Origin of the sequence: Rhizobium sp. BK289 (assembly GCF_014193575.1) — a bacterium.
Classification (GTDB): Bacteria; Pseudomonadota; Alphaproteobacteria; order Rhizobiales; family Rhizobiaceae; genus Rhizobium; species Rhizobium tropici_C.
On the sequence record NZ_JACHZO010000002.1, the window covers coordinates 1 to 55,000 of the forward strand.

58 protein-coding genes and 1 tRNA gene (1 of these 59 cut by a window edge) are annotated in these 55,000 nt (G+C 59.8%); 29 read left to right on the top strand and 30 right to left on the bottom strand.

Features of this window, described 5'->3' with window-relative positions:
* Positions 1–101: 101 nt before the first annotated feature.
* Positions 102–1,190 (top strand): citrate synthase/methylcitrate synthase, encoded by a 1,089-nt coding sequence (locus FHT84_RS03745; RefSeq protein ID WP_112343090.1) that lies wholly within the window; start codon positions 102–104, stop codon positions 1,188–1,190.
* A 16-nt stretch (positions 1,191–1,206) separates the two neighbouring features.
* Here FHT84_RS03745 and FHT84_RS03750 read toward each other — a convergent pair whose 3' ends face one another.
* Positions 1,207–2,082 carry a LysR family transcriptional regulator gene (locus FHT84_RS03750; RefSeq protein ID WP_113249968.1) on the bottom strand — a complete coding sequence of 292 codons (876 nt, stop codon included), beginning with the start codon at positions 2,080–2,082 and terminating at the stop codon, positions 1,207–1,209.
* 115 nt (positions 2,083–2,197) lie between these two features.
* Between FHT84_RS03750 and FHT84_RS03755 the strand changes: the two genes are divergently transcribed.
* Positions 2,198–2,797, top strand: coding sequence for a LysE family translocator (locus FHT84_RS03755; protein WP_112343091.1), 600 nt, complete (start codon positions 2,198–2,200; stop codon positions 2,795–2,797).
* Between the two features lie 26 nt (positions 2,798–2,823).
* Here FHT84_RS03755 and FHT84_RS03760 read toward each other — a convergent pair whose 3' ends face one another.
* From FHT84_RS03760 to FHT84_RS03775, 4 genes are all read right to left on the bottom strand, one after another.
* Positions 2,824–4,683 (bottom strand): adenylate/guanylate cyclase domain-containing protein, encoded by a 1,860-nt coding sequence (locus FHT84_RS03760; protein ID WP_112343092.1) that lies wholly within the window; start codon positions 4,681–4,683, stop codon positions 2,824–2,826.
* A gap of 12 nt (positions 4,684–4,695) precedes the next feature.
* On the bottom strand, positions 4,696–5,229 hold the full coding sequence (locus FHT84_RS03765) for a FecR domain-containing protein (protein ID WP_112343093.1): 534 nt from the start codon (positions 5,227–5,229) through the stop codon (positions 4,696–4,698).
* A gap of 85 nt (positions 5,230–5,314) precedes the next feature.
* Positions 5,315–6,364 carry a HoxN/HupN/NixA family nickel/cobalt transporter gene (locus FHT84_RS03770; RefSeq protein WP_112343094.1) on the bottom strand — a complete coding sequence of 350 codons (1,050 nt, stop codon included), beginning with the start codon at positions 6,362–6,364 and terminating at the stop codon, positions 5,315–5,317.
* Between the two features lie 141 nt (positions 6,365–6,505).
* A complete protein-coding gene (locus FHT84_RS03775) occupies positions 6,506–6,898 on the bottom strand; it encodes a rhodanese-like domain-containing protein (protein WP_112343095.1) in 393 nt (130 codons plus the stop codon).
* A gap of 65 nt (positions 6,899–6,963) precedes the next feature.
* On the opposite strand from FHT84_RS03775, the gene ftrA reads away from it, so the two are divergent.
* Positions 6,964–8,001: a transcriptional regulator FtrA gene (gene ftrA / locus FHT84_RS03780; protein ID WP_112343096.1), complete on the top strand. Its 1,038-nt coding sequence runs from the start codon at positions 6,964–6,966 to the stop codon at positions 7,999–8,001.
* Here ftrA and FHT84_RS03785 read toward each other — a convergent pair.
* The 4 genes from FHT84_RS03785 to FHT84_RS03800 form a co-directional block, all read right to left on the bottom strand.
* Positions 7,964–9,592 carry a CTP synthase gene (locus tag FHT84_RS03785; protein WP_112343097.1) on the bottom strand — a complete coding sequence of 543 codons (1,629 nt, stop codon included), beginning with the start codon at positions 9,590–9,592 and terminating at the stop codon, positions 7,964–7,966. The genes ftrA and FHT84_RS03785 overlap by 38 nt on opposite strands.
* 143 nt (positions 9,593–9,735) lie before the next feature.
* A complete protein-coding gene (gene secG / locus FHT84_RS03790; protein ID WP_112343098.1) occupies positions 9,736–10,263 on the bottom strand; it encodes a preprotein translocase subunit SecG in 528 nt (175 codons plus the stop codon).
* Positions 10,264–10,376: 113 nt separating this feature from the next.
* A complete protein-coding gene (gene tpiA / locus FHT84_RS03795) occupies positions 10,377–11,147 on the bottom strand; it encodes a triose-phosphate isomerase (RefSeq protein ID WP_112343099.1) in 771 nt (256 codons plus the stop codon).
* Positions 11,148–11,283: 136 nt separating this feature from the next.
* Entirely contained in the window at positions 11,284–12,180 is an 897-nt protein-coding gene (locus tag FHT84_RS03800) for an alpha/beta hydrolase (protein WP_112343100.1), read from the bottom strand.
* A gap of 205 nt (positions 12,181–12,385) precedes the next feature.
* Here FHT84_RS03800 and parE point away from each other — a divergent pair, with 205 nt between their 5' ends.
* The 3 genes from parE to FHT84_RS03815 all read left to right on the top strand — a co-directional run bounded on the left by parE (position 12,386) and on the right by FHT84_RS03815 (position 17,061).
* Positions 12,386–14,449, top strand: a complete 2,064-nt coding sequence (parE, locus tag FHT84_RS03805) for a DNA topoisomerase IV subunit B (protein WP_112343101.1) — start codon at positions 12,386–12,388, stop codon at positions 14,447–14,449.
* Between the two features lie 153 nt (positions 14,450–14,602).
* Positions 14,603–15,733: an esterase-like activity of phytase family protein gene (locus FHT84_RS03810; protein WP_112343175.1), complete on the top strand. Its 1,131-nt coding sequence runs from the start codon at positions 14,603–14,605 to the stop codon at positions 15,731–15,733.
* Between the two features lie 149 nt (positions 15,734–15,882).
* Positions 15,883–17,061 carry an AI-2E family transporter gene (locus tag FHT84_RS03815; RefSeq protein WP_112343102.1) on the top strand — a complete coding sequence of 393 codons (1,179 nt, stop codon included), beginning with the start codon at positions 15,883–15,885 and terminating at the stop codon, positions 17,059–17,061.
* 8 nt (positions 17,062–17,069) lie between these two features.
* On the opposite strand, the gene FHT84_RS03820 is transcribed toward FHT84_RS03815, so the two are convergent.
* From FHT84_RS03820 to FHT84_RS03835, 4 genes are all read right to left on the bottom strand, one after another.
* Positions 17,070–17,534, bottom strand: a complete 465-nt coding sequence (locus tag FHT84_RS03820) for a GNAT family N-acetyltransferase (protein ID WP_181592385.1) — start codon at positions 17,532–17,534, stop codon at positions 17,070–17,072.
* 35 nt (positions 17,535–17,569) lie between these two features.
* Positions 17,570–18,709 (bottom strand): DUF2336 domain-containing protein, encoded by a 1,140-nt coding sequence (locus FHT84_RS03825; RefSeq protein WP_112343103.1) that lies wholly within the window; start codon positions 18,707–18,709, stop codon positions 17,570–17,572.
* Positions 18,710–18,836: 127 nt separating this feature from the next.
* On the bottom strand, positions 18,837–19,442 hold the full coding sequence (locus FHT84_RS03830; RefSeq protein WP_112343104.1) for a flavin reductase family protein: 606 nt from the start codon (positions 19,440–19,442) through the stop codon (positions 18,837–18,839).
* Entirely contained in the window at positions 19,442–20,029 is a 588-nt protein-coding gene (locus tag FHT84_RS03835) for a nitroreductase (protein ID WP_112343105.1), read from the bottom strand. Before FHT84_RS03835 ends, FHT84_RS03830 begins: the two co-directional genes overlap by 1 nt.
* A 110-nt stretch (positions 20,030–20,139) precedes the next feature.
* On the opposite strand from FHT84_RS03835, the gene FHT84_RS03840 reads away from it, so the two are divergent.
* The gene (locus tag FHT84_RS03840; RefSeq protein WP_169646091.1) at positions 20,140–21,252 is read left to right on the top strand and encodes a hypothetical protein; all 1,113 of its coding nucleotides are present in this window, start codon (positions 20,140–20,142) and stop codon (positions 21,250–21,252) included.
* A gap of 79 nt (positions 21,253–21,331) precedes the next feature.
* On the opposite strand, the gene FHT84_RS03845 is transcribed toward FHT84_RS03840, so the two are convergent.
* The 5 genes from FHT84_RS03845 to FHT84_RS03865 all read right to left on the bottom strand — a co-directional run bounded on the left by FHT84_RS03845 (position 21,332) and on the right by FHT84_RS03865 (position 25,862).
* A complete protein-coding gene (locus FHT84_RS03845) occupies positions 21,332–22,171 on the bottom strand; it encodes a lysophospholipid acyltransferase family protein (RefSeq protein ID WP_112343106.1) in 840 nt (279 codons plus the stop codon).
* Between the two features lie 144 nt (positions 22,172–22,315).
* Positions 22,316–24,304: a threonine--tRNA ligase gene (gene thrS / locus FHT84_RS03850; protein ID WP_112343107.1), complete on the bottom strand. Its 1,989-nt coding sequence runs from the start codon at positions 24,302–24,304 to the stop codon at positions 22,316–22,318.
* A gap of 128 nt (positions 24,305–24,432) precedes the next feature.
* Complete coding sequence (locus FHT84_RS03855) at positions 24,433–24,960, bottom strand: DUF1697 domain-containing protein (protein WP_112343108.1); 528 nt, start codon at positions 24,958–24,960, stop codon at positions 24,433–24,435.
* Positions 24,961–24,964: 4 nt separating this feature from the next.
* On the bottom strand, positions 24,965–25,387 hold the full coding sequence (gene yidD, locus FHT84_RS03860; protein WP_112343109.1) for a membrane protein insertion efficiency factor YidD: 423 nt from the start codon (positions 25,385–25,387) through the stop codon (positions 24,965–24,967).
* 13 nt (positions 25,388–25,400) lie between these two features.
* Complete coding sequence (locus tag FHT84_RS03865; RefSeq protein WP_162736973.1) at positions 25,401–25,862, bottom strand: iron-sulfur cluster assembly scaffold protein; 462 nt, start codon at positions 25,860–25,862, stop codon at positions 25,401–25,403.
* 395 nt (positions 25,863–26,257) lie between these two features.
* Between FHT84_RS03865 and folE the strand changes: the two genes are divergently transcribed.
* From folE to FHT84_RS03880, 3 genes are all read left to right on the top strand, one after another.
* Positions 26,258–26,869: a GTP cyclohydrolase I FolE gene (gene folE / locus FHT84_RS03870; protein ID WP_112343111.1), complete on the top strand. Its 612-nt coding sequence runs from the start codon at positions 26,258–26,260 to the stop codon at positions 26,867–26,869.
* A gap of 25 nt (positions 26,870–26,894) precedes the next feature.
* Positions 26,895–27,344, top strand: a complete 450-nt coding sequence (gene hisI, locus FHT84_RS03875) for a phosphoribosyl-AMP cyclohydrolase (protein ID WP_112343112.1) — start codon at positions 26,895–26,897, stop codon at positions 27,342–27,344.
* Between the two features lie 106 nt (positions 27,345–27,450).
* Positions 27,451–28,410, top strand: coding sequence for a patatin-like phospholipase family protein (locus FHT84_RS03880; protein WP_112343113.1), 960 nt, complete (start codon positions 27,451–27,453; stop codon positions 28,408–28,410).
* Between the two features lie 223 nt (positions 28,411–28,633).
* Here the strand turns inward: FHT84_RS03880 and FHT84_RS03885 are convergent, their stop codons facing one another.
* Entirely contained in the window at positions 28,634–29,068 is a 435-nt protein-coding gene (locus tag FHT84_RS03885) for a CBS domain-containing protein (protein WP_112343114.1), read from the bottom strand.
* A gap of 164 nt (positions 29,069–29,232) precedes the next feature.
* Positions 29,233–30,003, bottom strand: coding sequence for a rhomboid family intramembrane serine protease (locus FHT84_RS03890; protein WP_112343115.1), 771 nt, complete (start codon positions 30,001–30,003; stop codon positions 29,233–29,235).
* A 314-nt stretch (positions 30,004–30,317) separates the two neighbouring features.
* Between FHT84_RS03890 and FHT84_RS03895 the strand changes: the two genes are divergently transcribed.
* The 7 genes from FHT84_RS03895 to FHT84_RS03925 all read left to right on the top strand — a co-directional run bounded on the left by FHT84_RS03895 (position 30,318) and on the right by FHT84_RS03925 (position 36,828).
* Entirely contained in the window at positions 30,318–30,980 is a 663-nt protein-coding gene (locus tag FHT84_RS03895; RefSeq protein WP_245430396.1) for a PAS domain-containing protein, read from the top strand.
* Between the two features lie 83 nt (positions 30,981–31,063).
* The gene (locus FHT84_RS03900; protein ID WP_112343117.1) at positions 31,064–31,693 is read left to right on the top strand and encodes a PilZ domain-containing protein; all 630 of its coding nucleotides are present in this window, start codon (positions 31,064–31,066) and stop codon (positions 31,691–31,693) included.
* Positions 31,694–31,765: 72 nt separating this feature from the next.
* Positions 31,766–32,728 carry a prolyl aminopeptidase gene (gene pip / locus FHT84_RS03905; RefSeq protein ID WP_112343118.1) on the top strand — a complete coding sequence of 321 codons (963 nt, stop codon included), beginning with the start codon at positions 31,766–31,768 and terminating at the stop codon, positions 32,726–32,728.
* A 388-nt stretch (positions 32,729–33,116) separates the two neighbouring features.
* Positions 33,117–33,722, top strand: a complete 606-nt coding sequence (locus tag FHT84_RS03910) for a transglutaminase-like cysteine peptidase (RefSeq protein WP_112343119.1) — start codon at positions 33,117–33,119, stop codon at positions 33,720–33,722.
* 351 nt (positions 33,723–34,073) lie between these two features.
* A complete protein-coding gene (locus FHT84_RS03915; protein WP_246698471.1) occupies positions 34,074–34,817 on the top strand; it encodes a hypothetical protein in 744 nt (247 codons plus the stop codon).
* Between the two features lie 117 nt (positions 34,818–34,934).
* Positions 34,935–36,425 (top strand): D-alanyl-D-alanine carboxypeptidase, encoded by a 1,491-nt coding sequence (locus tag FHT84_RS03920; protein WP_112343120.1) that lies wholly within the window; start codon positions 34,935–34,937, stop codon positions 36,423–36,425.
* 127 nt (positions 36,426–36,552) lie between these two features.
* Positions 36,553–36,828: a hypothetical protein gene (locus FHT84_RS03925; RefSeq protein ID WP_075856917.1), complete on the top strand. Its 276-nt coding sequence runs from the start codon at positions 36,553–36,555 to the stop codon at positions 36,826–36,828.
* A 13-nt stretch (positions 36,829–36,841) separates the two neighbouring features.
* On the opposite strand, the gene FHT84_RS03930 is transcribed toward FHT84_RS03925, so the two are convergent.
* Positions 36,842–37,276 carry a DUF1489 family protein gene (locus FHT84_RS03930; protein ID WP_112343121.1) on the bottom strand — a complete coding sequence of 145 codons (435 nt, stop codon included), beginning with the start codon at positions 37,274–37,276 and terminating at the stop codon, positions 36,842–36,844.
* A gap of 59 nt (positions 37,277–37,335) precedes the next feature.
* Positions 37,336–38,745: an L-serine ammonia-lyase gene (locus tag FHT84_RS03935; protein ID WP_112343122.1), complete on the bottom strand. Its 1,410-nt coding sequence runs from the start codon at positions 38,743–38,745 to the stop codon at positions 37,336–37,338.
* 198 nt (positions 38,746–38,943) lie between these two features.
* On the opposite strand from FHT84_RS03935, the gene FHT84_RS03940 reads away from it, so the two are divergent.
* From FHT84_RS03940 to FHT84_RS03950, 3 genes are all read left to right on the top strand, one after another.
* Positions 38,944–39,636 carry a DUF599 family protein gene (locus FHT84_RS03940; RefSeq protein ID WP_112343123.1) on the top strand — a complete coding sequence of 231 codons (693 nt, stop codon included), beginning with the start codon at positions 38,944–38,946 and terminating at the stop codon, positions 39,634–39,636.
* 62 nt (positions 39,637–39,698) lie between these two features.
* Positions 39,699–40,688: a DUF1624 domain-containing protein gene (locus FHT84_RS03945; protein WP_112343124.1), complete on the top strand. Its 990-nt coding sequence runs from the start codon at positions 39,699–39,701 to the stop codon at positions 40,686–40,688.
* A gap of 12 nt (positions 40,689–40,700) precedes the next feature.
* Positions 40,701–41,174 carry an isoprenylcysteine carboxylmethyltransferase family protein gene (locus tag FHT84_RS03950; protein ID WP_112343125.1) on the top strand — a complete coding sequence of 158 codons (474 nt, stop codon included), beginning with the start codon at positions 40,701–40,703 and terminating at the stop codon, positions 41,172–41,174.
* 23 nt (positions 41,175–41,197) lie between these two features.
* On the opposite strand, the gene FHT84_RS03955 is transcribed toward FHT84_RS03950, so the two are convergent.
* Positions 41,198–41,587 (bottom strand): MerR family DNA-binding transcriptional regulator, encoded by a 390-nt coding sequence (locus tag FHT84_RS03955; protein ID WP_112343126.1) that lies wholly within the window; start codon positions 41,585–41,587, stop codon positions 41,198–41,200.
* A gap of 440 nt (positions 41,588–42,027) precedes the next feature.
* Between FHT84_RS03955 and FHT84_RS03960 the strand changes: the two genes are divergently transcribed.
* Positions 42,028–42,522 carry a peptide deformylase gene (locus tag FHT84_RS03960; protein ID WP_113249969.1) on the top strand — a complete coding sequence of 165 codons (495 nt, stop codon included), beginning with the start codon at positions 42,028–42,030 and terminating at the stop codon, positions 42,520–42,522.
* Positions 42,523–42,582: 60 nt separating this feature from the next.
* On the opposite strand, the gene FHT84_RS03965 is transcribed toward FHT84_RS03960, so the two are convergent.
* Positions 42,583–43,116: a hypothetical protein gene (locus FHT84_RS03965; RefSeq protein ID WP_112343127.1), complete on the bottom strand. Its 534-nt coding sequence runs from the start codon at positions 43,114–43,116 to the stop codon at positions 42,583–42,585.
* A 646-nt stretch (positions 43,117–43,762) separates the two neighbouring features.
* Here FHT84_RS03965 and FHT84_RS03970 point away from each other — a divergent pair.
* Positions 43,763–43,924 (top strand): hypothetical protein, encoded by a 162-nt coding sequence (locus tag FHT84_RS03970; protein ID WP_162736972.1) that lies wholly within the window; start codon positions 43,763–43,765, stop codon positions 43,922–43,924.
* A gap of 99 nt (positions 43,925–44,023) precedes the next feature.
* On the opposite strand, the gene lipB is transcribed toward FHT84_RS03970, so the two are convergent.
* The gene (lipB, locus tag FHT84_RS03975) at positions 44,024–44,740 is read right to left on the bottom strand and encodes a lipoyl(octanoyl) transferase LipB (protein WP_112343180.1); all 717 of its coding nucleotides are present in this window, start codon (positions 44,738–44,740) and stop codon (positions 44,024–44,026) included.
* Between the two features lie 238 nt (positions 44,741–44,978).
* On the opposite strand from lipB, the gene FHT84_RS03980 reads away from it, so the two are divergent.
* Positions 44,979–45,063: transfer RNA gene (locus tag FHT84_RS03980), tRNA-Leu, on the top strand.
* An 84-nt stretch (positions 45,064–45,147) separates the two neighbouring features.
* Here the strand turns inward: FHT84_RS03980 and FHT84_RS03985 are convergent.
* Positions 45,148–45,570, bottom strand: a complete 423-nt coding sequence (locus FHT84_RS03985) for a helix-turn-helix transcriptional regulator (RefSeq protein ID WP_112343128.1) — start codon at positions 45,568–45,570, stop codon at positions 45,148–45,150.
* 220 nt (positions 45,571–45,790) lie between these two features.
* Between FHT84_RS03985 and FHT84_RS03990 the strand changes: the two genes are divergently transcribed.
* The 6 genes from FHT84_RS03990 (at position 45,791) to sugE (ending at position 52,041) form a co-directional block, all read left to right on the top strand.
* Positions 45,791–46,726, top strand: coding sequence for a DMT family transporter (locus FHT84_RS03990; protein ID WP_112343129.1), 936 nt, complete (start codon positions 45,791–45,793; stop codon positions 46,724–46,726).
* 80 nt (positions 46,727–46,806) lie between these two features.
* On the top strand, positions 46,807–48,816 hold the full coding sequence (locus tag FHT84_RS03995) for an acetyl/propionyl/methylcrotonyl-CoA carboxylase subunit alpha (protein ID WP_112343130.1): 2,010 nt from the start codon (positions 46,807–46,809) through the stop codon (positions 48,814–48,816).
* A gap of 162 nt (positions 48,817–48,978) precedes the next feature.
* Positions 48,979–50,106, top strand: a complete 1,128-nt coding sequence (locus tag FHT84_RS04000) for an S-(hydroxymethyl)glutathione dehydrogenase/class III alcohol dehydrogenase (RefSeq protein WP_112343131.1) — start codon at positions 48,979–48,981, stop codon at positions 50,104–50,106.
* A 74-nt stretch (positions 50,107–50,180) separates the two neighbouring features.
* On the top strand, positions 50,181–50,621 hold the full coding sequence (locus FHT84_RS04005) for a YaiI/YqxD family protein (RefSeq protein WP_112343132.1): 441 nt from the start codon (positions 50,181–50,183) through the stop codon (positions 50,619–50,621).
* 122 nt (positions 50,622–50,743) lie between these two features.
* Positions 50,744–51,580 (top strand): S-formylglutathione hydrolase, encoded by an 837-nt coding sequence (fghA, locus tag FHT84_RS04010; RefSeq protein ID WP_112343133.1) that lies wholly within the window; start codon positions 50,744–50,746, stop codon positions 51,578–51,580.
* Between the two features lie 146 nt (positions 51,581–51,726).
* Positions 51,727–52,041 (top strand): quaternary ammonium compound efflux SMR transporter SugE, encoded by a 315-nt coding sequence (gene sugE, locus FHT84_RS04015; RefSeq protein ID WP_112343134.1) that lies wholly within the window; start codon positions 51,727–51,729, stop codon positions 52,039–52,041.
* Between the two features lie 7 nt (positions 52,042–52,048).
* Here sugE and FHT84_RS04020 read toward each other — a convergent pair whose 3' ends face one another.
* From FHT84_RS04020 to FHT84_RS04035, 4 genes are all read right to left on the bottom strand, one after another.
* Entirely contained in the window at positions 52,049–52,435 is a 387-nt protein-coding gene (locus tag FHT84_RS04020) for a DoxX family protein (protein WP_112343135.1), read from the bottom strand.
* Positions 52,436–52,570: 135 nt separating this feature from the next.
* Entirely contained in the window at positions 52,571–52,963 is a 393-nt protein-coding gene (locus tag FHT84_RS04025) for a DoxX family protein (protein WP_112343136.1), read from the bottom strand.
* 121 nt (positions 52,964–53,084) lie between these two features.
* The gene (locus FHT84_RS04030) at positions 53,085–54,617 is read right to left on the bottom strand and encodes an acyl-CoA carboxylase subunit beta (protein WP_112343137.1); all 1,533 of its coding nucleotides are present in this window, start codon (positions 54,615–54,617) and stop codon (positions 53,085–53,087) included.
* Between the two features lie 63 nt (positions 54,618–54,680).
* Positions 54,681–55,000, bottom strand: the 3' portion of a protein-coding gene (locus FHT84_RS04035; protein ID WP_112343138.1) for a hypothetical protein. Its footprint extends 151 nt past the window's final position; only the last 320 of its 471 coding nucleotides appear in the window; its start codon lies off the right edge, out of view — the gene reads right to left on this strand; its stop codon occupies positions 54,681–54,683.

Here is a 55,000-nt window from a genome sequence, read left to right on the forward strand (position 1 = left end):
AGCCGATCGGCGCAAACGCCGGTCAAAACATAACCGAACCCAAGGAAATTCCCGCAAATGCTGGTGTTTTGCCCCTTGAGTTCTTTCATTGGAGAACCGTAATGAAAAGTGGTCTTGAAGATGTCATTGCCGCAGAAACCAAGCTGTCCGACGTCGACGGCGCTGCCGGTCGCCTGATCATCCGTGGCGTGTCGCTCGATGATCTGGTGGCGACCAGCCGCTTCGAGGATGTTGCGGCGCTGTTGCTTGACGGCCTGTTCGACGAGCATATCGACGCAGTCTCCATCCGGACGCAGCTCGGCATGGCCCGCGCTGCTCTCTTCACGCATGTCGAGGCTGCCGATGCTGCCGTCCTTGCGCTGCCGCCAGTGGATGCCGTGCGTGCCTTGCTGGCACGCCTCGGCGACGGCGAGGATTTTGCAACGGCGATCCGCCTGATGGCGGCGCCCGCCGTCTTCCTGCCGGCAATCTTACGGCTGCAGAAGGGCGACGCGCCGATCCAGCCGGATGCATCGCTTTCCCAATCGGCCGATATCCTACGCATGTTGACGGGCCGCGTTCAGACGGCAGAGCAGACGGCGGGTCTCGATGCCTATCTGGTGACGATTTCCGATCATGGCCTCAATGCATCGACCTTCGCCGCGCGCGTCATCGCCTCGACCCATGCGGGTCTCACCTCCTCCGTGCTTGCGGCGATCAGCGCCCTCAAAGGTCCTCTGCATGGCGGCGCTCCCGGCCCGGTTCTCGATATGCTCGACGGTGTCGGCAAGCCTGAAAATGCCCGCGCATGGCTGTCACAGGCGCTCGATCATGGCGAGCGATTGATGGGTTTCGGCCATCGCATCTATCGCGTCCGCGATCCGCGTGCCGATGCGCTGAAGGCGGCGTTGAAGCCGATCTTTGCGAGCGGACAGGCCGATGCCGGACGTATCGCCCTGGCCGAAGCCATCGAGGCGGCAGCACTGGCACTGCTGAAGGAACGCAAGCCGGATCGGCCCTTGGACGTCAATGTCGAATATTATACCGCCCTGCTGCTTGACGCGCTCGGCTTCCCGCGCAGTTCCTTTACCGGCGTTTTCGCGATCGGCCGCACAGTCGGCTGGATCGCCCATGCGCGCGAACAGACGCTCGACGGGCGTCTGATCCGCCCGCAGTCACGCTATGTCGGCCCCTTGCCGAAAGCGGCGTAGCGGTTCCGATAAGCGCTCAGGCGGCCGCGGATTGGCGCGGCCGCATCATGCCTTCGCGGATGTGGCGAGCAAGCTCCAGCGTCTGCGGCGTTGCGTTCACCTTGGGCAAATGCAGGTTGATCGCAAAGATCGGCAGTTCTGGCAGCCCTTGGTCGACCGTGAGGATATCGAGATCGGCCGGAACGGTGGAGGCGAGCCAGGCAGTGACCGCGAGATCCGTGCGCACCGTCGCCGTGGTCGCCTCGATATTTCCATTCTCGAAAACGGTCCGCCAGCGCAGGCCATCCTTGCTGAGTGCTGCAAAGACTGATGACCGGAAGGCACAGGTATCGGCCACCATCGAGATCGGCAACGGCACCTTGCGATGGGCACTGCCTGCCTTGGCGCCGACCCAGACAAGCCGCTCGACGGCGAGGCATTCGCCCTGCGACGTTCCGTATGGTTCCTCCACGACACAGAGATCGACGGTTCCCTTTCCCAACTCTTCGAGCAGTTCCGGTGATGAGGCGCAGACCAGCGAAATCTCGATCTGCGGATAGCGCTCGGCATAGGATTTCAGCACCGGTGCCAGCGTTGCTCCCACGAGATCATAGGGAACGCCGAGCCGCACGCTGCCGCGAACGCTCCTCTCCGTCATATCGTCCCAGATCTCGTCGTTCAAAGCCAGCAGGCGGCGGGCATTGCCGAGCAATCGTTCACCCGCTTGCGTCAGCCGCAATCCGCGCCTGTCCCGCTCGAACAGGGGCCAATCAAGCATGTCCTCCAGGCGCTTGATCTGCTGGCTGACGGCGCCCTGCGTCATATGCAGCATATTGGCGGCAACTGTCATGCTGCCCTTGTCGGCAACGGCAGCGAAGGTTCGGATGAGGGCTATGTCGAAATTCCGGATCATGGTCAGCATTATAAATGCTAATGCTGCGATCCTTCAATATTCGTTTTCCTGATGAGGCCCATCCTTCTATCCCTCCTCTCAAAATCGAGAAGTCTCAAAATCGGGAAAAGGCTAGATGACTGTCGAAACCCTGTTGCCGCTGATCCTCTTCGCATTGGTTTCGACCATAACGCCGGGAGGCGCCACGACGCTTGCGACCGCATCTGGCGCGCATTTTGGCTTTCGCCGGTCGATACCGGTCATGGCCGGTTTTGCCGTCGGTCTCGGCTCCATGGCTGGCGCGACGGCCGCCGGCCTTGGTGGGGTATTGCTGGCGCTGCCGGTGCTGCAGATCGGCATGAAGACACTCGGTTCGCTTTACCTGATCTGGCTTGCCATCCGCATTGGCAGGAGCGGCCCACCAGGCGCGGCCGGGCAGATGGCGAGGCCTACCGGCTTCGTCGCAGGTCTCTGGATGCTCTGGCATAATCCCAAGGGCTGGGCGATGACCATGGGTGCCGCCGCATCTTTCGCCGCGCTGGCGGAAAATCCTGTCAGGCTCGCGATCCTGCTTGGCGGAACCTTCTGCCTTATCGCCGCCTTCTCGCTCGCCGTATGGTGTCTACTCGGACAAATGCTCGGGCGTTTGCTGAAAACCGCATGGCAGTGGCGCGCGGTCAATATCTCACTCGCCTGCCTCTTGATGATCTCGATCATTCCCATGTGGCACGAATGAAATCTGATAGGCAGAGGCCGGTTTGATCACGGCCGGCTGCGCCAGAGCCATGTGGTCAAAGTTCCGGCGCGGCCACGCAGGCTTGCTTCGATCGGACCGTCGAGGTTCCCTTCCCTGAAAGGAGTGCTGTCCCGGCCGGCGGAAAACAGCAGCTCGTCGCTGATGGCGATCTCGGCGCGATTACCGACCGCGACCTCCATCAGACGACTGGCGATGTTGACCGTGTCGCCGGTCGCAGTGATCTGCTGGCGTCCGCCACCGCCGAGCCTCGAGGCGACGATGGTGCCGAAATGCGCGCCGATCTTGAAGCCGATGCGGGACGCGACCGTCTCCGGCAGCGCCGAGAGCCAACCTCTCATCCGCTCGGCCAAACGAATGCAGCAGTGCGCGGCATCGGCAGGATCGCTCGGCTTCGGTTGCGGCAGGCCGAAAAGGATCATCGCTCCATCGCCCATGAAGCTGGTGATGGCACCGCCACATGCAGTCACTTCCTCGTCGACGAGGTTATAGAAGCCATTCAGCAGTTCCCGAACGGCAGCTGGGCCGACCGTTTCGCTGAGACCCGTGAAACCATTGATATCGATGAAAACCACGGCAGCTTGCTGATGCACCGGGCTTGCGAGGAAATCGGGATCACGGGCGAGATGCTCGGCGAGGCCGGGCGCCTCGATGCGCTGCAGCAGCTCGCTTTGCTCGGCGAAGCGCGTTGCCCGCCTGCGGTCGAACCAAAGCTGTGCCGCGCCGAACAGCAGCGCCGGCGGCACGGTCGCGGTAATCGGCAGGGCGGCACTCAGCCAGATCCCGTGCTTGAAGGCGCTGACATTGACTGCGAACCAGATGAGCACGACGCCGAGGACTGTTATCAGCCCGATAGTACTGCGCTGCCAGGAGAGAAGGCCAACAACAAGCAGCGGCAAACCGATGGCGAAATAGAGATCGATGAAGCGAATGTTGCGGTCGCGCACCAAGCCGTCTCCGGCAATCAGATGTGTGATCGAGGTGGAGATAACCTCGACACCCGGCAGGACGGGATCGAAGGGCGTTGGAAAGACATCGCCGCCACCGGTGACGGTTGCGCCGATGACGACGATATGATCCCTGACCGCGGCTTCCGGCAATTGACCGTTGAGCGCCGCGCTGGCGCTGATGGTGCGGATCGTGCCGCGCGGCCCGTAGAAAGCGAGTGGCAGGAGATAGCCGGTATCGGTCTGGATGGATCGGTCACCGATCTTGATGCGATCGGAGATGACGGTTGTCTGCTCATCGGTTGCAGCGGAAACGACGCGCAGCGAAAAGGACGGCTCGATCCGCTCGCCGCTGCGAAACAGCATCGGAACAAAACGCGGCGTTCCAGTCTTGTCGGTCTGGACATTGACGACGCCGTAGCTTGCGGCTTCGGCAAACCGCTGCTGCGGTTCGAGGAATTGCAGCGCACTCGGCACACGGGCAAGAGGTTCCCTGCTGTCGTCAACGACACGCTGTCGGCTTTCCGGGAAAATGCCGGCTGCAGCCAGCACGACTTTGGTTCGCTTCAGCGATTGCTCCAATGCCGCATCGCCGGCCTCATCGCCGGAATCGAGCAGAAGCAAGTCGAGACCGATGGCTTTTGGCCCCAACGCGGCAATGGCGTCGATGATTTTGGCGAGCGTGGCGCGCGGCAGCGGATAGTGCCCCGCCAGACGCGACGTGTCGTCATCGATGGCTACGATCGTGACGAGATCGGGTGGTTGATGGCTGCCGCCAAGCGTATTGCGGAGGTTCGTGAGCGTCGCCTCGGCGCCGTCGACAAAGGGGATGTCACCGCGAAGATGCGCGATGCCAAGACCCAATCCCCAGACGGCAGTCAAGAGAAGCGCAATCAGCGTCTGCAGCGGTGGTCGGCGCATGGCGTCGCGATCTCACTGGCCGAGGCGGGCCATCAAAGCGTTTATGCGCGGTTGTCGCCATTGGGTGACGCGCAATGCGGAGCGGCTGCGGTCGACATCGACGCCTTGCCCTTTGCCGAGCGTGACCCCCTGCCCGGTCGATACCTTGTTGACCGCGACACGGCCGCGCAAGACAAGTACGGATGTGTTGCTCCGTTTCACGTCAACGGCCCATCGTGTGCCGCGCACGGCAGCGATTGCCTGTGGCGTCACCACTTCGAATCCACCCTGAATGCGGCTGGCATCCACATCGATCAGCGCTGCCTTGCCGTCGAGCACAAGAGCATCCACACTGCCGTCATGGTTCCGGTCCGCAAGCCGGTAGTGCGCGCCGCGCTCGACAGTAATGCTAAGCCCAGCGGCGCAATTCAGCGTCTGGCGCACGGCGCTGACCGTGGGCCGCAACGGACAATTCGCGACGGCTTGCGCGGAAGCGGCGCCGGCACCGATGATGCACAATGTACCTGCCGCCAGCGCCAGACTACGAATATTGTTTGCTTGGATCATGATTGTGGCCCCTCATCGCCTATAACTGGAGCCGCGGACGGCGATTTCCAGTCAGGGTATGCCCGATCCCTGGGACGATGATGCGTCATGGGCGATTGATCTGCAAGTTGTCGTAGCCTCTGGCTTTGTAGAGCACGCTCGAAATCAGCCAGCTCAGCAGGAAAATGCCGACGACGGCGACACCGAAATTGGCAAGATTGTCATTGAGTTCGCCGATGAAGCTCCAGAAGCCGCCTTCGAGGCCGAGCTTGTCGGAAATCAGCCCCAGCGCTTCGATGCCGCCGATAAAGATGGCGACGACGACCGAGGCTGCCGTGATTGTCAGATTGTACCAGAGCTTGCGCACCGGCTTGACGGAAGCCCATCCATAGGCACCGGTCATTAGCGTGCTGTCGAGCGTATCCATCAGCGACATGCCGGCGGTGAAGAGTGCCGGGAAGACGAGGATGGTCCAGAAGGACATGCCCTGCGCAGCTTGAGCGGCGGAAATGCCGAGAAGCCCGATTTCCGTCGCGGTATCGAAGCCGAGGCCGAAAAGAAAGCCGATCGGATACATGTGCCATGAGCGGGTCACGACCTTGAACATCGGCCGGAAGATGCGCGCCAGAAAGCCGCCGCCGGCAAGCAGCGTATCGAGATCCTCGTCCGCGATCCTCTCGCCTCTCTGTGCCCGCCTGAAGGCGGACCACACGCCTTTGAGGACAAACAGATTGGCAACGCCGATCAGAAGCAGGAACACCGCCGAAACCGTCGTCCCGATGACGCCCCCCATGTCGTGGAAGGAATCGAGCTGGCTCTGCATGGCGGCCGCCGTCGCGGCGATCAGGATCGAGGCTATCACGACGATCGAGGAATGGCCGAGAGAAAAGAAGAAGCCGACCGCATAGGGCTGCTTCTTTTCCTGAACGAGCTTGCGCACGACATTGTCGATCGCGGCGATATGATCGGCATCGAAGGCGTGGCGAAGCCCGAACATATAGGCAAGAAGCGCAATGCCCAGCAGTGAAGGCCTGTCGGCGAAAGCGGCCCAGGCCCAAATCCACGCAGCGATATTGAACGCGATCAACAGCGCAAAAGTGAAAGCGATCTTGGCTCTCGGTCTTTCCGCCCGATCGTCAAATGGATTGAGGATCATACTTTTCTTCCCGTTATGCTTACTCGCACAGTGTCACGGAACGGGAAGCGACGCGATAGTCAAATGACGTAGGTGCCGAAGTTTTTCGCAGTGTCACAAAAATGAGCAAACCCGTCGCAACCGGATCTGCTCCGCACCTGATTAGCCTCTCTCGAACGGGTATCCCTCGTCGGCCCATCCCGTCATGCCGCCGATCATGACCTTCACGCGCCTGCCCAGCGAGCCGAGGCGCCAAGCCGCCTTGTCGGTGCCGTTGCAATGCGGCCCGGCGCAATAGACGACAAACAGCGTATCCTCAGGCCATTCCGCCATCTTCCGCGCGGTCATCTTGCCATGCGGCAGATTGATCGCGCCGGGGATATGTTGCTCCTGGAACATGGTGGGACCGCGAACATCGAGTAGGACGAAATCCACATTTCCCGATGTCATTGCCTGGCGCACATCGGAGCAATCGGTCTCGAAGGCAAGCCTGCGGGCATAGTGTTCTGCGACAAGGCTCGGGACTGCTGCGGGGATTTCATTGACTAGGGACATGGAACGCTCCTTCTTGGGTTCGGTGCATTCATGCCTGAGTGATCTCGCAGTTGAAATTGGCCGAAATGCCATATAGCGTCAACATCATGCCAAACTCGGATAATCCCAATCTTCACGGTCCGCATGTCGTCACCCTCGTCTATGACGGGCTGTGCACGTTCGAATTCGGCGTCGCCTATGAAATCTTCGGCCTGCCACGGCCCGAGATGGGCGATCACTGGTATCGCTTTTCCGCCTGTGCGATCGAAGGCGGTCCGCTTCGCGCCGCCGGCGGGCTGACAGTGCAGGTCGATCATGGGCTCGAGGTTCTTGCCGATGCCGATCTGATCGTCGTGCCGGGTTGGCGCGGGATCGGGACGTCTGTCCCTGCCCCGCTGATCGCCGAACTGCAAGCGGCCAGCCGCCGTGGCGTGCGCATCATGTCGTTGTGCTCGGGCGTGGCGGTCCTTGCGGCCGCCGGATTGCTCGCCGGCCGCAAGGCGACGACGCATTGGCGCTATGTCGATTCCATTGCCGCGCGCTATCCGGACATATCAGTGGATGCCGACGTCCTTTACGTTGACGAAGACAGCGTCCTGACAGCCGCCGGCAGCGCCGCTGCCATCGACCTTTGCCTGCATGTCGTGCGCCGGGATTTCGGGCCCGATATCGCCAACAGCGTCGCGCGCCGGCTCGTAGTGCCGCCGCATCGCGAGGGCGGCCAGGCGCAATACATCGAGACCCCGGTTCTCAAGCAGCGGGAAGGAGCGCGTCTGGGGCCGCTGCTTGAATGGATGCGGGAGCGTTTGCAGGAAGAGCAGTCCATTGCTGCGCTTGCAGCGCGGGCCGGCATGAGCGTGCGGACTTTCCAGCGCCGCTTCGAGGCGACCACCGGCATGTCGCCGGGCGAATGGCTGCTCAGCGAACGGCTGCGGTGCGCCCGCGATCTCCTCGAAAGGCAGATCGCCATTTCGCTTGACGATGTGGCGGTGGCGAGCGGATTTGGATCGCTCGCCACCATGCGCCATCATTTTCGGGAGAGGCTTGCGGTCAGCCCGAGCGACTACCGCAAGCGATTTGCCGTTCTTAAACCAGGCGGCTCTGTTCCGTTGCCGCTTCGATGAAGCTCGAGAACAGCGGATGCGGTTCCAGCGGGCGCGACTTCAGTTCCGGGTGATACTGGACGCCGATGAACCACGGGTGATCCGCATATTCGATCGTTTCCGGCAGCACGCCATCCGGTGACATGCCGGAGAAGGTCAAGCCGCATTCTTCGAGCTTGTCCTTGTAATCGACATTGACCTCGTAGCGGTGACGATGGCGCTCCGAAATATCGGTGGAACCGTAGATTTCCGAAATCTTGGTGCCCTTCTTCAGGGCCGCCTTGTAGGCGCCGAGACGCATCGTGCCGCCGAGATCGCCGGATGCCGTGCGCTTCTGCAACTCGTTGCCCTTCAGCCATTCCGTCATCAGGCCGACGACCGGCTCCTTGGTCGGGCCGAACTCGGTCGACGAAGCATGTTCGACACCGGCCAGATTGCGAGCCGCTTCGATGACGGCCATCTGCATGCCGAAGCAGATGCCGAAATACGGCACCTTGCGCTCGCGCGCGAAACGGGCTGCCAGGATCTTGCCTTCCGAACCGCGCTCGCCGAAGCCGCCAGGCACGAGGATGCCGTGAACCTTCTCGAGATAAGGTGCCGGATCTTCCTTTTCGAAGACCTCGGATTCGATCCATTCGAGCTTGACCTTGACCCGATTGGCGATGCCGCCGTGATGAAGCGCCTCGATCAGCGACTTATAGGCATCCTTGAGCCCGGTATATTTGCCGACGATGGCAATGGTCACCTCGCCTTCCGGCGTGCGGATACGGTTACAGACTTCTTCCCACTGGTCGAGACGCGGCTTCGGAGCCGGCTCGATGCCGAAAGCGGCCAGCACTTCGTCGTCGAGGCCTTCCTTGTGATAGGCCATCGGCACGTCGTAGATGTTGGCGACGTCGAGTGCCTGGATAACCGCGGACGGACGGACGTTGCAGAACAGCGAAAGCTTGCGGCGTTCTGCTTCCGGGATCTCGCGATCCGCACGCACAAGCAGAATGTCCGGGTGAATACCGAGAGCCTGCAGTTCCTTGACGGAATGCTGCGTCGGCTTGGTCTTCAGCTCGCCGGCGGCCGGAATGTAGGGCATCAGCGTCAGATGAACGTAGATCGCCGTGCCGCGCGGCAGGTCGTTGCCGAGCTGACGGATCGCTTCCATGAAAGGCATGGCTTCGATGTCGCCGACGGTACCGCCGATCTCGCAGATGACGAAATCATACTCGTCATTGCCCTCGGTCACGAAATCCTTGATCTCGTTGGTGACGTGCGGGATGACCTGGACGGTTGCGCCCAGATAGTCGCCACGACGTTCCTTGTCGATGATGTTCTTGTAGATGCGACCGGTGGTGATGTTGTCGGTCTTGGTGGCCGAGCGGCCGGTGAAGCGCTCGTAGTGGCCGAGATCGAGGTCGGTTTCCGCACCGTCATCGGTGACGAAGACCTCGCCGTGCTGGGTCGGGCTCATCGTGCCCGGATCCACGTTCAGATAGGGGTCGAGTTTGCGCAGGCGGACTCGATAACCACGAGCCTGCAACAACGCTCCGAGAGCCGCAGCCGCAATTCCTTTTCCGAGGGAAGAAACCACGCCGCCAGTGATGAATACATATCGCGCCATGGGAGTCACCGGATACCTTTTCACAAATGATTCCGCTAGCCCTAAAATTCGTTTCCGGAATTTTGGCTACAGAACGCGGAATATGGACAAAACAAAACCGGCAGATCCAAGGACCTGCCGGGGATGATCTTCGGCGACCGGAATTACTTGCCGGTCGGAACGCCGCCGTTGTCGGCCGGCGCAGGAGTCGTCGTTGCCGGCGCGGTCTGCTGACCGGTCGCGGCCGGTGCCTGCTGAGCAGGCGCCGTAGCGGCGGGCTGGCTCGTCGTTGAAGGCGGCGTCGCCTGCGACTGCGGAGCGACTGCGCCGCTGTTCGGAACGCCGCTATTGTCGGCTGGCTTCGGCTGGGTGGTCGCCGGCGCCGGGCTCTTCTGCCCGCCGAGCGAATCAAGAATGCCGTTGCCCTGGCCCGCCGTGCTCGGAATGCGGTTGAGAATGTCGGTCGGGCGCGCTTCGAAACGCGACAGCACGTTCATGCCGAGCGCGAGCGCGAAGAACAGTGCAGCCAGAATGGCCGTGGTGCGCGTCAGCGCATTGGCCGTACCGCGCGCAGACATGAAGCCCGATCCGCCGCCTATGCCGAGGCCGCCACCTTCGGAGCGCTGAATCAGCACAACACCGATAAGGGCGACGACGATCATGAGATAGATGACAAGCAGTACGGTTTGCATAGGTCCAGTCCTGCCCGGTGCGGGCATCAAAAAGAAAAGCTTGCGGCTCTTTACATGAGGCTCTCGCCTATTCCAAGCCCCTTTAAGGCTGGAATACCGGGCAAGTTGTTGCTTCAGGCGAACTGCCGTTCGAATGCGGCATAAATGGCGAGGAAGTCGACCGCTTTCAAGCTCTGCCCGCCGACAAGAACGCCGTTGACATGGGGAATGTCCAGGAGATCACGCGCATTCGCACCGCTGACCGATCCGCCATAGAGGATTCGCATGTTCGCGCCTTCCCTGCCGAAGCGTTCGATAAGCTCGGCGCGGATGAAAGCATGCGCCTCCTCGACGTTTTCCCGGGTCGGAACGACACCGGTGCCGATCGCCCAGACCGGCTCATAGGCGATTACCGTCGCCGCCGCCGTCGAGCCGTCCGGGACGGAACCGATGAGTTGCCGCTTCAGCACATCGAGCGTCCGGCCGTTATTTCGCTCGTCGGCGGTCTCGCCAATGCAGATAATGGCGATGAGCCCCGCATCATGCGCCGCCTGCGCCTTGGCGCGCACCAGCATGTCGCTTTCCGCATGGTTTCTGCGGCGCTCGGAATGGCCGACGATCACATGGGTGCCGAAGCAGTCCGCGATCATTTCCGCCGAAATATCACCGGTATGCGCACCGCTGACCAGTTGGTGGCAATCCTGCGCGCCGATCGCAAGTGGACTGTCGTCGCAAAGTGCGGTCGCGACATAGAGCAATGTGGCGGGGGGGCAGAGCAGCGTATCGATTTTCTCCGACAGCGGCGCCTTGACGCCATCCGCGATTGCCTTGATCTGATCGAGGCTCGCACGCGTGCCGTTCATCTTCCAGTTTCCGGCTAGAAGCGGCCGTATGGTCTTCGTCATTCCGAGTGTCTCCCCCTTATTTCATCAGTCGGACTAACAAAAAGGGGGAGGAAAGGAAAGTTATCGAACAGGGGCGGAACCAGTTAAAATCGTTTGAAAAATGCTTATCCGGAAAATAATCCGATGCCTGAGCATTTTAGGATGCCTGCGGATCGACGATCCAGTTGAGCACCTTGCGCCAATCGGTCATGCGAACGGGCGTTCCGTGGTTCCCGGTTTCGAAAAGCGTGAAGCGCGTCGGATAATGGGTCTTGTAGAGTTTCTCGAACAATGCCTGTTGGTCCGCCGCCGCATAGACGGGGTCCTTGCTGCCATGCGTGAACCAAAGCGGCAGCTTTGCCTTGTAGAAGGCGCTCTTGGTGAAATCAGGGTCTGTGACCCCGCTCAAGATCGCCATGCCCTTCAGGCGCTTGACGCTTTCGGCATCGCGGGTGATGCCCCAGCAGACGAAGCTGCCCATGGAGGCGCAGGTCAGGATGACGGGCTTGCCGCCCGACTGCTCAAAGGAATAGCGGATCAGCGCGGCGACATCGGCAACGCCATTGCTGTCGAAACCTTTCACGCTCGGGGCATAATAGGTGCCGCCGTTGCGATAGGCGAGGTTTTTCAGCCGGTTGAAGTTGCCGCCGAACGTATAATCGTTGGAACCCAGCCGGCGATCGCCGCCGCGGCCGTGAATGAAAATGACCGTAAAGGCCTGTTTCGAGGCCGGACCGATACGAGTAACGTCGACCTTGCGGTCACCGAGCTGCAAGGTCTCGTCTTCCTGCGCCTTCCAGCGCACGCCGGTGTCGATATAGGCTGGCTTGACGCGCTTTTCCGGAATCTGGTCGCGGCCGTTGATGTCTAGCATTTCCTGGTAATCGATCGTCTGGAAAGCGCCGTTGTCGTGGCTTTCGATGACGGTCTGGTTGGAAAACAGCTCGTCCTTGAAGGGCTTCAGCATATCGGCGGAGGCGCCTTGGGCGGCCGCAAGAAGCAGAATGCCCGAAATTGCAGACGGGATGGGCAAATGAGCTGTGGACATTCGCATGCGGATACTTCCTCCGATCGGCCATCGGGCTTGCCATTCGTCACCCGGCAACGCAAATCTCATCTATGAATCTGCCCCGTCATGGGGCGCCATCGCTCTTGTGCGCCGTTTCTGGCAGAATCACGGTGATTCGCGAATACCGGTCATAAATGCGACAATAAAGGGATCTGGCCCCACCAGGACAAATCTAGCAGCTTGAAGTTCTATGGATAACAGCAACGATCTCTTCTCCGGACTACCCCGCTCGCCGAAACCGGAAGTGGCGGAAAAAACCGTCGCAAAGGCAGAAAAGCCCGCAGCAGCGCCGGCTCCGCGCGCGGTCCCGGCAACTTCGTCGTCGGAAGAATATGGCGCAAGCTCCATCCGCGTTCTCGAAGGGCTCGAGCCCGTTCGCATGCGTCCCGGCATGTATATCGGCGGCACGGATGAAAAGGCGCTGCACCACCTCTTCGCCGAAGTCATCGATAACTCCATGGACGAGGCTGTGGCCGGCCATGCGAATTTCATCGAGGTCTATCTCGACCGGGAAGGCTACCTGACGGTCACGGATAACGGCCGCGGCATTCCCGTGGAAAACCATCCGCAGGTTCCCGGCAAGTCGACGCTCGAAGTCATCATGACGAAGCTGCATGCCGGCGGTAAGTTCGATGGCAAGGCGTATGAGACCTCGGGCGGTCTGCACGGCGTCGGCGTGTCCGTCGTCAACGCCCTGTCGGATGATCTGGAAGTCGAGGTTGCTCGTAACCGCAAGCTCTATCGCCAGCGATTCTCGCGCGGCCTGCCGATCGGCGGCCTGGAAGAGCTGGGCGATGTGCATAACCGGCGTGGCACTCGCGTCCGCTTTCATCCGGATCCGCAGATCTTCGGCGATCACGCCCGCTTCGATCCGGCCCGCGTCTTCCGCATGGCTCGCTCCAAGGCCTATCTGTTCGGCGGCGTCGAGATCCGCTGGGCTTGCGATCCTGAGCTGGCGCCGGAAGGTGCCGACGTTCCGGAAAAGGCGGTTTTCCACTTCCCCGGCGGCCTGAAGGACTACCTCAAGGCGACGATGGGCAACGAGTTCACCGTTACCCGGGAGATTTTTGCCGGTAAGTCTGAGAAGGAAAGCGGCCACGGCTCGCTCGAATGGGCGATCACCTGGTATGGCGGCGACCCGCAAATCCACTCCTACTGCAACACGATTCCGACCCCGGAAGGCGGCACCCATGAAGCGGGCCTCCGCATCGCGTTGACCAAGGGCCTGAAGAGCTACGCCGATCTCACCCAAAACAAGCGCGCCGCCAATATCACGACGGATGACGTGATGATTTCAGGCGTCGGCATGCTGTCGATCTTCATCCGCGAGCCGGAATTCGTCGGCCAGACAAAGGACAAGCTCGCAACGGTCGAAGCCCAGCGCATCGTCGAAAACGCCCTGCGCGATCCCTTCGATCACTATCTCGCCGATAATCCGGCCGAAGCCGAAAAGCTGCTGGAATGGGTGATCGAGCGTTCCGAGGAGCGCCTGCGTCGCCGCAAGGAAAAGGAAGTCAACCGCAAGACGGCCGTGCGCAAGCTGCGCCTGCCCGGCAAGCTGGCGGATTGCTCGCAAAGTGCTGCCGAAGGCGCGGAACTCTTTCTGGTCGAGGGCGATTCGGCAGGTGGCTCGGCCAAGCAGGCGCGAAACCGCACCAACCAGGCGATCCTGCCGCTGCGCGGCAAGATCCTCAACGTGGCGAGTGCCGGCCGCGAGAAGCTGTCCGCCAATCAGCAGATTGCCGACCTCGTGCAGGCGCTCGGCTGCGGCACGCGCACCAAATATCGCGAGGAAGATCTTCGCTATCAACGCATCGTCGTCATGACCGATGCCGACGTCGACGGCGCACACATCGCCTCGCTGCTGATCACTTTCTTCTATCAGGAGATGCCTGAGCTGATCCGGCAGGGGCATCTCTTCCTGGCCGTGCCGCCGCTCTACAAGATCACGCAGGGCTCGAAATCCATCTACGCGCGTGACGATGCCCATCGTCTTGAGCTGATGGAGACGGAATTCAAGGGCAAAGGCAAGGTCGAGATCAGCCGCTTCAAAGGTCTGGGCGAAATGCTGCCGGCGCAGCTCAAGGAAACGACGATGGATCCGTCCAAGCGCACCCTGCTGCGTGTCGAGATCGACGAGGTGGATTTCGAAGGCACGCGCGATGCCGTCGACAACCTGATGGGTACGAAGGCCGATGCGCGCTTCCGCTTCATTCAGGAACGGGCCGCTTTTGCCGAGGATCTGGATATCTGACGGCGAACCGACCGCCGATTGCTGAAGCCGTCAGGCTTCGCGATATTTTACCGGATTGTCCGATATCCGTTACGAAAGCGTCATGGATCGATGTGTAGATGGCGGCATTGCCTTGAATGCCGCCATTTCATCATTCAGATTGACGATTTCGCCATGTTGAAGCCATTTCTGACGGCAGCCGCCGTTCTCCTCTTCAGCCATGCCGCCCATGCGCTCGATATCGGCACGACGATCGACGTGCCCTGCCCCTTCGGCGACTGCAGGGCCGGCATCGGCCTTTCCTATCTCGGCAATTACGATATTGCGACGGGATTCATGGAAAACGGTGTGGAAGTCGGCGGCCTGTCGGGCATCGACTTCGATCCCGCTACCGGCCGCTATATCGCAATCAGCGACGACCGCTCCGAAAAGGCGCCTGCCCGTTTTTATGATCTCGACATCGATATCGAAGCCGGCGGCCTGAAGAGCGTGACGGTGGTCGATCATGTCACGCTAAAGGACAAGGATGGCCAGCCTTTTGCTCTTAGGAAGGTTGACGGCGAATCCATCCGCCTGGGCAAGGATGGCATTTATTGGAGTAGCGAGGGCGACGGCAAGGCACTGCTGCCGCCTTTCGTGCGCGTCGCCAATCGCGACGGCAGCTTCGTCCGCGAGTTTTCATTGCCCGATGGTTTTGCCCCGGCGGCCGACAAGCATACGGGTATTCGCGACAATCTGGCGTTTGAAGGCCTGACCTTCCTTTCAGGCGGCGACCTTCTCGTCACCACCGAATCTGCGCTTTATCAGGATGGGCCGATCACGACGCTGACCAACGGCGCGCTCGCACGCATCATTCGGTATGACACCGCGACGGGCGAGCAGAAGGCGCAATATGTTTATCCGGTCTCGCCGATTCCGCAGGCACCCTCGATGGCGAGTGGCTGGAACGACTTCGGCCTGTCCGAGATCCTGGCGCTCGACGATCATCATCTGCTCTCGGTCGAGCGCGGCTATGCGCAGGGCGTCGGCAACTCGGTTGTCATCAACATGTTCGATCTCGACGGCGCCACTGATGTTGCGAACATCCCGTCGCTCATGGCAACCGATCAGCGGATCGTGCCGGTGCGCAAGACGGAGATCATGGATTTGCGTGCGCTCGGTCTTGCTCCCGACAATATCGAAGGCGTTACCCTCGGCAAATCCAGGGACGGCAGCGACGTGCTGATCTTCGTAGCGGACAGCAATTTCAATTCGACGCAAAAGACGCAGTTTTTCGCGTTCAAGGTAATCCGCCGCCCCTCGTAATACCGTGCCTTCGGCCGCGCGCCACTCGCTTGCCCGTCGTGCTAATGTCATGGCCGCATAATAAAGAGGCTTTCCGGCTGTTGCTCTTGAAACAGCCAAGATCATACCCCATAACCGGGTGATCTAGTAAAAGGGGCGAAGTAAGTCCGGTGGGTGTATTTGAACGTCATAAGCCGAAGGAACACCGGTGGCTGGGGTCGAGTGCGCACGCGCGCATGCCTTTGATACCATCCATCTCCGCTGCGCGCTGGCTGCTGATCCTGATCGCTGTCGCCGGCATTTATTTCTTCTATGGCTTCCTCGTTCCAGTCCTGGCCGCGGCTGTCATCGGCTTCGCCACATGGCCGCTTTACAGCGATGTCGTGCGCCGCACGGGCGGAAACACGACGCTTGCGGCGACCATCGCGCTTGCGTTCATCGTAACTTTTCTCGTGCTACCAATTGTCCTCTCGGCCATTTATATGGCCGGCGAGGTACGTGAATGGTTCGGCTGGGCCGTGCACGTCAACCGAGATGGCGCGCCGCCGCCGCAATGGATTCTGGCTCTGCCTGTCGTAGGTTCGTGGCTCGGCGAGCAATGGACGCAATATGTCGGCAGCCCTGGCTCGCTCGGCGAACTGGCGCAGCTCGTAAGCGGCGCTCACATCGGCAATATCTACCGCGCGGTGCTCGCGGCCGGCGGCGGGGCGTTCCACGTCATCCTGACCTTGCTGTTCATGCTGATCGCCTTGTTCTTCATCTATCGCGACGGCGCGACCTTCGTTCGGCAAGTCGATCTGCTCGGCGAACGCATCCTGCCCAACCGCTGGGAACGCATTTCCCGGGTTGTTCCCGCGACCATCAGCTCGACCGTCATGGGCATGACGCTGATTGCCATTGGCGAAGGTATCGTTCTTGGCGTCGCCTATTGGATCGCCGGCGCACCGTCCGCCATCACGCTCGGCGTCCTCACGGGTGTCATGGCCCTGGTGCCGGGTGGCGCTCCGCTTTCAATGTCGCTCGTCTCGATCTATCTCGTCGCGAGCGGCTCGCTTTGGGCAGGCATTGCCCTCTTCCTCTGGGGTACGATCGAGCTCTTCATCGTTGACAAGACGCTTCGCCCGAAGCTTGTCGGCGGCCCGATCAAGCTGCCTTTCCTGCCGACCTTCTTCGGTCTCGTCGGCGGCGTGAAAACCATGGGCTTTCTCGGTCTCTTCATCGGGCCGGTCCTGATGGCGATCATCGTCGCGATCTGGCGCGAATGGATCCGCGAAGCCGAACTGACCGAAGAGCAGCAAGCTCAGGAACCGGAATTGCAGCTCCATGTTCGGGATGCCGCCGAACGCTGACTCCTTGCCTATTTCGACGTCAGCCGCTTTTCCATGAACAGGCTGAGCGGGTCGGGCTGGTAGTCGCCGAAGGCAGCGATGTCGACATAGCCGAACCTCCGATAGAGACCGATTGCCTCCGGCTGGTATATGCCTGTCTCCAGTCGGATCGCTGAAAGGCCCTTTTCCAGCGCCGTCGCTTCGAGCGCTTCCATCAATTTGCGCGCGACGCTGCGCCCTCGGGCCGCGGGATCGACGAACATGCGCTTGATCTCGGCCGTGCCGTCACCGGTCTCCACCAGGGCGCAACATCCGACGATGGCTTCCTCCAGCCTTGCGACCCAGAAGCTTACGTCCGGTTTCTCCAGCGAAGCCAGATCAAGGATATGATTGCTCTCTGGCGGATAAAGCGATTCCGCATAGGCGCTCGACATGTCGAGAAGGCGGATAACACCGTCCTGGCGCGGGGATTCCATGGCGATGGTCAGTGGCAAGTTGAACCTCGGAAAAATGAACCGAGCGCTGGATATCACGCAGCGGCGAGCGTCGCCAGTGCCGCGAAGCTGCGCGCGGCCTGTCGTCGTTCGGCATTCGCCAGCTTCTCCACCATGTCGAGCAGCTGCGCGGCGGCGGCTGGGGGCTGCCCGGTAAGGCGGAATTTACGCATCAGCTGCGAAGAGACGTTCTCCAGCATGGCAGCGGCGTTCTTGCGGGATGCATCGCGCCAGATCAGTGTCGCTTCGACGAAGATCGTGCTGATGTCCCGGGTCAGTCCGGCGCTTTCGTAAAGCGCCCGGATGGCATGGACGCGGCCTCTGGAGATGATCGAGCGCACGCGTCGCTCATCGCAGCCGGAAAGATTGGTGATCGCGCAGGCGAAGAAATCGACCTTGCCGGAACACAGCGCATGCATCAGGAAGGCGGGCGTCAGCCAGCCGCATTGCCTGAGATGCTCGACGAGATCAGGCAATTGCTCATGCTGTGCCGTTCCCGCAATGGCAACGGTCGCGGATTCGGTCGCTTCGCGCGTCACCTGCTGCAGCCTGCCGCTGCCGATGAAACTCTGAACGAGCGTCGATTCGGATAGCGCCTCACTGACCCGCCGCATCAGCAGGTGTCTGACATCCGACGACAGGGCGTCACGCGAAAGAAGAAGGCCGCGTATATCGGCGCAATCGCCCATGCGCTCTGCGATACGTTTAAGCGAGGCCTGCGAAAGCAACGCGCCGTCATTTTCGAGCAGACACAGGATTTCCGCCTCACCGCCGATCTCGGCAATCGCTGCGCAGACAGAACGCGACACCTGGCCGCGAGAGGCGATCAGGACGCGCGTCACATCGCTGCCATGTAGCGCCAGATCGACAAGATCGGCATCGGTGAACACCGGCGAAAGCAGAATGATCTGTCCCGCTATTTCCGGCTGGTCCCCAGCCAGAGACACAATGACATTGCGCGGGGCGTCAGCCGAGCGGGCCACCGCTTCGGCAAGCGCAAGCCGCACGCGCGGCGACGGATCATCGAGCAGATAGGTCATCGCCATTTCCGCGGCGGCACGCTCTTCATCGGGCATCTGCGACTGCAGATAGGCTCTGCCGAGCGCATTGGCCGCCCTAGCCCTGCTTTCTGCCTTGGCGGTCTCAGCCCAGCGAAGGAATGCTTCTATGATCACTTAATGCCCCGATATCGGCAAGGCGATTCCCGCCCCGCAAACTCATATCGCTCACGCTAGCGAGGAAAGGTTTACGGGACGTTTACTGTATTCATTAACCTCTTGCAGATCAGTGCGATGGCTCCATTCAGGGAGTCCTTGGCCGCATCATCTCGAAGACGTCGCTTCCCTCGCTATAATCCATGTAGCCCATGCGCGCGACGGGCCGCGCCAGCGCCATGTCCAGCCTGCCGTCACAGATGATCGCCTCGTCGATGTGGATACCCACGACCTGACCGATGACCATGATGTTTTCCGACACCTCGCCATCGAGGCCCTTGGGCTGCAGCACCTGGGTCATGCGGCATTCAAGGACCGCGAAGGCTTCGCCCACATAGGGAGCATCCACCAGCTTGCCCGGGGTTGCCGTCAACCCGGCCAGCTCGAATTCGTTGATGCCGTAGGGAACGGCAATCGACGAATGGTTCATCTTTTCCACGATATGGCGGCTGACGAGATTGGCGGTGAAAACGCCGGTTTCCTCGACATTGCGCACGCTGTCCTTTCGGCCGGCGGAGGAAAACATCACCAGCTTCGGCCGGTCGCTGACTGCGTTGAAAAAGGAATAGGGCGACAGGTTCAGCGAACCATCCCTGCCCTTGCTGCCGATCCAGCCGATCGGTCTTGGCGCGACGATGGCCTTGAAAGGGTCATGTGCCAACCCGTGGCGATTGGTATCAGTCGTGTAGAACATCACGCGTCCTCCCCACCGACCCAGCTCACGGTCTCCGACAGTTCCGGGCGCGGGCGCTCGACGGGGGGGAAACTGGAGGAGCCGATATGGATGAATCCGGCTACCTTCTCGCCCGGCTCAACGCCGAGCAACGGATAGGCGCGCTCATCATAGGCGAACCATTCCGTCAACCAATTGGAGACCCAGCCATGAGCATTCGCTGAGATCAGCAGGTTCAGGCAAAGAGCGCCCGCCGACATCAGCTGCTCCCATTCCGGAATCTTGAAATGCGGCGCCGCTTTGCTGACGACGGCGATGACGACCGGCGCGCGGGTGAAGCGCGTGCGCTCGACCTGGATCATCTCCTCGGAAAGATCCGGCTTGGCTTCCAGCGCGAGCTTCAGCAGCTCCTCGCCAATACGCGCCCGCTCCTCGCCACGGTAGACAATGAAGCGCCAGGGAGCAAGCTTGCCATGGTCCGGCACGCGCGAGGCCAGCCGGATGATCTCCTCGATTTCAGCCTTGCCCGGCCCCGGCTCCGACATTTGAAACGCGGGAATGGATCGGCGCACAGCGAGATAATCGACCAGCTTGATATCGGTTTTCATTGAGGAACTGCCTTCATTTTGGCTTGTGCTAGGAGGTAGGTCTTGAATTTGCCATTGCATTGGTTTTGAAGTGGCTTGTGTTTTATCGGAAGTCAATCGGTTGGGTATCCATGTCAGGCATTTCATCCGCTCTCCGATTGAGTGCTGTTATCGCAATCTTCGCAAGCGTGAGCACGGTCGCCTCGGCGCAGGAAGCCTTCAAGGAATTCAAGCAGCTGGACGGCAGCGTAAAGATGCCGAAGCTCAACGCCTTCGTAGCGCCCGATGGCGAGAATTCGGCCTCCCGCACCCTGCGTGACGTTTCGCTTGAAGCGAAGATGACGCCTCAGAGCAGCCCACAGCAGCAAGGCCTCTCCTGGTATGTTTTCAGCCCAGTTGCCGGTGCCGACGGCAAGCTGCCGCTTGTCGCCAGCTCCCGAGGAGGCTCGGCCTCATTCCACCTGCTGCCTGGCGACTATTTCGTCAATGTCTCCTTCGGTCGTGCTGGCGTCACCAAGAGATTGAGCGTAGCGGCAACCGGCGAAACCCAGAAGCAGACGATGGTGCTCGACGCCGGCGGCATGGTGCTGAATGCCGTGTCCGGATCCGACGTCCGTATCCCGCCGAACGAGCTCAGCTTCTCGATCTATTCCAGCGAAGCCAAGGAAGACGGGGAACGCGGCCTTGTCATGGACGATGTGAAGCCGAATACTCTGGTCGGCCTCAGCGCGGGCACCTATCACGTCGTTTCCGAATATGGCGAGGTCAACGCCGTCATCCGCGCCGACATCCAGGTGGAGGCCGGCAAGGTGACGCAGGCGACCATCCAGCACAGGGCAGCCAAGATCACGCTCAAGCTGGTGTCGGATGCCGGCGGCGAGGCGATCGCCGATACCGCCTGGTCGGTCCTGACATCGGCGGGCGATATCGTCGGCGAAAGCGTCAGCGCCTTCCCGACCATGGTGCTTGCCGAAGGCCGCTATACCGCCGTCGCCCGCAACAAGGACAAGATCTATCAGCGCGACTTCACCGTCGCGGCCGGCATGAATACGGATGTGGAAGTGCTGATGAAGCAGCAGCAGCCGCAGGATGCCGATACCGAGCAGCCGGCCCGCCAGCTTCCGATCCAGATGCCGCCGATGCGCCAGAGCCAGACACCGCCGGCAACGACCAGTCAGCAGCCTCTGCCGACCTATGAACAATTGGCGCCCGCCGCTGGCGACGAAGGCGATAGCATGGATTGACGGCGGCGGTCGCCTTGGATCACAGGCTGAATTCTCGGAACGATCACCCATTGGTGATCGAATCCGGTGCTCTTCCCGCTCAGCCAACCTTGCGCCGCAGCATCTTTCTTGGCGGCGCCATCGAGAACACGGCCCCATAGAGTTTCGTCAGCAGATCCTTGCGATCGCTGCCTTCACTCAGTGCCTCCCAGCTTCTGAGCGCGCCGATATGGGCTGTTATGGTGCTGCCGGAGAGGCGCCGGAATTCACGGATCAGCAGCGAGATGCGCAAGGTCATCGAGATCCGGCTCGCGAGATGGAACAGCCTGCCGTTCTGCCCTTCGAAATAGACGGGAATGACACTCGCACGCGCCGCCTGGATGAGTTTCGCCGGGAATATCTTCCAGGGCAGATCCTCTGCCCGGCCGAAACCCTTCTTGGCGGTTGCGACGCCGCCGGCGGGAAAGACGATGATGGTCGTGCCTTCCTTCAGCAGGCGGACCGCCTCATGCCGGGTCTTCATGTTGATCGCCATCGCTTCCTTGGTTTCTTCGAAGGAGACCGGCAGCGAATAGTCGTGCATCTCGGGCACTTTCAACAATTCATTGTTGATGAGAACCTTGAACGGGCGCCCCAGTTCCTCGGCAAGCGCCAGCACAGCAATTCCGTCGCCGATGCCGTAGGGATGATTTGCGACGATGACGATGGGCGCCTCGGGAATCCGGCTCGGCGGCCATTCGCCCTTGATGAGCAGCCGCACATCGATGAGATCGAGCATCTTGCCGAAGACGCGCTCGCTCTTGCCGACGATATCGGTACGCCAGATATCGTAAAGCCGGGTGTAACGGTCCCGGCCGGACAGACCCTCGATGGAGCGGATGAACCAGCGCTTGAGACGCGGATCCCGTTCATTGGCGTAGGATAGTTCTTTGAATTCCAAGTGCGCGACGGGGCTGCCCCGCTCCTATGATTCGGTTGCGCCACATGTCGCAGCCGCAGCAACGCTTTGATTCATCAACTATATGAATGCTGTATGACAGTTGTCTGACGGCGCCCTGAAACGCCGTCAGATGTCTGTAGCCCGTCAGGCGGCCTTGGAGCGCTTGGCTTCGCGCTTGCGCAGGATATCCGGCGCAGTGGCCTCGAGCGAAAGCGACTCGATCGCCTCATCGAGCGACATGGACGTCTGAAGCTGGCTGCCGAGGCGGCGGATATTGACCGAACGTTCTTCGGCTTCCTTCTTGCCGCAGACGATAATGACAGGCACCTTCGTGACCGAATGCTCGCGGATCTTGTAGTTGATCTTCTCGTTGCGGAAGTCGGTCTCGACCGTGAGACCGGCATCGCGCAGCGATTCCGCCACCTCTTCGCCATAGGCATCGGCTTCGGAGGTGATGGTCGCGACGACGACCTGCAGCGGCGAGACCCAGAGCGGCATGTGGCCGGCAAAGTTCTCGATCAGGATGCCGAGGAAACGCTCCATCGAGCCGCAGATGGCGCGATGGATCATGACCGGCTGCGTCTTTTCGGAGTGCTGGTCGATGTAGAACGCACCGAAGCGCTCCGGCAGGTTGAAGTCGACCTGCGTCGTGCCGCACTGCCATTCACGGCCGATGGCGTCCTTGAGCGTATATTCGAACTTCGGACCATAGAAAGCACCCTCGCCCGGCAGAATGCCGGTCTTGATGCGTCCTTCGGATTGCGCCTCGATCGTTTTCAGCACGTCCATCATCACGCTTTCGGCGCGATCCCAGAGCTCGTCCGAACCAACGCGCTTGTCGGGGCGGGTCGAAAGCTTGACGACGATCTCCTTGAAGCCGAAGTCCTCATAGACCGACAGGATGAGATCGTTGATCTTCAGGCACTCGGCCGCCATCTGCTCGTCGGTGCAGAAGATGTGCGCATCGTCCTGCGTGAAGCCGCGCACGCGCATCAAACCATGCAGCGCGCCCGAGGGCTCGTAGCGATGTACGGCACCGAATTCCGCAAAGCGGATCGGCAGTTCGCGGTAAGACTTCAAGCCATGCTTGAAGATCTGGATGTGGCCCGGGCAGTTCATCGGCTTCAATGCGAAGACGCGATCGTCGTCGGTATCGTCGCCGGCGACAGTGACCTTGAACATGTTGTCGCGATACCAGCCCCAGTGGCCCGAGGTCTCCCAAAGCGACTTGTCGAGCACCTGCGGCGCGTTGACTTCCTGGTAGTCGCCCTGCAGCCGCCGGCGCATATAGGACACCAGCGTCTGGAACATGCGCCAGCCCTTGCCGTGCCAGAAGACGACGCCAGGGCCTTCTTCCTGGAAATGGAACAGGTCCATTTCGCGGCCAAGACGGCGATGGTCGCGCTTTTCGGCTTCGGCAAGAATGTGCAGGTAGTTATCGAGATCCGCCTGCTCGGCAAACGCCGTGCCATAAATGCGGGTCAGCATCGGATTGTTGCTGTCGCCACGCCAATAAGCGCCGGCAACCTTCATCAGTTTGAAGGCATTGCCGATCTGGCCAGTCGAGGCCATGTGCGGACCGCGGCAGAGATCGAACCAATCGCCCTGGTAATAGATCTTCAGATCCTGACCTTCGGGAATGGCATCGACCAGCTCCACCTTGTAGTTCTCGCCCTTGGCGGCAAAGACTTCCCTCGCCTTCTCGCGCGACCAGATTTCCTTGGTGAACGGCTTGTTGCGCTGGATGATCTCGCGCATCCGCTTTTCGATCACAGGCAGATCATCGGGCGTGAACGGCTCGTTCTTGGCGAAATCGTAGTAGAAGCCGTTTTCAATGACCGGACCGATCGTCACCTGCGTTCCCGGCCAAAGCTCCTGTACGGCTTCGGCAAGCACGTGTGCGGCATCGTGGCGGATGAGTTCCAGCGCCCGATCGTCCGAGCGGGTGATGATCTCGATCTTGCCGTCCGACACCGGATCGGAAAGGTCGCGGACGGTGCCGTCAAGCGCAATGGCGACAGCCTTCTTGGCCAGCGACTTGGAAATGGATTCGGCGACATCGCGACCGGTCGTGCCGGCAGCGAAGCTGCGCACGGAACCATCGGGAAATGTCAGGGAAACGGATTGGGACATCGATATTCTCCTTGTCCAGTCCCGCCAACGAATGCGGGTGGTTTCGAAAGATGCGGACTAAGTAAATACGTACTTATGTCCGCGCGCCTGATAGCTGTATTTCGTGATCTAGTAAAGAAAAAGCGGCGTCAGCGGCGGATCATCTCGGCCAAACCGCGTACCGTGTTCCAATTCCGCATCGTTCCGATGCCGAGTCGCCTTGTCGTCAGGGCCGGCAACATTTTGGTTTCGCTGGCCTTGAGGCCGAAATCGATCCACAGGTCGCCGTCGACGACTGCCATGCGCTCGCCTCGACGGTATTTCGCAAGCGTGTCGAGGATTTCCGATCCGAGCGGCTGCCGCATGACGCGAACGATGACCTCACTGCCGATCCCGTCGACGAATGGATTGCCGTCCGCAAGCTTCAGCCATGTCTCGACGCCGCGGGCGATGATATCGACATGCTTGCCAAAAACAGCGGCAAAGCCGGCTTCGAGCTGCGCCTCGACGGACGCGACCGGCTGCTCTTCCGCTTCGAAAACGAGATTGCCGGTTGCCACCAGCGTGCGGACGTTACGAAAGCCGAGCCCTTCAGCCATCGTCTTGAGATCACTCATGACCACCCGGCGGCCCGGCCCAAGAACGATGCTGTGCAGCAGCGCGACGTAGACCGCCATACAGTCAGGCAGCCTTTCGGCCGAGGCGGAAATAACGCCAGGGTGTCCACCAATGATAGCGGCGCTCCAGTTCGCCGGGCACTGGATCAAGCCCGCTCGTGCCTCCTGGCCCGCAGCGCGCCACACGAAACAGCGTCATCCAGCCGCCTGCCCAAAGGCCGTGGCGGGCGACCGCCTCATAACCATATTCCGAACAGGTCGGGATGTGGCGGCACGAGTTGCCGATGAAGCCTGAAAGCGTCAGTTGATACAGACGAATGAGCCCCATGCCGAAGAGCCGGTCCGGTGTTTTGCGGAAGGGACCGGTATAATTGCGCGATTTAATCACCCTGTCTGCAGCCAGCGACGGATCCCGCCGCGCTCGCCGGGAGGGAGCAGCACCGCCCTCGTCTTGATCGTCGTCCTGCATGAGGCAGAATTGGCACATGGTCAGCACTCGCTCAGACGGCTTCGGCTGTCTTGGCGCTTCCGCCCTCGCGCGCCGCCTCGATCTGCCCGATCGCATCGACCACGGCATCGAAAGTCAGCATGGTCGAGGCATGGCGGGCTTTGTAGTCCCTGACAGGCTTGAGATAGCGCATGTCCTCGAACCGCCCGCTCGGTCCCTCGCCGTCAGCCTTGAGCATCGCAAGCATGTCTTCACGAGCCTTGCGAATTTCGTCAGCCGAAGCGCCGACGACATGGCGAGCCATGACCGAGGACGATGCCTGGCCAAGCGCGCAGGCCTTGACGTCGTGGGCAAAATCGGTCACGACATCGCCGTCCATTTTCAGCCAGATTTTTACGCGAGAACCGCACAGTCTGGAATGGGCTTGGGCAATGGCATCGGCGTCAGGAAGACTGCCGATACGGCCGATATTGCCGGCAAACTCCAGGATTTTGCTGTTGTAGATGTCGTCCATCACAGATTCTGCTCCGATGCACCCGTTAGAGCATGATTTAGCATCATGCTCTATTTTATTCGATTCTAGAGCAGATTGAGATTTCAGGTCGAGCAGACCTAAAATCATCAAGGCTCTAATGTTTCGTAACAAAAAACACAGCGTGTCCGTTTAGGACACTTTCACAGGGACAATGCCATACTATATGTATGTCGTTCGAAGACCATCGAAATGCAATGGTCTTCTGTAAGTTTGATGGGAAACCGTGCAGGACGGCAGGCTTGTCCGCCAGCCAGAACGCCCCGGAGCCCGCCAAAGGTACGTAAGCCCCTTATGTGGGGCCCCTTATATGGGAAATGCCAGTGGCGAGTCCGACAAAATGATATCCGCGTAGCGGGTCAGGAGATCCACAGGTAATGGACGCCATTGTAAAGAACTTTCCGCAAGTCGTTGATTCCGAACGTCCGACGCAGAAGGAAGCCGAGGACGCAGTTCGCGTTCTGTTGCGCTGGGCCGGCGACGATCCGCAGCGCGAAGGCCTGCTTGATACGCCCGCGCGCGTCGCGAAGGCTTATCGCGAACTTTTCGCTGGCTACGACATGAATCCCGAAGACGTGCTCGGTCGAACCTTCGAAGAGGTTTCTGGCTATGACGACATCGTCCTCGTGCGTGACATTCCGTTTTTCTCCCATTGCGAACACCACATGGTGCCGATCATCGGCAAGGCGCATGTCGCCTATCTGCCGAACGGCCGCGTTCTCGGTCTTTCCAAGATCGCGCGCGTCGTCGATATATTCGGTCGCCGCCTGCAAACGCAGGAAGCCATGACCGCCCAGATCGCCAATGCGATCGATGACACGCTGCGTCCGCGCGGCGTTGCGGTGATGATTGACGCAGAGCATATGTGCATGGCCATGCGCGGCGTGCAAAAGCAAGGCTCCTCGACATTGACGATGACCTTCACGGGCGCCTTCAAGGCCGATCCGGCCGAGCAGGCCCGTTTCATGTCTTTGGTCCGGGGTCGCTGACCGGGCTTCAACGAAAGAGCCGGAGATGAATCTGATTTTCAACGCTCCCTCCGAAGATAAATCCGAGTTGGAGGATGCAGGCGATTTCACACCTCGTTTCGACGATCGCGGCCTGATCACCGCGATCGTGACCGATGTGCATGACGGCGAACTCCTCATGGTCGCCCATATGAATGCCGAGGCGCTCGCCCTGACGATCAAAACGGGTACGGCGCATTATTTCAGCCGGTCACGTGGAAAAATCTGGAAAAAGGGCGAAACCTCGGGAAACCTTCAGACGGTGAAGGAAATCCGAACGGATTGCGATCAGGACGCCATCTGGCTGAAAGTGGAGGTCGCCGGACATGACGCGACGTGCCATACTGGGCGGCGTTCCTGCTTCTATCGAACGGTTGAGCTTGAAGATGGCAAGCCCGTGTTGAACGTGGTCGACGATCATCTGCATTTCGATCCGGAAGAAGTCTACAAGCAGTAGACCCAAAGGCGAAACGATCGGTGATGCCACAACCGATATACGATTTGGAAACGAAAAAGGGACAGTATTTTAGCGGAGGCACCTGGGGCCTCGAAGGAGGCTTCAAATGCTGAATTGGGGGTTGAATCGTCATAACGGCGGACAGAACTTGACCGGTTCAAGCCTCTCGCAGGATACCTCCAATCCGCTTCTCCCTCCCGCACCACCCAAGAAAGTCAAGATCGCCCTGGCGCTTGGCGGCGGTGCCGCGCGCGGCTGGGCTCATATCGGCGTTCTGCGCGCGCTCGACGAGGCAGGTATCGAAGTCGGCATGATCGCCGGCACCTCGATCGGCGCCCTGGTCGGCGGCTGCTATCTCGCCGGCAAGCTCGATGAGCTCGAAGCCTTTGCCCGCTCTTTGACGATGCGCCGCATCGCCAGCCTTCTCGATCTGACCATCGGCGGCAGTGGGCTGTTCGGCGGCATGCGGTTGACCAAGCGCATGCAGGAGCATTTGGAAGGCCTCTCCGTTGAGGATTTGGACCGTCCCTTTGTCGCCGTCGCCTCGGAATTGAATACCGGCCATGAAGTCTGGATTGCCAATGGCTCCCTGATCACGGCACTCAGGGCTTCCTATGCCCTTCCCGGCATTTTCGAACCGGTGCGAACCAATGGCCGTACACTGGTCGACGGCGCTCTCGTCAATCCCGTACCGGTTTCGGTATGCCGCTCGTATGAACAGCCACTCGTGGCGGCGGTCAATCTAAACTATGACCTCTTCGGTCGCTCTGCCGTGGTCAAGCACAATGTCGGCCCGTTGAGCGGCGAGTTGGTGCGGCGTGAAGACACGCCGCCCATGAAACTTGGCATGACCGGCGTCATGGTCCAGGCTTTCAATATCATCCAGGATAGAATAGCCCGGGCTCGTCTGGCCGGCGATCCGCCCGATCTTGCGCTGCATCCGCGCCTTAGCGATATCGGCCTGTCGGAATTCCATCGCGCCGGCGAGGCCATCGAACGCGGCTATGAGGAAGCTCTGGCAAGATTGCCGGAAATCCGCCGCATGCAGGAAGCATACGCGCGCTAGAGAACTCCAGGAAAAGTGCGAGGCGTTTTTCCGTCCGGAATCGCTGGAAAATAATGAGACAGAGCGGATCAGCGATTTCGTGAAAAGCTGAGCCTCTCCGCCGAGAGCGAAAGAGGCTCTATCGATACCGGACAATCCGGCCCTTCATCTTGAGGCTCAGCGCATTCATCGCCGCAAGCGACCCGATGGGTCGATTGCTCCGGGCGCCAAACCGCTCCTCACCTCACCCGGCGATATAGGCTTTGATCTGCTCTGCCTCGAGTTCGATCTCGCGGATACGCCATTTGACGACGTCGCCGATCGAGATGATGCCGGAAAGCTTGCCTTTTTCCTCGACGGGAACGTGACGGAAGCGGCGCATGGTCATCAGTTCCATCAACTCGTCGGTCGTGGTGTCTTCCTTGCAGCGATGCACTTTCGCCGTCATCATCGAGGCGATCGGCTTTTCAAGGCATTCATGGCCATGCTTGGCAACGGCATTGACGACATCCCGCTCGGTGAAGATGCCGGAAATCTTGCCGCCCGGCCCGACGACCACGATGGCGCCGATGCGATTCTCATTGAGAATCTTCGCGGCCTCGGCAACGGTCGTATTGCCGCCGGTCGTAACGACGTCGCGACCCTTGGCTTCCAGTATGGCCTTTACGGAAACTGACATTCGATCCTCCCATCTCGAAAGCATGATCAACACTTGAAGGTCCGATATGTTCCGAAATTACCCCGGAGCTCAAACCGGCGCCCTGCCCGTCGGTCGGGTCGATCTCCTCATTTCGCGACCGACGGATCGTAATGGTGCGCCTGTGTCAGTAAGAAAGCAACAGCTCATTCATCGAGTGGTAAAGCTTCCTGGGGCGCCTCGCGCGGCTGCCGGTCGAACAGCGCAAAAAGCAGGAATCCGAACAGGAAACCGCCAATATGGGCATCCCATGCCACCGGCTGCGAGCTGTCGCCGGCAAGCGTGATTCCGAAGGCGACGAGGGCGTTACCGGCAATCCACATGACGATATAGGCAACGACGGTACGGCTTCGAAGCGAGCCGAGAATGGAGAGGCGCGGATTGAGATGCGCCTCCCGCATGGAGGTCCGTCGACCGTCCATGGCGGGAAAAGCGAAGCGGCAAGCCGCCCCCATGAGCGCCGAGACGACTCCGGATGCCCCTATCAGAAGCGTCTGATCACCCCAATAGAGTGCGGCATGCATGAAGGCGGACGCCGCAGACGAAAAAATCCAGAAAATGACGTAACGCGAGGTTCCGATGCGCCGCGCCACGGGAGCTGCAAAAACCATCAGCCACAGACTATTGAAGACGATGTGCTCGACCCCGCCATGCAGCAGCGAATAGGTGACTGGCGTCCAGAGCCATTCCAGGCCTTGCTGCGACAGGGGAAAGGCGTAGCGCACCGGAATGAAGCTGAAGGTGAAATAAATCCAGTTCAGCGTATCGTCCGACCACCACGGCAGGTTCATGATCGCGAAAACGATGATCAGGATGACCAGGCTTGCCAGAATGACGGGAGGCAGATTGAAAGCAGGAGCGCGTTGACGCGGCCGCGGATCTTCCGGCTCTTGGCGCGGCAGCTGTTCATCATCCATGTCTTGCTCGGCTTTCTATGAAGGTCATCGACACATAGCGCAGCGAAAATCAAAAAAAAAGCCGCCCAACAAAGGCGGGCGGCGTATCGGGCACTTCTTCCGGAATTGACCTTGAGGCCGGCCCGGGACCCGTGAAGTTCGTGCTGAAGGTCACTTCGTGAAGTGATGAGCAATTCCTTTCATTTGCTACCGCGAAAGGCAATCGAAACCATTCGTTAACCCTAACGACCCGGTCTTGGCATGGAATTCGCAACGCCGGAGTTGGAGGCAATGAATGCCTGGGCAATTGAATTGAAATGGGACACGGACGCGAGATGCGCCAGAAGACGAGCATCGACATATTTACTTATTGGGAACAGATACGCGGCAGCGCGGATGCCCCCTTGCGCAATTTGATACAGCCCTCGGCGGTCAGCCATATTCTTCCGGAACTGTTCATCATGGAAAACACCGTGGACGACAATCCGCGTTTCCGGCTTGCGGGTACGGCGATCTGCAATCTCATGGGCCGCGAGATTCGCGGCGAAGACTTCGCGGCGCTATGGGCCGGCAGCCAGCAGGACGATCCGGTGCGCATTGCCGCCGGCGTGATGAGACATGTCATTCCAGCCGCTATCCATGCCACCGGCTATTGCATCAGCGGCCGCAGCATGACCTTCGAAATGATATTGATGCCGGTACGGTCATCCAGCGATATTTGCGACAGGCTGCTGGGGTGTCTGACGCCCACCGTTCATTCGACATGGCTCGGCAATGAGCGTCTGGAATTTCTGGCGCTTGATCGCAGCCGCCTGCTCTATGAGCGCCCGGCACGGCTCGTGGCCTCTCCTCCCCATCCCGATCCGACGGATCTTCTGCCGCTTCAGGGAAGCGCAAGCCTTGGAGATTGGATGCGTCGAAAGCTCAATCAAGCAAAGAATAGCCGCGATCGTGCCGGAATTGATCCGGGACGGGACAGAATCGGCCGTCGCCCTTGAGTTATACCTTGGAAAAGACAACCTTACTTTAAGGAGTCGCGGCTAATAGTTGAGAGAGACGCAATAGGATTCAAGACGCTTCCATGCACTCGTTCCAACCGGCCCAAGCGACGCGGCCCAACCAGTTGGCAGGCAACGCCGTCCGCGGTGAGCAACGGACCTTCCAGCGGGTTCCGATCAACATGCAGGGCCGCCTGATGCTGGCCAACTACGAGGAATTCGAGTGCCTGGTGACGGAAATGTCGCCGGGCGATCTCTATGTCACCTGCGCGGGACGTCCGCGCGCCGACGAGCGGGTCATCGCCTACATCGACCATCTTGGCCGCGTCGAAGGCAATGTCGTCGCGGTTGACGGCCGTGGTTTCAGCATGTCGATCAACGCCACCGAGCGGAAGCGCGAGAAGCTTGCCGCTCAACTGACCTGGCTTGCCAACAAGCATGAGCTTGGCCTGCCGGAAGACCGCCGTCACGACCGCCTGACGCCGCGTGATGCGCGCAGCGCACTTACCCTCGATGACGGCACGCAATATGTCTGCCGTATCATGGACCTCTCGCTTTCGGGCGCAGCCGTCGACGTCGAGATACGTCCGGCAATCGGAACGCCGGTTCGTCTCGGCAACATGCGTGGCCGCGTGGTGCGTCATTTCATGGAGGGCGTGGCGATCGAGTTCCTCTCCCTGCAGTCGCGGGAAACCTTGCGCGAATTTCTCTGATACCGTCATCTTCCTGTCACGCCGCGTCGCGAAACAGCGACGCCTGTCCTTCCTCGATCGCGTGGCGGCAAGATGCTCTACCCGGACACAACTCCCTTCGATGAAGGCCTGCTTGACGTCGGCGACGGTCAGCGGATTCATTGGAAGCTATCGGGCAATCCCGAAGGTGTTCCCGTGCTCATCCTGCACGGCGGCCCGGGATCCGGCAGTTCCGCCGGAACGAGACGCTATTTCGACCCGCAATACTACCGGATCATTCAGTTCGACCAACGCGGCTGCGGCGGCAGTCTCCCGCATGCATCGGAACCGGCGATCGATCTCTCGGCCAACACCACATGGCATTCCGTTGCCGATATCGAGCAGTTGCGGTCGAAGCTCGGTGTGGAGCGCTGGATCGTCTTCGGCAATTCCTGGGGCTGCACGCTGGCGCTGATCTATGCTGAAACCCATCCGCATCGGGTCGAAGCCTTGCTGCTTGTTGGAATAACGATGACGAGGCAGTCCGAAATAGATTGGCTTTATCGCGGACTTGGCCGTTTCTTTCCGCAGGAATGGGCGCGCTTTCGGGCTGCGGTGCCAGAAGAGGATCGCGACGGCGATCTGGTGGCCGCCTACTATACCCTTCTATACGATCCGGATCCCGCAATCTATGTAAAGGCCGCCAGGGACTGGCATGAATGGGAGGCAGCCTCGATCCTGGTCGATCCCCGTGTGACCCTGTCGCCGCGCTGGTCCGATCCGCGCTATCTGACTGCGCGAGCGCGGATCATCACTCACTATTTCCACCATCTGGCGTGGCTTGAGGACCGCCAGATCCTGCGCGATATCCGTCGGCTTGCCGGCATCCCCTGTACGATGATTCAGGGACGGCTGGATCTGGAGGCGCCTCTCGTTACTGCCTGGGAATTGTCGCAGGCCTGGCCGGAAGCGAATCTCGTGATCGTCGCGAATGCTGCCCACTCGCCTGCAGTCGCCGAAATGGCCACTGCGATCACTCGCGCAGCCGATGGGCTTCGCCGCGATACCAAGCGATGAAAATCAGAAATATTTTTAAGCCGGCTTTCTCAAAATGGGACACGTCCGACCACAAACGGCGGTTTTCACCGCCGCGAGAGAGCGTCTGCGCGATTGCCATGTTTCGTTGTGGCACGCTTTCCGCCGAAAATGGTCGCCCGACGTTAAGAAATCCGTTTCGGGAAGTCCTTTCAGCGCAGCACGATGCGGGATTTCGCCTCCCCTATCCAATACCGAAATCACTCAAATTTTAATCGAATTTTCCGCGAAGTTGAATCAAGTTTTTTGCGTGTTTTATGAAAGTTTGATCCAGATTTTAATAAACTAAGTCCTTAATTTAACTGCGTAATTTTGCGCCGGATAAAAACATGCGTGTCATTCTGATCCCAATAAAAACAGGGACAGGGACATGAACTTTCAATTTGCAATTCGCGGCTGCGCCGCATTGATATTCGCCACTCTTGGCTTCTTCGGTCTCGCTCAGGCCGCGCCCGCCAACATGACGATCACCGGCGATGCGGCTCCGCCGATCGGCCACTATGAGTTCTGCAAGGAGAATCCGCGGGAATGCGTCTATGCCGGTGGCGATGCTGGTCCGATCATCCTCAACCAGGACAACTGGAAGACGATCCTGAAGGTCAACTACACCGTCAACACGACGATCAAGCCAGTGACCGATATGGAACTCTACGGTGTCGAAGAGAAATGGGCGATCCCGACGACTGCCGGCGACTGCGAGGATTTCGCACTGCTGAAGCGCAAGCAGCTGATCGATGCCGGCTTCTCGCCCTCGGATCTGTTGATGACCGTGGTCCTGCAGCCGAATGGCGAAGGTCACGCCGTTCTGACGGTTCGCACCGATCGCGGCGATTTCGTGCTCGACAACATGCGCAACAAGGTGAAGCTCTGGTCCGAGACCGAATACACCTTTCTCAAGCGTCAATCCGCTGATGATCCGGCCCGTTGGGTCAAGATACAGGATGGCCGAGCTGTCGCAGTCGGCAGCTTGAAGTAGGCCTTCCGCACGCGATCGTCGGCGCCAATGGTCAAAGTCTGAGGCCCGGTCTCGTCCCCTGAATTCTGTCCAGACCGGTGCCTCTGAGCCGTTCCCACTGTCCCGGGGAACGGCTCTTTCTTATTGAGCGGCGCTCCTCGGAATGAACGCGGATAAATCCTGCGAATTTAGCCGCATCGTTAGCATGGCTGACGACCTATAATTAACCGCCGATTAACCATCATGGCGCCAATCATCGTTTCCAACGAGACTCAGCCAGTCAGTCGCCGCCCGATTTGGTCACAGGCGACGGCGGCCGGAGCGGAAGGAAACGAAGGCAACAGCATGGCTCCTCCTCTGTCATCCGTGTCAATGATTGAAGAAAGGCCGCTGGTTTCAAGCGGTTTCGTCTATCGGCTCACGGCCGGTGTTGCCGTCCTGGCTGCTCTTACCGTTGCCATCTCCGTCGGTGGTCACTGGCTTGGTGAGAAAATATCCTTGGCCGGACATACGACCGATGCCAAGCCCATCTCGGTTACGATCGGCGACGATACCCTGCATTTGGCTGCGAACACGATCCGCTTCCCGAGCGAGCGCGTGGATGGCACCTCCGAGCGCGTCGACCTTTATCTGACCTGGCCGCAAATGCAGGGTTATAGCGAAGCGGATCGGCTGCGCTTCGATGATATCTCCCAGTCGTCGTCGCTGATCTTCCTGCAGGTCAGCCAGAGCACGATGTCTCGTGACATGTCGGGCAGGCTGGAGCCGATCTATTCGCAATTGATGGATGGTACCGCCTATGCCGGTCCCTTCGGTCTCATCGCACATCGGCTGCGCGCGGATGCCGGCTATAATGGCGAAGTGCTTCTGACCGCGCCGCGTCCCGGTGATACCGATTATGTCGTGCGCTGCCTCCTTCCCGCCTCCCCGGCGCTGGCAACGAGCGGAGACTGCCAGCGGGATGTCAAGCTGGGCAAGGATTTGAGCGTTCTTTATCGCTTTTCCAGCAATCAGCTTGGGGATTGGCGCGCCATGGACGCCGCCGTCCAGAATTTCATCAGAGCACGCCTTGTCGATAAGGCCGACCCCACGACAACAGCCGCAGCCGGCCGCTAAAATGGCGCAAAAACTTGAAACCAACTGTTCATCATAAACCGATTGGTAACGCTAAGCTCCTACTGTCGAACGCAACGGGCGTTCATGGAGGCGGCGACCGGATCATCGAGAATGTAAATGCAAGCAGAGAGTAATTTAGTGTCCAGATCAATTCTTTCCGTTTCGTCGTCTCAAACCGGTAAGATTCTGGCGAGAGCGCTTCTTGGCTTTTCGATCGTGACGGCCACGGTCACCGTGACAGTCGAGGCGAATGCCGCCGGCACGAAATATGCCGGCATCGTCATTGATGCGAATACCGGCAATGTTCTTTACAGCGAAAACGCCGATACGCTCCACTATCCCGCTTCCTTGACTAAGATGATGACCGTCTACCTGACCTTCGAGGCGCTGGAGGCCGGACGCATCACTCTCGATACTCCCGTTGTCTTTTCCAGGAATGCCGCCGCCCAGGCGCCGACGAAGCTTGGGATTGGTCCGGGCCGTTCGGTGACCGTTCGCGAGGCCATCCTCGGCATCGTCACCAAATCCGCCAATGACGCCGCCATGGCGCTTGGCGAAATGCTCGGCGGTTCGGAGGAAGGCTTTGCGCGGCTGATGAACGACAAAGCGCGCGCTCTTGGCATGACACGTACGACCTACCGCAATCCGAACGGCCTGCCCAATACCGCGCAGATGACGACAGCGCGTGATCAGGCCCGCCTTGGCGTGGCTCTGCGCGAACATTTTCCACAATATTACGGCTTCTTCTCCGAAACGAGCTTCCGTCTCGGCAACCGTGTCATTAACGGCCACAACCGTTTGATCGGCTCCGTGCGGGGTGTCGACGGTATCAAGACCGGCTACACCCGTGCGGCTGGCTATAATCTTGCAACCTCGGTGAAGATCGATGGGCGCTCTATCGTGGGCGTCGTCCTGGGTGGCGCCTCGACGCCGGCGCGCGACAATCAGATGCGCAAGCTGATCGCTGAATACCTGCCTCTCGCATCGACGAAACATATTCCTTCGAACGTTATCGCGCAGGCGCCGACCGCGGCTCCCAATGTTCAGGCTGCCAGCGCGCGCATGGCTGACATCAGCCGTGCGAAAATCAAGAACGACGAGACGGCCGAAATCACCGACGCGCATCCCTCCAGCGCGGCCGCCTTCGCAGCGGTGACGCCTCAATCCAGCAACCCGTTGCTATCGGCGAAACCCGTTCAGCGCCCCGCTTCCGAGGAAGTCGTTTCCGTGGCCGCCTCGGACGACGGCGATGAGGACGAAATCGACACCGTGACGACTGCATCGACGACCAAGGCCGATACGAAGCTGGTTAAGCTGCAGCGGGCCGAGAAGTCCGAGAAAGTCGCAAAGACAGCCAAAGCCGAGCGCGAGCCGACTGGCTGGGTCGTTCAGATCGGCGTTTCCTCGAGCAAGAGCGGCGCAAGCGAGCTACTCGATACGGCGAAGAGCAAAGGTGGCAAGGCGCTTCGCGCGGCCAAGCCTTACGCCGTCGCCTTCGATGGTGGCTATCGCGCCCGCTTCGGCGGTTTCGAAGATCAGAGTGCGGCGCTCAATGCCTGTAAAGCGCTCAAGCGTGCCGGCGTGAAGTGCTGGGCAAGCATGGAATAGGAGTGCGGACGCGATTTTCGCGCCGCATGATTTGCAGATTGGCCGGGCTTTGTGTCTCGCCCGGCTTTCCGGTCCCGAATGTCAAAACGGGCCGGCCCTGAGTTGGTAACGTGTACGGGGTTTTGAAATGGCAATGAACGAGAACTTTCCCGGTTTCTCGCTCGATAGCGGGGGCAAGATGAAACAGAAGAGCTTTGCTCTTCATCCGCTGCATGAAGCGGCGATGCGACTGGCGGACCTCGGTCTCAGCCGCTCGCGCTCGCGCAACAAGACGAAAGATCTGATCGGCATCCTGCTCTGCCACGGCGCGCGCGCCTGGCGCTATTCGCAGCCGGAAGCGCATATTCATCTGCACATCACCGCGCCAACGGGTCGTGCGCCGATCATGATGCGGCTGCGCTAAGCAGCCGCCTGGCCTACAGCAATCCGAGTTCAGAGAGCTCCCGCCGAAGATCGGCGGGCAGTTCAGCCGCAGCCCCGAGACTGTCTAGATCGCGCGGGACGTCCTCTTGCGGCAGATAACGCCAGCCCTGAAACGGACGCCGAGGCTGGCCGGTGGTTTCGATGACGCTCGGATCGAGGATGAGCCGGCAGCGATGAATGCCGTCCGCGTCGGTGAAGGTCTCGATCCCGAGAAGCTTCTGTCTTGCCTGCACCTGTCCCTTGATCACCCAATAGAGCGAGCCGCCATCCAGCAGTTCCTCGATCCGTTTCGGCACCATGCGTGTCGTATGGGTCGTATGCGGCTCCAGGCCGGCGGCAATGGCGTTCATCGCCCGCTCGGATACCCACTCGCGCAAATCCTCGATCGAATCCGCGCCGACGCACAATTTGATGAGATGCAAAGCCATGGTGCCGTTGAAGTCCTTTTGGTCGGCAGCGTCAAGCTTTTAGATGCAGGCGTCCACACTCAGCATTCCACGACATTCACAGCAAGGCCTCCGGTCGAGGTTTCTTTGTATTTTTCGCTCATGTCGTAGCCGGTCTGGCGCATGGTCTCGATGCAGGCGTCAAGCGGCACGAAATGCTGGCCGTCGCCTTTGATCGCGAGCGAGGCAGCCGTGACCGCCTTGACCGCGCCGAGGGCGTTCCGCTCGATGCAGGGCACCTGTACCAGTCCGGCGATCGGATCGCAGGTCATGCCGAGGTGATGCTCCAGCGCGATCTCGGCTGCATTCTCGATCTGCTCCGGCGTTGCTCCCATGACGGCGGCAAGTCCCGCAGCAGCCATGGCCGCCGCCGAGCCCACCTCGCCCTGACAGCCGACCTCGGCGCCGGAAATCGAGGCATTATGCTTGATGATGCCGCCGACGGCGGCTGCGGTCAGCAGGTAATTGCGAATGCCTTCCTGATCCCAGTCCTCGTGGAAATGCTGATAGTAGCGGATGGTTGCCGGGATGACGCCGGCCGCACCGTTGGTCGGCGCCGTCACCACGCGTCCGCCGGCCGCATTCTCTTCGTTGACCGCCATGGCGTAGACGCTCAGCCAGTCATTGGCGAGCAGCGGGTTGATGCGGTTGCTGCGCCATTCTTCCTGCAGCTTGTCATGAATGGCGCGCGCACGGCGGCGCACCTTCAGGCCGCCGGGCATGATGCCGTCGACCTTGAGGCCGCGATCGATACAGCTGCTCATGGCCGCCCATATGCGGTCGAGACCGGCATCCAGCTCCTCGGCGCTCATGCGCGTCTCTTCGTTGGCGCGCTTCATCTGCGCGATCGAGAGGCCGGAGCGCTCGGACATTTCGAGCATCTGCTTGGCGGTGGCAAAGGGGAAGGGAATGCGCTCGCCCGCGGCGGGTGGCTTCTTCTTGTCTGCGCGCATCTGTTCCAGTTCAGTGTCCGTGACGACGAAGCCGCCGCCTACGGAGTAGTAAATGCGCTTGAGGAGAAGGCGGTCGTCCTTGTCGAAGGCAGAGAAGCTCATGCCGTTGGCATGACCGGGAAGCGGCACCTTCTTGTCGAAGATCAGATCGGTCTTGGGCTGGAATTCATAAGCTGGGTGGCCCGGCGGCGTGATGCGCCCGCTGCGCTCGACCTCGTCGATGATGCCATCCATATGATCGGGATCGACACTGTCAGGTTTCTCGCCCATGAGGCCGAGAATGACTGCCCTGCCCGTGCCATGGCCGATACCCGTATGGGCTAGCGAACCATGCAGGCTCACCTTGATCGAGGCGATATGCACATTCGAGGACGGGCGGGGCCATTCGTTCGAAAGCACGAGGTCGAGGAAGCGATTCGCGGCCGACATCGGTCCCATCGTATGCGAGCTGGACGGTCCCACACCGATCTTGAACACATCGAAAACTGAAAGAAACATGGACCTTTTGTGCCTCCAGGCAAATCGTTTTCCGTCAAAGCTACGCTATCGGGGCAAGCTTGCACGGCGATTGGCCGACATCGGATTTCATGGCAGCGACATTACATATAGGCATTCGGGGAAGCAAACAGAAGGCCATTGCGCACCGCTCGGGCTGCGCTACAGTCGACATCGGATTGATCTGGAGAATCTGCCTTTATGACGACTGCCGACTATGTCGCCCTCGCCCTGTTCATCTTTCTCTGGGTCGCGCTGAACTGGATCACCAGCAGCGCCAGCTTCTTCAATCGCACCAGCCTGACATTAGCGATGAACGAGCGCCGACGCGATTGGATCTATAATTCATTGCGCCGTGATCTGAAAATGATCGACACCCAGATTCTCTCGGGCCTGCAAAACGGCACGGGCTTCTTTGCCTCCACCTCGATTTTTGCGATCGGCAGCTGCTTTGCACTGCTCGGCGCCACCGAAAAGATCAATGCCTTCTTTTCGGATATGCCGTTCATACTCAATGGTGGCAGGGCAGCCTTTGAAATCAAGGTAGCCGGACTTGGCTGCCTCTTCGGCTATGCCTTCTTCAAATTCGGCTGGGCCTATCGTCTGTTCAACTATTGCACCATTCTTTTCGGCTCCCTGCCGATGCGCGAGGATGCCATCCTCGATCCACTGGCTGCCGAACGCGCAGCCGAGCGCGTGGTGCGCATGAACATCATTGCCGCGCGCAACTTTAATGCCGGCCTGCGGGCAATCTTTCTCTCCATCGGCTATCTCGGCTGGTTCCTCAGCCCCTATGTCTTCATGGGCACAACCATTTTCATCATCATCGTGCTGATTCGCCGGCAGTTTTTTTCCGATGCCCGTCTGGCCATCATGGATATCGATATGCCATGACAAAGCCGCGCCGGGTCGAACCGGTGCGCAACATCTAAATTCATGCCCGGAAGGACTTCTCAATGGCCGCCATTGCCGAGAGCGCGGACACCCCTCGCAAGACGCCTCGCATCGGCATTCTGGATACGGCGCGCGGCCTCGCCCTTCTGGCCATGGCAAGCTATCATTGCACTTGGGATTTCGAGTTCTTCGGCTATCTCGATTCCGGCACGGCTGAAACGGGCTGGCTGAAGCTTTATGCCCGCGCCATCGCCAGCACCTTCCTCTTTCTGGCGGGCTTCAGCCTTGTGCTTGCCAATACGCCGGAGATTCGCTGGCGCTCCTATTGGCGACGGATGGGCATGATTGTCGCTGCAGCCGCGGCGATTTCGCTCGTCACCTTCATCGGCATGCGTGACGAATGGATATTCTTTGGCATCCTGCACAGCATCGCGGCGGCAAGTCTCGTCGGCCTGCTGTTCCTGCGGCTGCCGGCCTTCGCCACCCTTCTCATCGCGGCTCTACTGACGGTCGGCATCGTCATCGACAATGTCATCGCACCCTTATCGCTGCATTCGAGCTTTTTCGATGCGCCGTGGCTCTGGTGGGTCGGGCTCTCCGAAAATCTTCGGCGCTCGAACGACTATGTGCCGCTCTTTCCATGGCTGACGCCATTCCTGTTCGGTCTCGGCATGGCGCAATTGGCAATATCGTTCGGCTGGCTCGAGCATCTGGCGAAATTCGGCCCCGGCCGCAATCTGATCGCCCGCGCCGGCCGCCACAGCCTCATCTTCTATCTGGTCCACCAGCCCGTCCTGTTCAGCCTCGTCTATCTCCTGTCACTGGTCGTGCCGGCGCCGCCACAGGATCCGGCTGTCGGCTACATCAGGCAATGCGTCGCCTCTTGCACGCGGTCAGGCACGGAAACCATGTGCCGCAGCTTCTGCCAATGCACGCTCGACAAGTTGCAGGCCCAGGATCTCTTCAAGCCATTGCAATCCGGAGCGATCAAAGCAGATAGCGATGAACGCGTAAGCCGAATCGCGATACAATGCACGGATGAAGCGCAATGACAGGGTTATTCCATGAATGCCTATCGTTCGAAGTCGCTGAATTTTCCGTGGCCGCCGCTGCTCTATAGCCTTGCCGTCATTGCAGCGCTTTGCCTTCAACGGTGGTATCCGTTGCCCTTGCCCTTCATCTGGGCGCTCATCTCATGGGTCGTCGGCGCCCTTCTCACTGCCTTTGCGGTGACGCTGAATGTCTGGGCCGTCAAGACGCTGGTGGAAAGACGAACCACTGTCCTGACGCAACGGTGCAGCGCGCATCTCGTCACCACAGGCCCATTTCGCTTCACCCGCAACCCGACCTATCTCGGTTATACCTTGCTGACGACGGGGCTGGGCATGATGATCGGTAATTTATGGTTTGTGGCGATGGCGGCCGTGGCAGCCGCTTTGACGACATTGCTCGTTATCCGCTGCGAAGAGATGCATCTCCTCTCGCGCTTCGGCTGCGAATTCGAATTTTACTGCAAACGCACGCGTCGCTGGCTATAGGGCGCTTGGCGGTGAGCCCGCGCTCAAGTCCCGACGCCGATTTCGGCAAGGCGTCCGAGACAGGCTTCCTCGACATTGTCGAGTTCGCTCAGCGTATCATCGATATCCTTGCGCTTCTGGCGCAGTTCGTCGCGCTTTTCATCGACACGTTTCATCAGCAGCTTCAGCTGACCGATCTCGCCCGGCGGTTCCTTGTAGACCTGAATGATCTCGCGGATTTCGGCGATGGTGAAACCGATGCGGCGGCCGCGGAGGATTTCGGCAATGAGGCGCCGGTCGGCGGGCCGGAACAGGCGCGTGCGCCCCTTGCGCTCGGGATGAATAAGGCCCTCGTCCTCATAGAACCTCAAGGTTCGAGTCGAAACCCCGAATTCCCGTGTAAGCTCTGTTATGCTATAATATCCGTCGACCAAGAATCCGCCCCTATCTGCTGGCCATCATAATATTGACTTTTACGTAATAGTCAATTTTCACTGGTTTATCGCGTCTAAACCTGCCCCAAATGCAGCATAATACGTCAACTCTCAAAGCCAGGGAGGACAAAATGCCGGCTAAAATCGATAACCGCGAGGTACAGAATTAGCGGGCCTCCCCACAGACTTCGGCCCGACTCGGTATGCGGCAGTTCGAAAAGCCTCAACGTGACGATCGCGTCCTCGCGCCAGCAAACTGCGTACCGCTCGGAAGGCTCAAGCTTGTTCCACCCTCTCTTACAACTGCTTAAAATCGCTGTAAAACAATGCGATAATGGAGCAAGTTCCTAAAGACTGTGGAACTGGCGGAACGGTGGCACTGCCGCCATCTTCCCTTTATCCTGATCGTCTATCCATGTCTTTCCATCCGAGAGAGTATCGTGCCCACCCGCTCCATCATCCGTTTTCCCGATCCGCTGCTGCGGACCGCCTGCACCCCGGTGACCGTCTTCGACGATAATCTGCGGATGCTCGTCGAAGACCTGCTGGATACGATGCGCGCCGCTCCCGGCGTCGGCATCACCGGCCCGCATATCGGAGTCCTCAGCCGAGTCGTGGTGATAGAACTCAGCCGTGAGGATGGCGTGCGCACCTATATCAATCCGGAGATTCTTTGGTTCTCGGAAGAGACCATGCGACAAACGGAAGGCAGCGTTTCCATGCCGGGAGCGACCGAAGAGGTCGTCAGGCCCAAATCGATCCGCTTCCGCTATCAGGATGTCTCAGGTGAGCTGCATGAAGCGGAAGCGAATGATTTTCTCGCCATCTGCATTCAGCACGAAATCGACCAGTTGGACGGAATCTTCTGGCTTCAACGACTTTCCAAGCTCAAGCGCGATCGCCTCGTGAAGAAATGGGAAAAAACGCAGAACTGAAGGTGCAAAACGAAACGGGCGCCAAGACCGCGCCCGTTCCGCAATTGGCTGGATCCGCAATCAGCCCTTGAGCTTGGAGTTGCAGAGGCTGTAATAGCCGCCGCCCTTCTGGATCCACTTCAGGCCGCCGAGCGAATTGCTGGCCTTGGCTGCGTTATATGCGTCAACGCAGGTATGGAAGCGGCCTTTGCCTGGCGTCTCGGTGGCATATTTGGCGTCAACCTTTGCCGGGAAGGTTACGCCGGCCGGAGCAGCCGTCGTCGGCTTTGCCGGTTCGCTTGCCGGCGGCTTCGTCGCATCGGGCTCGCTGGCATCGACCTTGGCTGCTGCGGTTGTCTTCGCTGTCTTGGACGGCGTGGTAGCTGCCGGTGCGGTGGTTGCCGGTGCCGTCGTGGTGGCGCTGGCATCGGCACTGCACTGCGTCGCACGGAAGTCATTCCACTTTTGGCCGTTCAAGGTACCAGCGCTCTTGGCCGCCTGGTACTTGGCGCTGCACTCTTTCATGGTTAGCGCAGAAGCCGAAGAAGCGAGGCCCATCGAACCTACAACTGCAAGCGACGCAAAAGACATCAACAGGATGGCACGACTAGTCATTGGCATTTCCTCCGCTCTATGACGAATGTCGAAACTATTAATCGTATCGTCCCTATCGATTGTCAATCGACGCGCGATTTCCGGGGCGACGAGAAGCACCATATGCGGACGAACATGAACGCAAACTGTACAAAAATAGCCATCAAAAAGAGAGACTTGGCAGGACCGGCAATCGCGGATGGTCTTAGATGAGCGTACCGGCTTCATCCGGAAGTGGATAAGGCGACGATGTCGATATGGCATCATAGCGCCCGTTAACTCACGGGATAACAATGTGCTCGGGCTGCAATTGCATTGGGCGTGAAATTGCTGGCCCGCGACGGCCGATACCCGCTATAGATGGATGCAATTGCTGACGCGATACACTTATCGCGAGATCCGGGCCTTGAAGTGCGGGCATATCGCCCTAATCTTTTCCTGGCAGTTCCCCTCTCTATGCCCTGGATGCTCTCCCTTCCAGGGCATTTTTCTTGGCAGGCGTGCCATGCGGCGAGCTCCGTCAGGCAAAATGATTTAAGTAAAATGATTCGCCTTGGCTCCGGATTGAGCGTAGGTTGCGCTATCGTCGGCTACCGAACCCGTAGGCGCCGGCGGCTGAGAGTTGCTGATGCGGCACTCTCGCCTGCAGAGGTCAAGGAGTTCTCGCATGACCTCGCATGACAATCGAGACAATATACTCAGCGATCAGCAACTGCATGATCTTCTCAAGGCGCAAGATGAGATGGATCATCCGGAGAAGGCGAAGCTTGGCACGCCGGATGAGTTTGTCGTGTCTGCCGAAGAAAGTGCCCAGGAGTCTTGCTTGTGAGGGCAGCGGGCGATCGGGCAGGATGTTGATCCTGCCCCGCTTCAGCGTTGAAATCGGAATAATGTCTTGGGTCGCGAGAAGGCGCGTGGGAAAGCGATCTTACGTTTCGTTGACCGTCTGCCCGAAGACCTGCTCGAAGGCATCGCGAAGGCGGATATCGACATCGGTCATCATGACCGGCAGGCCGAGATCGACGAGGCTGGTGACGCCGTGAGCGGAAATCCCGCAGGGAATGATGCCGGTGAAATGGCCGAGATCGGGATCGACGTTCAGCGAAAGGCCGTGAAACGTCACCCATTTGCGCACGCGGATGCCGAGAGCCGCGATCTTGTCTTCCGCCATGGTGCCGTCAGGTAGCACTGGCTTTTCCGGCCGCCGGACCCATACTCCGACCCGATCTTCGCGCCGCTCGCCGCGCACATTCATCGAATCGAGCGTACGAATGATGACCTCTTCAAGCGCACCGACGAAGGCGCGGATATCCTGCCGCCGACACTTCAGGTCCAGCATGACATAGGCCACGCGCTGGCCCGGGCCATGATAGGTATATTCCCCGCCGCGTCCGGTCGCGAATACCGGAAATCGATCCGGCTCGATAAGATCGGCCGCATCGGCGCTCGTGCCCGCGGTATAGAGCGGCGGATGCTCCACCAGCCAGACAAGTTCAGCTGCCCGCCCTTCGGCAATGGCGGCGACTTCCGCCTCCATCGCGGCGACGGCCTCTTCATAAGGTACGAGACCATCGCTGATCCGCCAGCGAACGGGCGGCGTACCGTGGACAGGGAACATCTGGTGAGAAAGTTCGGTGCGAAGCATATGGCAGTCCTTTGCGTGCCGCCGGCCGCCCGTGTGGAAATCCACCGCTGCCTGCGAGTTGTCCACATATGGCGCCAATCGAGCGGAAATTCAAACATCTAAGGCGTTTCCATCGCATCGGGACGAGCGCGATCGGAGGAGCTGTGAAGGAATTTAAAAAAACTGACATATCGCTCTTGTGCCCCCCGAATGCTTTTGCTACATGCAGCCGCGCCGGAGCAATCCGGCCTACCACGATGCGGTCGTGGCGGAATTGGTAGACGCGCAGCGTTGAGGTCGCTGTGGGGCAACCCGTGGAAGTTCGAGTCTTCTCGACCGCACCAAAAGAACCCGGCTTCGGCTGGGTTTTTTGTTTTCAATCCCTATCGGTTATAGATTCGATGTGAACTACAGCGAACTGTCACGGTTCAATGCGCAACATCCTTGCTGAGATTGCGCAGCCGGATCTGGTGATCGAGTCGCTCGAGCTGGCGAGAGGTCGCCTCGATCAGCTTGCCCATTTCCTGATAGGCAGTTCGCAGTCGCGAAAGCTCGTTTCGGATAGCCTCCAGTGCCCGTTGGTCGCTATCCTCTCCGGGACCATCGCCCGCCCCGGTCATCAACCAGGCCGGAGAAACATCGAAAAGAGCCGACATCTTCGCCAGAGCGGAGGGATTTGGTTCGGCGCGATCGGATTCCCAGGCAAGCATCGTCTCTTCGCTGACACCAAGCTGGCTTGCCAATGTTTGGAGGCTGATGCCGGCGGCATCGCGGGCCATGGACAGGCGGCCACCCAGAGTGTCGTCGCCCTCATCCGAAAAAACGGTCGTCTCTTGTTCGGGTTTGAACATCGGTGCGATCCTTTTCTTGGGCGCGCCGGTGAATTTTTGTGCGGCGCATTGATGTTTTAGCCGTTTCCAAAGGCAGAGATAGGTCTAAGGGCGTCATTCCACCATTGCGATCTGTCCCAAATGGAAAAGTGTGACGTTTTGCGATGACTGTTTTCGCTTATTGCCACCAGCGTCCGATCGCGCCTTGATTGCATGTCCCTCCTGTGTTTGATGATCATGCATGACCGTCGCTCTCGCCGCTCCCTCACAACAAAATCCACTCCGAGGCATGACGATCATGGCAAGCGCCATGATCCTGCTGCCGACGATGGATGCGATCGCCAAATACATGGCGAGCTTCGAAGGCATGTCGCCAGGCCAGGTGACTTTCTATCGCTTCTTCTTTCAGGTCGTCTGCATACTGCCGCTGCTGATGACGACAACCGGGCGATCGGCATTCTCGGCAAGGCGACCCTGGATGAATCTGCTGCGTGGCGCGCTGCATGGTGCTGCCAGCCTGCTCTTCTTCGCAGCGGTCAAATACATGCCGCTCGCCGATGTCTTCGCGATCTATTTCGTCGAACCGTTCATGCTGACGGCCCTTTCAGCGCTGTTTCTGGGCGATAGGGTCGGCTGGAGGCGGTGGCTGGCGATCGTCATCGGCTTCGTCGGCGCGATGATCGTCATTCAGCCGAGCTTCGAGATCTTTGGATTAAAGGCATTGCTGCCTGTGGCCTGCGCCTTCCTCTTTGCGCTCTATCTGTTCATGAACCGCGCTGTCGGCGAGGCGGATTCGCCGTTGACGATGCAGGTCATGGCCGGCGTCGGCGGCACGCTGTTCATGTCGGCCACCTTGCTTGCGGGAGCATCCGCCGGCGTCGCAGATTTCGAGCCCTCCCTGCCCGCTTCCACGCTCGGGCTCGTCCTTTTGCTGATTCTGGGCTCGATATCAGGCTACGCGCATATGCTGGTCGTCAGAGCCTTCCGGCTGGCACCGCTCTCGCTGCTTGCCCCTTTTCAATATTTCGAGATCATTTCCGCCACTGTTCTCGGTTACGCGATCTTCGGCGACTTTCCAAATCTTTCCAAATGGATCGGTATATCGATCATTGTCGGCTCCGGCCTGTTCATCATCTGGCGGGAGCGCGTTCAGTCGCGATCGGAAAAAACCGCGTGAGCGCCGATATCTTCGCATGGACCGACGGTGCAATTTATGGCTAAAACACTGACTGAATAGAGTATTTGGGCGGAGATTGCATGTTCAAGAAGATCCTGATCGCCAATCGCGGCGAGATCGCCTGCCGCGTGATCAAGACTGCGCGCCGGATGGGTATCCTGACGGTCGCCGTCTACTCCGATGCGGATCGGGACGCATTGCATGTCGAAATGGCCGACGAGGCTGTCCACATCGGTCCGGCGCCTGCAGCAGAAAGCTATCTCGTCGCCGAGAAGATCATCGCCGCGTGCAAGGAAACCGGCGCCGAAGCCGTTCATCCGGGTTACGGCTTCCTCTCCGAGCGCGCTTCCTTCTGCGCGGCGCTGGAGAAGGAAGGCATCGTTTTCATCGGCCCGAAGCCGAAGGCGATCGAAGCCATGGGCGACAAGATCAAATCGAAGAAATTCGCCAATGCCGCCAAGGTCTCCACCGTTCCGGGCCATCTCGGCATCATCGATGACGCCGATCATGCCGAAAGGATCGCTGGCGAGATCGGCTATCCGGTCATGATCAAGGCATCCGCCGGCGGCGGCGGCAAGGGCATGCGCATCGCCTGGAGCAAGGACGAGGTGCGCGACGGTTTCGAGCGCGCCCGTTCGGAGGCGAAAAGCTCCTTCGGCGACGACCGCGTCTTCATCGAGAAATTCGTGGTCGATCCCAGGCACATTGAGATCCAGGTGTTGGCCGATGCTCACGGAAATGTCGTCTACCTTGGCGAGCGCGAATGCTCCATCCAGCGCCGGAACCAGAAGGTCGTGGAAGAGGCGCCCTCGCCGTTCCTGGACGAAGCAACGCGCAAGGCCATGGGCGAACAGTCTGTGGCGCTGGCCAAGGCTGTCGATTACCAAAGCGCCGGCACGGTCGAGTTCATCGTCGATCGCGACAGGAACTTCTATTTCCTCGAAATGAATACCCGCCTGCAGGTCGAGCATCCGGTGACAGAGCTGGTGACCGGCGTCGATCTCGTCGAGCAGATGATCCGCGTCGCCGCCGGCGAAAAACTGCCGTTCAAGCAATCGGATATCAAGCTTCACGGCTGGGCGATCGAAAGCCGCTTGTATGCGGAGGATCCCTATCGCAACTTCCTGCCCTCGATCGGCCGACTGACACGCTATCGTCCGCCGCGCGAGGGTAAGACGGAGACATCGGTCGTGCGCAACGATACCGGCGTCTTCGAAGGCGCCGAAATCTCCATGTATTACGATCCGATGATCGCCAAGCTCTGCACCTGGGCTCCAACGAGGCTGGAGGCGATCGAAGCGATGGGGGAAGCCCTGGATGGCTTTGTCGTCGATGGCATCGAGCACAATATGCCGTTCCTCTCCGCATTGATGAAACACCCGCGCTGGCGCGAAGGCCGCCTCTCCACGGGCTTCATTGCCGAGGAATATCCCGACGGCTTCGCGCCGGTGACGCCGGATGAGGAGCAAACCGCTTTGCTGTCGGCAACCGCCCTTTCCTGCAGCCTGATCGAATCCAATCGCCGTGAACGCCATGGCGACCGGCTGCGTCCAGCCGCCGCGCCGCTGCGGGAGAGCTGGGTCGTCAAGCTCGGTGCCGATTATCTGCCCGTGGCATTGCTTGAAGGCGTGGTGACCATTCCCTTCGAGATGGACATGCAGATCGGCGCCCAAACCGTAACTGTCGCAACCGACTGGCGTCCCGGCGATTCCGTATGGGCCGGCACCGTCGGCGGCCGCAAGCTGACAGCCCAGATCCGCACCGTGCTCAATGGTCTGCGCATCGATTGGCAGGGTATCTCTGTCCGGACCAGGGTGTTCACGCCGCGTCAGGCCGAACTCGACAAACTTATGCCCGTCAAATTGCCGCCGGATACCTCAAAGCTGCTGCTCTGCCCCATGCCCGGCCTGGTCGTCGCGATTGCCGTCGCCGAGGGACAGGAGGTCAAAGCGGGCGAAACGCTGGCCATCGTGGAAGCGATGAAGATGGAAAATGTGCTGCGCGCCGAACGCGATCTGGTCATCGGCAAGATCAACGCCAAGCCGGGCGAAAGCCTCGCCGTTGACGCGGTGATCATGGAATTCGCCTGATCGAGAAGCTTCGCCATCGCGGCCATATGAAAAAGCTTGCATGGCGATTGCTCGGCCAAAACATGATAATTGCGACGCTAAGTGTCTGATTTTGGCTTGAGCCGCCCCGTGCGCCCATGCCAATGTCGCGCGGACCAAATCATAGCAGGAAGGGATGAGATCATGGACGTAAGAGCAGCGGTCGCGGTTGCGGCAGGCAAGCCGCTTGAGGTGATGACGGTTCAGCTGGAGGGGCCGAGAGCCGGCGAAGTGCTGATCGAGGTCAAGGCGACCGGCATCTGCCACACCGATGATTTCACGCTCTCGGGCGCCGATCCGGAAGGGCTGTTCCCGGCGATCCTCGGCCATGAAGGTGCCGGCATCGTCGTCGATGTCGGTCCGGGGGTAACCTCGGTGAAGAAAGGCGATCACGTCATTCCGCTCTATACGCCCGAATGCCGCGAATGCCCGTCGTGTCTCAGCCGCAAGACCAACCTGTGCACCGCGATCCGTGCGACTCAGGGCCAGGGCCTCATGCCCGACGGCACCTCGCGCTTCTCGATCGGCAAGGACAAGATCCACCACTATATGGGCTGCTCCACCTTCGCCAATTACACCGTGCTGCCGGAGATCGCCGTCGCCAAGGTCAATTCCGACGCCCCCTTCGACAAGATCTGCTATATCGGCTGCGGTGTCACCACAGGCATCGGTGCCGTCGTCAACACCGCCAAGGTGGAGATGGGGGCAACCGCCATCGTCTTCGGTCTCGGCGGCATCGGGCTCAACGTCATCCAGGGCTTGCGGCTTGCCGGCGCCGGCATGATCATCGGCGTCGATCTCAACAATGACAAGAAGGCCTGGGGCGAGCGCTTCGGCATGACGCATTTCGTCAATCCGAAGGAGGTCGGCGACGACATCGTGCCTTATCTCGTCAATATGACGAAGCGCGGGGCCGACCAGATCGGCGGCGCCGACTATACCTTCGACTGCACCGGCAACACCAAGGTGATGCGTCAGGCGCTGGAAGCAAGCCATCGCGGCTGGGGCAAGTCCGTGGTCATCGGCGTTGCCGGCGCCGGCCAGGAGATCTCCACGCGTCCGTTCCAGCTGGTGACGGGCCGCTCGTGGATGGGCACGGCCTTCGGCGGGGCACGCGGCCGCACCGATGTGCCGAAGATCGTCGACTGGTACATGGAAGGCAAGATCGAGATCGATCCGATGATCACCCACACCATGCCGCTCGAAGACATCAACAAGGGTTTCGAGCTCATGCATTCGGGTGAAAGCATCCGCAGCGTCGTGCTCTACTGAGGCACAAAGCCACTCGACTGGGCGTATGCGGCGCATGAGAAAAGCGCCGCATAGAGTTGAAAAGATTTGATATCATGATTTATGTCGACGCCGACGCGTGCCCGGTCAAGCCGGAGATCCTGAAGGTTGCCGAACGCCACGGCATGGAGGTGACCTTTGTCGCCAATTCGGGATTGCGGCCATCGCGGGACCCGATGGTGCACAACGTCATCGTCTCCAATGCCTTCGATGCCGCCGACAACTGGATCGCGGAGCGTGCCGGTGCCGGCGATATCGTCGTCACGGCGGATGTACCGCTTGCTGGTCGCTGCGTCGCGACCGGAGCGCTCGTGACGGGACCGACCGGTCGCATCTTCGACAAGACCAATATCGGCATGGCAACGGCGATGCGCGACCTTGGCGCGCATCTTCGCGAAACCGGTGAGAGCAAGGGCTACAACGCCGCCTTCTCTCCGCGCGACCGCTCCGCCTTCCTCGAAACCTTCGACCGGCTCTGCCGGCGTGCTAGAGCATGATCCCAAAAAGTGCGCAGCGGTTTTTGGACAAGATCATGCAAAATCAAAAACATTTGAGCGCGATGGCGATTCGAAGAAAAGCCATCACGCTCTAAAACTCACCAGACGCCTGGAGGCCAGCCGTGAATATCATTTCCCAGAACACCGCTTTCGGCGGCATGCAAGGCGTTTTTTCGCATGAGTCCGAAGCCTGCAAATGCGAGATGACCTTCGCCGTTTTCGTGCCGCCACAGGCAATCAAGGAGCCTCGCCCGGTTCTCTGGTATCTCTCCGGCCTCACCTGCACCCATGCCAATGTCATGGAAAAGGGAGAATATCGCCGCATGGCCGCCGAGCTCGGCCTCATCATCGTCTGCCCGGACACCAGCCCGCGCGGCAATGACGTGCCTGATGAACTGACCAATTGGCAGATGGGCAAAGGTGCGGGCTTCTATCTCGATGCGACCGAGATGCCCTGGGCCGAAAACTATCAGATGTACACCTACATCACCGAAGAACTGCCCGCCCTCATCGCCAAGCAATTCCGGGCCGACATGAGCCGCCAGGGCATCTTCGGCCATTCCATGGGTGGCCACGGCGCCATGACGATCGCCCTGAAGAACCCGGAGCGCTTCAAGAGCTGCTCGGCTTTCGCTCCGATCGTCCAGCCGTCGACGGCCGATTGGTCCGCACCTGCGCTGGAGAAATATTTGGGGAGCGACAAGGCCGGATGGCGCCGCTATGACGCCTGCGCCCTCGTCGAAGACGGCGCTCGCTTCCCCGAATTTCTGATCGATCAGGGCAAGGCCGACAGCTTCCTCGAAAATGGCCTGCGCCCCTGGCTGTTCGAGGAGGCAATCAAGAAAACCGGCATCGGCCTGACGCTGCGCATGCATGAGCGCTACGATCATTCCTATTACTTCATCTCGACCTTTATGGATGATCACCTGAAGTGGCATGCCGAACGCCTGACGAGATGATGTGGCATGGCTGCCATGCGGTTCATGCCTTGAAAAGCGCCTTCGGCAAAGGCATATACGCATTGCGCAGACGACTGCGGCGGCCGGGAAGATGACCGGCCGTAGACCCCCGCGGGGACGGCCTCGCTCTTAACAAGGAGCGTAAAATGGCTTGGTTCCTGCTTCTCCTCGCAGGCTTGTTCGAAATCGGCTGGGCGGTCGGGCTCAAATATACCGACGGATTCACCCGACCGATGCCGACGGTCCTCACCGTCGCATCCATGATCATCAGCATCGTGCTGCTTGGATTGGCGGTGAAAACCCTGCCGATGGGCACGGCTTATGCGGTCTGGACCGGTATCGGCACCGTCGGCACAGTTCTGCTCGGCATATGGCTACTCGGCGATCCCGCGACATCCGTCCGACTGCTCTGCATCGGCCTGATCGTGGCCGGCATTGCAGGCTTGAAGCTTGCTGCCTGAGATATCGTTATCGGCGCTGGCGATTGTCCAGCGCCCATTTCCCAGGGCCTGCAAATACCAGAAACAGGAAGATGAAGCAGAACAGCACCGCGCCATCGCCGTCATTGTTGGCCGGAAAGAAATTGATCTGCATATGCACCATGAAATAGGCGATCGCCATTTCACCGCTGAGGAGAAAGGCGACTGGTCGAGTGAATAGGCCGAGCAGAATGAGGATGCCGCCCACGAACTCGATGATCGCCGCAACGAAAAACAGCGTCGTGATGGCGTAAGGCGCCGGCGGAAAGCCGAAGAGCTTCTGCGTGCCATGTTCGATGAACAACAGGGCAGCCACGATTCGCAGGATTGCGAGAGCTGTAGGCTGGTAGGGCGACAAGCGCTCAGAAAGTGACATGAAGATCTCCGTTCAAAGGGGAATGCGAAGGAGATCCTGTCGAAAGTGCTCTCGCTCCGCTGACAACGGAATTAACACGCGAGAGCCATATTTATTCGCCAGGCCCGGCGATAGCCAGGCCTGGCGAATAGCGGATTACTTCTTGTTGTTATCCAGCGCCAGCAGGCCCGGGCCTGCAAAGATCAGGAACAGGAAGACGAAGCAGTAGAGGATCGCTGCATCCCCGCCGTTGTTGGCCGGAAAGAAATTCTTCGGATAATGCGCCATGAAATAGGCGACCGCCATATTGCCGCAGAGAATGAACGCGACCGGACGGGTAAAGAAGCCGACGATCGTCGCCAATCCGCCAACGATTTCGATGATGCCCTGAACCAGAAGCAGGGTCGGCAGCGGGCTTGGAAATTGGCCGCCGGTCGGAAAGCCAACGAGCTTCTGCAGACCATGTTCGATGAACAACAGGCCAGTCATGACACGCAGCACGGTAAGAGCATAGGGCTGATATTGATTCAGCCGATCGGAAAGCGCCATTTTGAACTCCAGTTTCAATTCCCTGCAGGAAGCAATAGAGCGACCTGCTCAGAACGTGAAAACACGGCTTCTGACGCCCAATCAATTTTCCGTGTGAAATCCGTGACTTGTTGTCACAATCTCACAAAGGGATGTTGTCATGTTTCTTCCAGGGATTGGTCAGGTCCTTGTTGCGCAGCATTCTAAGACCCTGTGCCAGCCGCCGCCGCGTCGAACGCGGCATGATCACCTCGTCGATATAGCCCCGTTCGGCCGCGACGAAAGGCGACAGGAAGCGATCCTCATACATCTTCGTATGCGCCGCGATCTTTTCCGGATCGGCAATATCCTTGCGGAAGATGATTTCGACGGCGCCCTTGGCGCCCATAACGGCGATCTGCGCCGTCGGCCAGGCATAATTGAGGTCGCCGCGCAGATGCTTCGAAGCCATCACGTCATAGGCACCGCCGAAGGCCTTGCGGGTAATGACGGTCAGCTTCGGCACGGTCGCTTCTGCATAGGCGAAGAGCAGCTTGGCGCCATGCTTGATCAGCCCGCCATATTCCTGTGCCGTTCCCGGCAGGAAGCCGGGCACATCGACAAAGGTAACGATCGGAATATTGAAGCAGTCGCAGAAGCGTACGAAACGCGCTGCTTTTCGCGATGCGTCGCTGTCGAGAACGCCGGCAAGCACCATCGGCTGATTGGCGACGAAGCCGACCGTGGCACCCTCGATGCGGCCGAAACCGCAGACGATGTTCTTGGCGAAGCTTTCCTGTATCTCGAAGAAATCGGCCTCGTCCGCCACCTTCAGGATCAGTTCCTTGATGTCGTAGGGCTTGTTGGCATTGGCCGGGATCAGCGTGTCGAGCGAGTTGTCCGGCTCCGTCACGGACTGATAGCACTCGATCTCGGGCACACCAGCCGTATTCGATTGCGGCAGGAAATCGATGAGCCGGCGCACTTGCAGCAGCGTATCGACATCATTGTCGTAGGCCGCATCTGCGATCGAGGATTTCGTCGTGTGCACCGAGGCGCCACCAAGCTGCTCGGAGGTAACGGTCTCGTTGGTGACGGTCTTCACCACATCCGGCCCGGTGACGAACATGTAGGAGGTGTCGCGAACCATGAAGATGAAATCCGTCATGGCGGGGGAATAAACGTCGCCGCCGGCGCATGGCCCCATGATGACGGAGATCTGCGGAATGACGCCGGAGGCCAGCACATTGCGCTGGAACACCTCGGCGTAGCCGCCGAGCGCGGCAACACCCTCCTGGATGCGGGCGCCGCCGGCATCGTAGATGCCGATGATCGGCGCCCGGTTCTTCAGCGCCATATCCTGCACCTTGGTGATCTTTTCCGCATGCGCTTCCGAAAGAGATCCACCGAAGACCGTGAAATCTTTGGCAAAAATGAAAACGGTACGCCCGTTGACGGTGCCCCATCCCGTCACGACGCCGTCGCCGGCGATCTTGCTCTTGTCCATGCCGAAATCGGTCGAGCGATGTTCGACGAACATGTCGAATTCCTCGAAGGAGCCCTCATCGAGAAAAATATCGATGCGCTCGCGCGCCGTCAGCTTGCCGCGCGCGTGCTGGGCGTCGATGCGCACCTGCCCGCCTCCGAGCCTCGCAACCTCGCGACGACGTTCCAGTTCCTGCAGGATTTCCTTCATGCGGCTCTCTCTCCTTCACCGCTTGGGATTAGCACGGCGCAAACACCGTTTGAAGCTGCCGGGTCAATCCGCCAGCCGCGGCGTGGTCAGGGAAAAGATGGAACGGACGCGCGCCGCGATATCTTCCGCCATCAGCTCATCCGCCGTGGCGGGATCGGGGGCTGTGGTTTTAGTCTCGAAAGATGCCATGGCGACCACTGCGCCGCCATCTAGCGCCGCCGCGTCGATGTTGACCTTGACGCTGTTGCGGTCGCGGTTGAAGCCGCGCGCCCTGCGGACATCGGTCAGCCGCACGGTGATTGCGACCTGTGGCAAGGGTTGACTGTAGGTCGTTGCAGCGATCGCCGCATTCACACGATCATTGACGGCGGTGACCAGCGCCG

Bases quoted from the DNA above. Each gene is read 5' to 3' on its own strand.
- FHT84_RS03920 (WP_112343120.1), top strand. From the start codon at position 34,935: ATGCAAGCAGAGAGTAATTTAGTGTCCAGATCAATTCTTTCCGTTTCG.
- FHT84_RS03810 (WP_112343175.1), top strand. From the start codon at position 14,603: ATGTTGAAGCCATTTCTGACGGCAGCCGCCGTTCTCCTCTTCAGCCAT.
- FHT84_RS04030 (WP_112343137.1), bottom strand. From the start codon at position 54,617: ATGAAGGAAATCCTGCAGGAACTGGAACGTCGTCGCGAGGTTGCGAGG.
- FHT84_RS03835 (WP_112343105.1), bottom strand. From the start codon at position 20,029: ATGAAAACCGATATCAAGCTGGTCGATTATCTCGCTGTGCGCCGATCC.
- secG (WP_112343098.1), bottom strand. From the start codon at position 10,263: ATGCAAACCGTACTGCTTGTCATCTATCTCATGATCGTCGTCGCCCTT.
- FHT84_RS03915 (WP_246698471.1), top strand. From the start codon at position 34,074: ATGATTGAAGAAAGGCCGCTGGTTTCAAGCGGTTTCGTCTATCGGCTC.
- FHT84_RS03965 (WP_112343127.1), bottom strand. From the start codon at position 43,116: ATGACTAGTCGTGCCATCCTGTTGATGTCTTTTGCGTCGCTTGCAGTT.
- yidD (WP_112343109.1), bottom strand. From the start codon at position 25,387: ATGTGCCAATTCTGCCTCATGCAGGACGACGATCAAGACGAGGGCGGT.
- FHT84_RS03935 (WP_112343122.1), bottom strand. From the start codon at position 38,745: ATGTTTCTTTCAGTTTTCGATGTGTTCAAGATCGGTGTGGGACCGTCC.
- FHT84_RS03840 (WP_169646091.1), top strand. From the start codon at position 20,140: ATGTCAGGCATTTCATCCGCTCTCCGATTGAGTGCTGTTATCGCAATC.
- FHT84_RS03945 (WP_112343124.1), top strand. From the start codon at position 39,699: ATGGCCGCCATTGCCGAGAGCGCGGACACCCCTCGCAAGACGCCTCGC.
- parE (WP_112343101.1), top strand. From the start codon at position 12,386: ATGGATAACAGCAACGATCTCTTCTCCGGACTACCCCGCTCGCCGAAA.
- FHT84_RS03950 (WP_112343125.1), top strand. From the start codon at position 40,701: ATGAATGCCTATCGTTCGAAGTCGCTGAATTTTCCGTGGCCGCCGCTG.
- FHT84_RS03750 (WP_113249968.1), bottom strand. From the start codon at position 2,082: ATGATCCGGAATTTCGACATAGCCCTCATCCGAACCTTCGCTGCCGTT.
- FHT84_RS04000 (WP_112343131.1), top strand. From the start codon at position 48,979: ATGGACGTAAGAGCAGCGGTCGCGGTTGCGGCAGGCAAGCCGCTTGAG.
- FHT84_RS03995 (WP_112343130.1), top strand. From the start codon at position 46,807: ATGTTCAAGAAGATCCTGATCGCCAATCGCGGCGAGATCGCCTGCCGC.
- pip (WP_112343118.1), top strand. From the start codon at position 31,766: ATGCTCTACCCGGACACAACTCCCTTCGATGAAGGCCTGCTTGACGTC.
- ftrA (WP_112343096.1), top strand. From the start codon at position 6,964: ATGCCATATAGCGTCAACATCATGCCAAACTCGGATAATCCCAATCTT.
- FHT84_RS03770 (WP_112343094.1), bottom strand. From the start codon at position 6,364: ATGATCCTCAATCCATTTGACGATCGGGCGGAAAGACCGAGAGCCAAG.
- thrS (WP_112343107.1), bottom strand. From the start codon at position 24,304: ATGTCCCAATCCGTTTCCCTGACATTTCCCGATGGTTCCGTGCGCAGC.
- FHT84_RS03745 (WP_112343090.1), top strand. From the start codon at position 102: ATGAAAAGTGGTCTTGAAGATGTCATTGCCGCAGAAACCAAGCTGTCC.
- FHT84_RS04025 (WP_112343136.1), bottom strand. From the start codon at position 52,963: ATGGCGCTTTCCGATCGGCTGAATCAATATCAGCCCTATGCTCTTACC.
- FHT84_RS03785 (WP_112343097.1), bottom strand. From the start codon at position 9,592: ATGGCGCGATATGTATTCATCACTGGCGGCGTGGTTTCTTCCCTCGGA.
- FHT84_RS03765 (WP_112343093.1), bottom strand. From the start codon at position 5,229: ATGATCCAAGCAAACAATATTCGTAGTCTGGCGCTGGCGGCAGGTACA.
- tpiA (WP_112343099.1), bottom strand. From the start codon at position 11,147: ATGACGAAGACCATACGGCCGCTTCTAGCCGGAAACTGGAAGATGAAC.
- FHT84_RS03800 (WP_112343100.1), bottom strand. From the start codon at position 12,180: ATGCGAATGTCCACAGCTCATTTGCCCATCCCGTCTGCAATTTCGGGC.
- FHT84_RS03930 (WP_112343121.1), bottom strand. From the start codon at position 37,276: ATGGCTTTGCATCTCATCAAATTGTGCGTCGGCGCGGATTCGATCGAG.
- FHT84_RS04020 (WP_112343135.1), bottom strand. From the start codon at position 52,435: ATGTCACTTTCTGAGCGCTTGTCGCCCTACCAGCCTACAGCTCTCGCA.
- folE (WP_112343111.1), top strand. From the start codon at position 26,258: ATGGACGCCATTGTAAAGAACTTTCCGCAAGTCGTTGATTCCGAACGT.
- FHT84_RS03970 (WP_162736972.1), top strand. From the start codon at position 43,763: ATGACCTCGCATGACAATCGAGACAATATACTCAGCGATCAGCAACTG.
- FHT84_RS03830 (WP_112343104.1), bottom strand. From the start codon at position 19,442: ATGTTCTACACGACTGATACCAATCGCCACGGGTTGGCACATGACCCT.
- sugE (WP_112343134.1), top strand. From the start codon at position 51,727: ATGGCTTGGTTCCTGCTTCTCCTCGCAGGCTTGTTCGAAATCGGCTGG.
- FHT84_RS03925 (WP_075856917.1), top strand. From the start codon at position 36,553: ATGGCAATGAACGAGAACTTTCCCGGTTTCTCGCTCGATAGCGGGGGC.
- FHT84_RS03895 (WP_245430396.1), top strand. From the start codon at position 30,318: ATGCGCCAGAAGACGAGCATCGACATATTTACTTATTGGGAACAGATA.
- FHT84_RS03890 (WP_112343115.1), bottom strand. From the start codon at position 30,003: ATGGATGATGAACAGCTGCCGCGCCAAGAGCCGGAAGATCCGCGGCCG.
- FHT84_RS03775 (WP_112343095.1), bottom strand. From the start codon at position 6,898: ATGTCCCTAGTCAATGAAATCCCCGCAGCAGTCCCGAGCCTTGTCGCA.
- FHT84_RS03880 (WP_112343113.1), top strand. From the start codon at position 27,451: ATGCTGAATTGGGGGTTGAATCGTCATAACGGCGGACAGAACTTGACC.
- FHT84_RS03910 (WP_112343119.1), top strand. From the start codon at position 33,117: ATGAACTTTCAATTTGCAATTCGCGGCTGCGCCGCATTGATATTCGCC.
- FHT84_RS03855 (WP_112343108.1), bottom strand. From the start codon at position 24,960: ATGGCGGTCTACGTCGCGCTGCTGCACAGCATCGTTCTTGGGCCGGGC.
- FHT84_RS03985 (WP_112343128.1), bottom strand. From the start codon at position 45,570: ATGTTCAAACCCGAACAAGAGACGACCGTTTTTTCGGATGAGGGCGAC.
- FHT84_RS03990 (WP_112343129.1), top strand. From the start codon at position 45,791: ATGACCGTCGCTCTCGCCGCTCCCTCACAACAAAATCCACTCCGAGGC.
- FHT84_RS03755 (WP_112343091.1), top strand. From the start codon at position 2,198: ATGACTGTCGAAACCCTGTTGCCGCTGATCCTCTTCGCATTGGTTTCG.
- FHT84_RS03760 (WP_112343092.1), bottom strand. From the start codon at position 4,683: ATGCGCCGACCACCGCTGCAGACGCTGATTGCGCTTCTCTTGACTGCC.
- FHT84_RS03885 (WP_112343114.1), bottom strand. From the start codon at position 29,068: ATGTCAGTTTCCGTAAAGGCCATACTGGAAGCCAAGGGTCGCGACGTC.
- FHT84_RS03940 (WP_112343123.1), top strand. From the start codon at position 38,944: ATGACGACTGCCGACTATGTCGCCCTCGCCCTGTTCATCTTTCTCTGG.
- FHT84_RS03900 (WP_112343117.1), top strand. From the start codon at position 31,064: ATGCACTCGTTCCAACCGGCCCAAGCGACGCGGCCCAACCAGTTGGCA.
- hisI (WP_112343112.1), top strand. From the start codon at position 26,895: ATGAATCTGATTTTCAACGCTCCCTCCGAAGATAAATCCGAGTTGGAG.
- FHT84_RS04005 (WP_112343132.1), top strand. From the start codon at position 50,181: ATGATTTATGTCGACGCCGACGCGTGCCCGGTCAAGCCGGAGATCCTG.
- lipB (WP_112343180.1), bottom strand. From the start codon at position 44,740: ATGCTTCGCACCGAACTTTCTCACCAGATGTTCCCTGTCCACGGTACG.
- FHT84_RS03865 (WP_162736973.1), bottom strand. From the start codon at position 25,862: ATGGACGACATCTACAACAGCAAAATCCTGGAGTTTGCCGGCAATATC.